The sequence below is a fragment of the Pseudomonas sp. Pseusp16 genome, from assembly GCF_047324915.1.
Lineage (GTDB): Bacteria > Pseudomonadota > Gammaproteobacteria > Pseudomonadales > Pseudomonadaceae > Aquipseudomonas > Aquipseudomonas fluorescens_CD.
In genome coordinates this window covers 910497-967385 of record NZ_CP168522.1, presented here as the reverse complement: position 1 = coordinate 967385, position 56889 = coordinate 910497, and the positions used below count along the sequence as shown (strand labels likewise).

The window sequence follows — 56889 nt, the reverse complement described above, 5'->3', positions numbered from 1 at the left end:
GAGGAAGGGAAACAGCGTGTAGTTTTCGATGCGCAGATCGCTGATGAACTCGTTGACACCAAACGTCTCGCCCCCCAACAGAAAACGCTCGCGCTCCGCCTGCCGCAGGCTTTCGTCAGCATAGCCACGCAACACGGCTATCTGGTTCAACTGGCCAATCTCCGAGGCCCAGCACCCCATCAGCGTGCCGCCGACGTTCGGATCATTCAGCGCAACCTCGATATGTGCCAGGGCATCGGCGACGGTACGCACCCGCACGGTAAAAGTGATCAGTTCAAAAAAACGCATAACGACTCCGGCGAACGGCTTTCAAAGCCCACAGCCTATGACAGCCCCAGTCGGCGGGATATTGAGACGAACCCCATTGTTTACGGCATTTGCCGCAGTGAGTTAGGTAGTTTCTTTACGTTGGACAGCACTCGATAATTCACACTGCGTGTTTAATGCCTTCACTTAATGGCGCTTGATGCAGGAATGACGACGAATATGCTGTGGGTACGTTTCCGTGATCTCGCATGACAACAAGAGCCCACTCCATGCACAGCCCCAGAACGCTCTACCAAAAGCATATCGACAGTCACACCGTGTGCGCCCTCGACGATCAGGGCCATGTGCTGCTGTACATCGACCGTCAGGTCGCCAACGAATACACCAGCCCGCAAGCTTTCAGCGGCATGCGCGAAGCGGGTCGCAAAGCGTGGCGACCGGGCGCGACGCTGGCGGTCGTCGACCACGTCAACCCCACGGCACCCACGCGCACTGCCGCCATGCCGGATGCTGGGGGTGCCCGTCAGGTGTCCTACTTCGAAGAGAACTGCCGCGACTTCGGCATCGAGTTGTTCGACGTGCTGGACAAGCGCCAGGGCATCGAGCACGTCGTGGCCCCCGAACAAGGTTTTATCCTGCCCGGCATGGTCGTTGCCGCCGGCGACAGCCACACCACCACCTACGGGGCCCTCGGAGCCTTCGGTTTCGGCATCGGCACCTCGGAAATCGAACACCTGCTGGCCTCGCAAACCCTGGTCTACAAATGCCTGAAGACCCTGCGCGTGACGGTCAATGGTGTGCTCGGGACTGGCGTGACGTCAAAGGACATCATCATGGCCCTGATCGAAAAAATCGGCGCTTCCGGCGCCACCGGCTATGCCATCGAATTCACCGGCCCGGCGATCAGCGACCTCAGCGTCGAAGCGCGCATGACCATCTGCAACATGGCCGTCGAAGCCGGCGCCCGGGGCGCGTTCATGGCCCCGGATGACAAGGTCTTCGCCTACCTGCAACACAAGCCCCGGGCCCCTCGGGGCCATCTGTGGGAACAGGCCGTCGCGAAATGGCGCAGCCTGCACAGTGATGCAGGTGCGGTGTTCGATCGCGAAGTCACCCTGGATGTCGCGGCGCTGGAACCCATGGTCACCTGGGGCACCAGCCCCGATCAGGCCGCTCCAGTGGGCGGGCATGTACCGGACCCGGCCGCGCAGCCTGACCTGATCCTGCGCCAGGGCATGCAACGCGCCCTGACCTACATGGGCCTGGAGCCGGGCATGCCGCTGAGAGACGTGGTGATCAGCCATGCCTTCATCGGTTCGTGCACCAATGCGCGCATCGAAGACCTGCGCGATGTCGCCCGCGTCGTGCGCGGCAAACGGGTGGCGGCCCACGTCCGGGCGATGATCGTGCCCGGTTCGACACTGGTGCGTAATCAGGCCGAAGACGAAGGGCTGGCGCAGACTTTCCTCGATGCCGGTTTTGAATGGCGCCAGTCGGGTTGCTCGATGTGCCTGGCCATGAATGACGATGTGCTCGCCCCCGGCGATCGCTGCGCCTCAAGCACCAACCGCAACTTTGAAGGCCGGCAAGGCGCCGGTGCGCGCACCCATTTGATGAGCCCGGCCATGGTCGCCGCCGCAGCGATTACCGGGCATTTGACCGACGTGCGCACGTTCGCGCAGGAGGCTTGAACCATGCAACCTTTCACTATCGTCAGTGGCAGCGCCGCGCCGCTTCTGGCCGCCAACATCGACACCGACGTGATCATGCCCAAGCAGTTCCTCAAGGGAATTGATCGCAAGGGCCTGGATAAGGGCCTGTTCTTTGATTTGAGGCTCCTGGAGTCCGGCGCAGCCAATCCTGAATTCATCCTCAACCAGTCGCCCTGGACTGACGCCGCTTTTCTGGTTGTAGGGCCTAACTTCGGTTGCGGATCAAGCCGTGAACACGCGGTCTGGGGGCTGAAACAGGTCGGCATCCGGGCGCTGATCGGCAGCAGCTTCGCCGGTATTTTCTACGACAACTGTCAACGCAACGGCGTGTTGGCGATTCAGCTGACCGAGGTTCAACTCAAGCAGATTGCCGCGCTGACCGGCAACCCGGCAACGGCTCGAATCAGCGTCAATCTGCCGGAACAAACCATCGAACTGGCAGACGGCAACGTGATCCCGTTCGAGATCGATCAACTGCGCAAGCAATCGCTGCTGCTGGGCCTGGATGCCATTGGCACCACGCTGCAACGCGCCGGACAGATTCGCAGCTTCGAGGCGCGGCACATGGCGGAAAATCCCTGGCTGAACTGATGGAAAACCCCGGCGGATCTAATGCTCTGTAGGAGCGAGCTCGCTCGCGATGGTCGTTAACGATAACGCGTGTTTAATGGTTAAACGCGGTGCCGTTGAGTCCATCGCGAGCGAGCTCGCTCCTACACGTACATTTGCCGTGGGTTCACTCAACCGAGAGATGACGAAAATACTGTTCCAAAAACTCGACGCAAACCCGTAGCTTGGCCGACTGGCTCAGGCGCGTCGGGTACACGGCCCAGACGTTGGCGCTCTGGGTGTAATCGTGCAGCACTTGCACCAGCCGCCCCTGATCCAGCATCGGCTTCACATCCCACATCGAGCGCAACAGAATCCCGCCGCCACTCAAGGCCCACTGCAACACGATCTCACCGTTGTTGGAGGACAAAGGTCCGCTGACACGCACCGATTCTTCCTGCCCGTCCTTCGTCAGGCTCCACACGCCGAACGCATTGTTGCGCTCCTTCAGTACCAGGCAATCGTGGTCTTTCAAGTCCGCCAGCGATTGCGGGACACCCCGCCGTTCCAGATACTCGGGCGTCGCACACAACACCCGCCGGTTGCTCACCAGTTTGCGGCCCAGGTGCTGGCCAGGCAGGTCATCCCCCACGCGAATTTCCAGATCGAAGCCCTCGCCGACGATATCGACCACGCGATCGAACACATCCAGCCGCAGCTCGAGTTTTGGATAGGTTCGCGACAGTTCGCAGATGGCCGGCGCCACATGATTACGCCCGAAACCGAAGCTGCTGCAAATGTGCAGCGAGCCCATCGGCTGTTGCCGCGCCTGGGATATTTCGCCGACGAAATCATCGAAGTCACCGAGCAATTTCTCCGCCCACACCCGCACCCGCTCGCCGTCGTCAGTCAGCGCGATGCGCCGAGTGGTGCGGTGCAGCAAGCGGCTCGAGAGCGTGGTTTCCAGCACGGAAATGCGCTTGCTGATGTAAGCCGGTGAAAAACCCAGCTCCTCGGCAGCGCTGGCGAAGCCGTTTTTTCGAACGACGGTGAGGAAAACCTTGAGGTCTTCCGGCAACGGAAATTGATCACGATTCGTGTTCATACGCCTCATACTTTCGCTGTTTATTGCGCTATTTGCGAAGGATACCATCGATCTACCGAGTGGCAATCCATCCCCGGTCCGCCGTGGTTTCTGAATCCTCGATAAAAACAACATGAGGAAAGAGCGACATGAACAAGCCCTATGAGCAATCCCTGAAAGTCGCAACTGCCTCCGATGGCGGGTTTGTGCAACGCCTGCGCAGCCTGTGCGCCTACGAAATCGGCGTCATCCCGCTGCCGGTCTTTCTCGGCATCGCAGTCATCGTTTATCTCTCGGCCCACCTGGGTTTCCTGCCCAAGAACATGATCGGCGGGCTCGCCGTCATCATGACCATGGGCATGTTCTTCGGCCAAATGGGCTCGCGCCTGCCGGTCCTCAAGGAAATTGGCGGCGGCGCGATTCTGTGCCTGATGCTGCCGTCGATACTGGTGTTCTACGGCTTCTTCGGGCCGGCGACGATCGACGCGACCAAAATGTTGATGAAGGAAGCCAACTTTTTGTACTTCGTGATCGCCAGCCTGGTGGTCGGCAGCATTCTGGGAATGAGCCGTTTCATTCTGGTCCAGGGCATGCTGCGGATGTTCATTCCCCTGCTCGTCGGCACCCTGGCCGCCGTTGCCAGCGGATTGATGGTTGGAAAACTGATGGGCTACAGCTTCCACCACACATTCTTTTTCATCATCGTGCCGATCATTGGCGGCGGGATCGGCGAAGGGATTCTGCCGCTGTCGCTGGCCTACTCGGTGATCCTCGGCGGCACCCCGGATATCTACGTGGCGCAACTGGCACCCGCCGCCGTGGTCGGCAACATCGTGGCGATCATCTGTGCGGGTTATCTGTCGCGCCTGGCCCTCAAACGCCCGGCCATCAACGGCGAAGGCTCGCTGATTCGCGCCAAGGCCGAGAATGACCAGTTCCAGGTCAAGGAAGACGCAGGCGCCATCGTCGACTTCCGCGTCATGGGCGCCGGCGTACTGTTGATCTGCGCTTTCTTCGTCCTCGGCGGTCTGCTGGAAAAAATCGTGGGCATTCCCGGCCCGGTGATGATGATCCTCGCGGCAGTGCTGTTTAAGTACCTTCGGGTGCTGCCGGAAAAACTCGAGAAAGGTGCCAACACCTTTTACAAACTGGTGTCCTCGGCGTTCATCTGGCCGGTCATGATCGGCCTGGGCATGCTCTATGTGCCATTGGACAGCGTGGTGAAAGTGTTCTCGGTCGGCTATGTGCTGGTCTGCGTCTCGGTGGTGGTGTCGATGACCGTGGCCGGCTTCTTCATCGGCAACCTGATGAAGATGTACCCCATCGAATCAGCCATCGTGACCTGCTGCCACAGCGGCCTGGGCGGCACTGGCGACGTGGCGATTCTCTCGGCCTCGAACCGCATGTCGCTGATGCCGTTCGCGCAGATCTCCACCCGTATCGGTGGGGCTTCGACGGTGATTCTGGCGACGATACTGTTGCGTCTGTTCGTTTGAAGATGTGCCAGTGAAATGGGTGTTCTCTTCTGCAAGAGAACACCCATTCCATCATTTGAAAAAATCACTCGGCGTCTTGCCGAACTGCTTCTTGAACATGGTCGTGAACGCGCTCGGGCTGTCGTATCCCAGCTCGCCGGCGATGTCGATGATCTTCTCGCCGACGGCGATTCGTTCCAGCGCCAGCAGCAGTCGCGCTTGCTGGCGCCATTGGCCGAAGGTCATGCCGGTTTCCTTGCGGAAGCGTCGCTGGATGGTTTTTTCGTCAAGGCCCAACCGGGCGCTCCAGTCCGACACCGTCGAGCCATCCCCGGGATCACGCTGCAACGCGGTACAGATCAGGTTGATACGTTGATCGGCAGGCTGCGGCAGGTTCAAAGGCAAGGTCGGCAGGATCGTCAGTTCATCCAGGATCAGCCGCAACACCCGGGCTTCCCGCGGGTCCGGATCGGCGGAAAAGTCGAAATCGACCGAGACCTTGATCAGCTCACTCAGCAACGCGGAAACACTCACCGCCCGGGTTTCGGCGGGCAGATTCGGGCTCGCGTCAGGGTGCACGAAAACGCTGCGCATCTTGATCGCCCCCACGCAGCGAATCGAGTGCACCTCTCCACTCGGCATCCAGATGCCACGGCTCGGCGGCACCGTCCATTGGCCCATTGCGGCGTGCACCACCATCACGCCTTCGATGGCATAGATCAGTTGATGTTTCTCATGGGAGTGCGGCGGGATGAACCAGTTTTCCGGGTAGTCGGTCGCACTGCTGCGAACGCTCCAGCCGCCCTGGTCGATCTCCGCGAGGAATGTCTGCAATGGCTTGATCATGACGCCCTTTTTGCGATGGTCAGCGCCCGAGTTGCGCGAGACGGGCACCCTTGAGGCCCCTAGGATAACGCCGAACCCCGAAATTGGCTGCGCCTTGCGCTCGCAGTTCACGTTTTTTATCCGGAAATCTGCCCATGTCGACCACTACCCTCAGCTCACCCTCACCCACCGTCTCGGTTGCCAGCCAGGCCAGCCCCCTGGTCATGCGTGTCATTGGTGCGTGTGCCCTGGCGCACCTGATCAACGACCTGATCCAGGCCGTGCTGCCGTCGATCTATCCGATGCTCAAGGCCAGCTATGGCCTGAGCTTCACCCAGGTCGGCCTGATCACCTTGACCTTCCAGCTCACTGCCTCACTGCTGCAACCATGGATCGGTTTCTACACCGACCGTCATCCCAAACCATGGCTGCTGCCGGCTGGCATGGTCTGCACGCTGATCGGTATTCTGATGCTGTCGATGGTCGGCAGCTTCCCGGCCATTCTCGTGGCCTCGGCGCTGGTGGGCGTCGGTTCGTCGACCTTTCACCCCGAGACCTCGCGGGTGGCGCGCCTGGCTTCGGGCGGTCGCTACGGCCTGGCGCAATCGACCTTTCAGGTAGGTGGCAACGCCGGCAGCGCCTTCGGCCCATTGCTGGCCGCCGCGATCATCATTCCCTATGGCCAAGGCAATGTTGCCTGGTTCGGCCTGTTCGCGGTATTTGCCATTCTTGTGCAGTACGGCCTGAGCCGTTGGTATCGCAATCACCTGAACCTGTTCAAGCTCAAGCAAGGTAGCAAGGCCACCCACGGCCTGTCGAAACGGCGGGTGACTTTCGCCCTCGTGGTGCTGGCGCTGCTGGTGTTCTCCAAGTACTTCTACATGGCCAGCTTCACCAGTTACTTCACCTTCTACCTGATTGAAAAGTTCGACCTGTCGGTGGCCAGTTCGCAGCTGTACCTGTTCCTGTTCCTCGGAGCCGTCGCGGCCGGCACGTTCTTTGGTGGCCCGATCGGTGACCGGATCGGCCGCAAGCAAGTGATCTGGTTTTCCATCCTCGGCGCCGCGCCGTTCACCCTCGCCCTGCCCTACGTCGACCTTTTCTGGACGGGCGTGCTGAGCATGATCATCGGCTTCATCCTCGCCTCGGCATTCTCGGCCATCGTGGTCTTCGCCCAGGAACTGGTGCCCGGCAATGTCGGCATGATCGCCGGGGTGTTCTTCGGCCTGATGTTCGGCTTCGGCGGCATTGGCGCCGCGCTGCTGGGGCATCTGGCGGATATCCAGGGCATCGAGTACGTGTACACGCTGTGTTCGTACCTGCCGCTGCTGGGGATTCTGACGATCCTGTTACCGTCTACCGCAAAGCGCCCGTCGGGAGCGTGAATGACCGCTCCACCTGATCATTTTTGCTACCCGCCCTGTAGCACTCGGTAACACCCGGCCCTGTTGCGGTGCGTCTTCTCCACGACGCGCCGCCAACCGCCGCGCTCCACACGGGCAGAACCGCCATGGCGTACTTTGTGCATCCACAGGCCATCCTCTTCTGCCTGTAGCCGCCATGCGCCCCAAGGAACTGAAACTCTGGACCACCGGTGTCGCCCACCTGCTCGACCTGCCCGCCGGGCATGCGCGGCTGTCGGGGTTGAGCCACTGGATCCGGCAAATCTGCCCGGTCGATCATTTCGTGTTGTTTGTCTACGAAGGCAATCACCGGCCACTGGCGTTGTTCGATACGTTCTCGGCGGACAAGCGCGCGGTGTATGTCGACGACTACCAGTGTGGGCCTTACCTGCTCGATCCGTTCTACCTGGCCTGCACCCGCGGTCAGGCACCGGGACTGTGGCGTCTGCGCCAGTTCGCCCCCGACCACTTCTACCTTGGCGAATACTTCCTGACCTATTACCAGCAAACCGGACTGGCCGAGGAAGTGGCGTTTTTCGTCGACCTCGGCGACGGCGCCACGGCGGTGCTGTCGCTGATGCGTTCGACCGCCAGCTGCGCCTTCAGCCGTGACGAAATGCAGCTGGTCGAATGCGCGCAAGCGGTGGTCGAACAGGTCATCAATGAAGCCTGGCGCTTGCGTCAGGCCCAGCAACCGCGCCCGGCCCAAGACCTGGACTTCAAGATCCGCGAAGCCTTCGACCACTTCGGCGCGCACATCCTCACCGGGCGCGAGCAGGAAATCGTGCAACTGCTGCTGCGCGGCCACTCCAGCGCCTCGGTGGCCGAACAACTGAGCATCAGCCCCGGCACAGTGAAGATTCACCGCAAGAACATCTACGCCAAGCTGGGCATTGGCAGCCAGTCGGAGTTGCTGGGGTTGTTTATTCGGGAGTTGACGGAGGATCCGTTGCAGGCGCCCGGCCTCAAGCTGCAAGCCTGATTTCCGTCGGTTGACGCAAATCCCACAGGTCCATCGGTGATCTGGAGATCGTGGTCAGGGCGGATCAAGCTGATCCAGCGCCCGGTTCACCGCCAACTCCCCCAACATGATCACCTGCGCAATCCCCAACAATGCATGGCGGCTCGTCCCCTGCAGATGATCCACCAGATCGTTGGCCATGACATTGGCCGACGCCAGCGATTCACAGGCATGCACCAGCAGGGTTTCGGTATTGAGCTCGGGATTGACGATGAACATCGAGTTGGGCTTGCGCGGGGTGGCCATGATGTGGGGGCCGGGGTTGAGATCGTGATCGAGGCTTTCGTGGGGAGATGCCGGATCGTTGTCTGGCGGGTTGGGTGTGACTTTGAACATGGAGTGGACCTCTAGTGCGAATAGTAAGGAGCCATCACCCTCGCTACCAAACGAAAGGTGGCGGCCACACGCGGGTTGGTAGACCGGTCGCACTAGAACCCGGCGCCCGCAAGGGAGCCCCGCGCATGACCACCATATAAAACACAGTCCCAAAAAATGACCGCATCAAGGTGGCGCAATGCGCCTAGAACGAAGACGGGCTACCAAACCCGATCACTGTTTTCCAGCGACCGGCAAACGATAAAACCCAACCCCTAGACGCACAAGCCGGCGGATTCTGGCGTACCTGTAGGTAACGACGCAAGACGTTGTAGCCTCCGCGAAGTAACGCCGGGTGTCGTTAAACACGCACCTGCATTTTGTGTAGGAGCGAGCTCGCTCGCGATGGTCGTTAACGATTACACGGGATGACTGGCTCAACGCAGCGCTCTCGAGTCCATCGCGAGCAAGCTCGCTCCTACAACAATCCCCTCCTATCCCCCAAGGGATATATACACCGCAAAACCCCGATTGCTAGTTTGGCCCCCGACGCACTGATTCATCACTGCAAGGGAGCCCGCCTCGTGAACAACAGCGTGAACGACACCCCGCCAAGCGATATCGAATTCTGCAATGTGGTCAAACGTTATGGCGAGGTGCAGGCCGTCGGCGGTCTGAATTTCGCGGTGCGCCGTGGCTCGTTTCATTCCTTCCTCGGTGGTTCGGGCTGCGGCAAGACCACCACCTTGCGCATGATCGCCGGCTTCGAACAGCCCACCAGCGGTGAGGTCCGTCTGGCCGGCAAGAGCGTTGCCGGCGTGCCGGCGTTCGAGCGGCCGGTGAACATGGTGTTCCAGCATTACGCGCTGTTTCCGCACCTGACCGTGGCGCAGAACATTGCCTATGGCTTGCGCTATCGCACGCCGCGCCCGGATAAAAAACAGCAACTGCGCATGGCCGATGAAGCACTGGAAATGGTGCGCCTGAGCGGCTTCGGCCAGCGCAAGCCGAGCGAGCTTTCAGGCGGCCAGCAACAGCGTGTCGCCCTCGCCCGCGCCCTGGTCAACAAGCCAACGGTGTTGCTGCTCGACGAGCCACTGGCCGCGCTGGACCGCAAGCTGCGCAAGGAGATGCAATCGGAATTGCTGCGCTTGCAACGCGAGGTCGGCATCACCTTCGTGCTGGTCACCCACGATCAGGAAGAAGCCCTGTCGATGAGTGACAGCATCAGCGTGATGCACAACGGTTCGATCATCCAGACCGCCACCCCGGAACAACTCTATGAAGCCCCGGCCAGCCGTTATGTGGCCGACTTTATCGGTGAGTCCAACCTGTTCGACGGCACCGTTCGCCAGCTCAAAGGCCATTCGGTGGTGCTGCGTACCGAGCAAGGGCTGGAACTGACCAGCCCCCTCACCCCCACCGGCAAGGGCCTGAGCGCCAACGCCGCCGGTTGCATTGCGGTACGCCCGGAGCTGATCAGCATCGTCGGGGCCAACGCCGAGTTGACCCGCGAAGTGAAGCTGCCGGGCTGCGTCGAAGACCGCATTTACCTGGGCAATTCCACCGAATACCGCGTACGCACCCAGGCCTTCGGGGTGGTGTGCGTGCGTGTGCCGCGCCATCAGGATCACGGCGCCAATGCATTCGAACACGGCGCGGCAGTGCGCGTCGGCTGGGATCACGCCAATGGCCTGGCCATGGCGTTGTAAATCATCGATTCGTTTCATCAACCGGATGTGGAGCGTGCTATGGACCAGAAGACTTTTATAAAAACCCTGCGCAGCTGGCAGAACGGCTCGATCAGTCGCCGCGACTTCCTTGGCCGCACCGGCCTGGGGATTGCCGCCGCCGTGGTCGCCACCCACATGCCCGGCCTGCTGACCTCCACCGCCGAGGCTGCCGAGCAGGCCAAACTCGGTGATCGCCTGTCGCTGGCGACCTGGCCGAACTACCACAGCCAGGAAAACCTCGACGCTTTCGGCAAGGCCACCGGCGCCCGGGTGTCGATGAGCGTGTTCGGTTCCAACGAGGAAATGCTCGCCAAACTGCAGGCCGGCGGCAGTGGCTGGGACGTGCTGGTGCCGACCAACTACACCATCAGCACGTACGTCGGGCTGGGCCTGATCGAGCCGCTGGACCTGTCGCGCATTCCCAATTTCGACGCCTCGGCGTTCCAGCAGAAATTCATGGCCCAGGGCACGGTGGACGGCAAGGTTTACGCGGTGCCGAAAAACTGGGGCACCACCGGCATGCTCTACGACGCCGGCAAACTGAAAAACGGCCCGAGCAGCTGGAAGGAATTCTGGGCCGCCGCCCAGGGCCCGGCCAGTGGCCGGACGATGGTCCACGACTACCAGTTGACCGCCATCGGCAACGCCCTCAAAAGTTTCGGCTACAGCTTCAACTCCCTGGACCCGAAAGAACTGGCCGATGCGGAAAAACTGCTGATAGACGTCAAGCCGCACCTGTTCGCGATCAACTCCGACATCCAGCCATCGATGCGCAGCGGCGATGCCTGGCTGGCGATGTCGTGGACCGGCGATGCCTCGCAACTGCACCGCGACAACGCGCAAATGCAGTTCGAACTCGGCAAGGAAGGTGGCGAACTGTGGAGCGACTTCTTCGCGATTCCGAAAAGCTCGGAGCACAAGGACGCCGCCTATGCCTTCATCAACTACCTGCTCGACCCGCAGCACAACAAACTCGAAGTGTTGAGCCACGGCTACCCGAGCGGCGACAAGCGAGTCGATGCCTTGCTGCCCACGGCGATGCTCGACGATCCGATCATGTACCCGGCCGCCGAAGCCCTGAGCCCACTGGAGTTCGGGGCTGCCGCCACGCTGACCAGCCCGGCACGCGCCGAACTGATGGCACGTTTCAAGTCCGCCTGATCGCTTGACCATGGCCAATGAGGAGTCACCCATGAATGCCGCCGCCCACCCGCAAACGGTGCAGCCGGGCAGTGCCCTGTCCGCCGAGGTTCGCCAACGGCGCATCACCCTGCTGATGCTCTTGCCTTCGACCCTGTGGTTCCTGCTGCTGTTGTTGATGCCGCTGGTGATCATCCTGGTCTTCAGTTTCGGCGAGCGCAGCGCCGTGGGCGGTTATGCCGGTGGCTTCACCCTGGCCAACTACCTGAACCTCGGCTCGCGCGGTGCGGCGTTCAGCAACACGCTGATGCTCGCGCCGCTGGGCACCCTGGTGTGCCTGGTGGCGGCTTATCCGCTGGCGTACTTCCTGGCGGTCAAGGTCACCAGAAACCGCTCGTTGTTGCTGACCCTGGTGATCGTACCGTTCTGGACCAGTTTCCTGATCCGCACCTACGCGTGGATTTTCATCCTCAGCGGCAAAGGCATTCCGGCGCTGCTGGCCAGCCTGGGCCTTGAGGACGTGCGATTGATCAACACGCCGTGGGCGGTGCTGATCGGCATCGTCTACGGCTACCTGCCGCTGATGGTGTTCCCGATCTACGTCAGCCTGGAAAAACTCGACAAGCGCCTGCTCGAAGCCTCGGCGGACCTCGGTGCCAGCGCCTTCGAAAGTTTCCGGCGCATCACCCTGCCCCTGTCCGCGCCGGGGATCATCACCGGGGTGATGCTGGTGTTCATCCTGCTGATGGGCGAGTTCCTGATCCCGGCGATTCTCGGTGGCGGCAAGGTGTTCTTTGTCGGCAACGCGCTGGTCGACCTGTTCCTGCAGTCGCGCAACTGGCCGTTCGGCAGTGCCCTGGCGATGACGCTGGTGGCGATGATGCTGCTGATCATCGGCCTGTACTTGAAACTGGTGGCGCGCTACGGCGGTCGCCCTGCCGACGGAGGCCTTTAACATGTGGCTGCGCAGCTATTCGACATCGCTGTACCTGTTCCTCTACGCACCGATTGCCTTGATCGTGCTGTTCAGCTTCAACGCCGGGCGCAGTGGCCTGGCCTTTCAGTGCTGCTCGGTGCAATGGTTCGGCACTGCATTCGGCAACCCGTTCATCATGGAGGCCCTGGGCAACAGCGCGCTGATCGCCTTCAGCTCGGCGGTGATCGCCACGCTGTTCGGCACCCTGGCGGTGTTCGGCTTGCAGCGCTGCGGCAGCAAAGTACGGATGCTGTTCGATGCGCTGACCTATTGCGCGATCATCGTGCCGGGCATCGTCATCGGCATCTCGACGCTGATCGCCTTCATCAGCCTGTTCGACCTGATCAACCCGTTGCTGGCGAGCTGGTTGCCGACGGTGCCGAAGTTGAACATGGGTTTCTTCACCGTGATCGCCGCGCACTCGCTGTTCACCATGGCCCTGGTCATGGTGATCGTGCGCAGCCGCGTCGATTCGCTGGACAAGGCCTTGCTCGAAGCCTCGGCTGACCTCTACGCGCCACCGATGGACACCTTCTGGCGGGTGACCCTGCCGCAGATCAGCCCGGCGATCATGGCCGGGTTCCTGCTGGCCTTCACCTTCAGCTTCGACGATTTCATCATCGCGTTCTTCGTCGCCGGATCGGAAACGACGCTGCCGATCTACATCTTTTCCTCCATCCGCCGTGGCGTGACGCCAGAGATCAACGCGATTTCGACGGTGATCATCTGCGTGTCGCTGGCCCTGCTGTTCACTTCCCGCCATCTGCAAAACCGCCGTACCGGCGTCCAGGAGTCGCACCATGCGTGATCAGCTTTACATCAATGGCGAGTGGGTCAACCCGGATCTGGGCGGCTATCTGGACGTGATAGACCCGGCCACCGAACAGGCCTTCCACCGCGTGGCGGCAGGCACCGAAGAAGACGTCGACCATGCCGTGCGCGCGGCCCGTCGCGCCTTCGACAATGGCTGGGGCCAAAGCAGCGGCGCCGAGCGCGCGCAGTGGCTGGAGGCATTGGCCGATGAACTGGAAACCGGCAAGCAGGCACTCTCGGAACTGGAGGTGCGCGACAACGGCAAACCCTTGCCTGAAGCACAATGGGACATCGGCGACGCCATCGCCTGCTTTCGCTACTACGCCGGTCTGGCCCGCGAACTGGACCAGCAGCAGGACCAGCCGCTGGCCTTGCCAGACGAGCGTTTCCGCTGCCGAATCCGCCACGAGCCGATTGGCGTCGCCGGACAAATCATTCCCTGGAACTACCCGCTGTTGATGGCCGCGTGGAAGGTGGCACCCGCCTTGGCCGCCGGGGCCACGGTGGTGTTGAAACCGTCCGAGCTGACCCCGCTGACCGCCCTGGAACTGGCAGCCGCCGCCGATCGCATTGGCTTGCCCGCCGGGGTGTTGAACGTGGTCACCGGCTTCGGCGCCGACGCCGGCAGCCCGCTCACCGAGCACCCGGGTGTGGACAAACTGGCGTTCACCGGCAGCGTGCCCACCGGGGCGAAAATCATGTCGGCGGCGGCGCGGGACATCAAGAACATCAGCCTGGAACTGGGCGGCAAGTCGGCCTTCATCGTGTTCGATGACGCCGATGTCGAAGCGGCGGTGGAGTGGATTCTGTTCGGGATTTTCTGGAATCAGGGCCAGGTGTGCAGCGCTACGTCACGCCTGCTGGTGCAGGAAGCCATCGCCCCGCGCCTGATCGAGCGGCTGGTGGCAGAAACCCGCAGGATCAGCATTGGCTCCGGCATGCAGCCCGGGGTTCTGATCGGGCCGCTGGTCAGCCAGGGCCAGTACGACAAGGTGCTCGGCTTCATCGACCAGGGCCTGGCCAGCGGCGCCCATTTGCTCACGGGCGGACGGCGACCGGCGCACCTGGCCGAAGGGTATTTCATCGAACCGGCGATTTTCGATGAGCCGGGCCACAGCAGCATTCTGTGGCGCGAGGAAGTGTTCGGCCCGGTGCTGAGCATCAAGCGCTTCAAGACCGAAGAGCAAGCGGTGCAAATGGCCAACGCCAGCCGCTTCGGCCTGGCCGCCGCCGTAATGAGCGCGGACTTGCAGCGCACCGCCCGGGTTGCCAACCAGCTGCGCGCCGGGATCGTCTGGGTCAACTGCTCGCAGCCGACCTTCATCGAAGCGCCGTGGGGCGGCATGAAACACAGCGGCATCGGCCGGGAGCTGGGCCAATGGGGCCTGCACAACTACCTGGAGGTCAAACAGGTTACCGAGTACGTCAGCGACCAGCCGTGGGGATGGTATCTGAAGTAAACATGTCAACTGTGGGAGCGGTGGGTCGGCCAATATGTCTGTTGGATGTGCCGGCCTCTTCGCGAGCAAGCCCGCTCCCACAGTTTGATCCTCAGTGAACTCCAACCTTGCGGCCGACCACAGTCCCTGTGGGAGCGGGCTTGCTCGCGAAGAGGCCGGCACATCCAGCATCGAAGTCGCCTGGCCCGCCGCTATCCGCCGACAGTTCCGTTGCCACGGCAGGCTTGTGGCAAGAGGTCAGCAACGCGTAACTTGAATGACCTGCCCTGCAAAACCAGCCGGAGTTGATCAATGCGCATCGCCTTGCTGTCCGACATGCACCTGTCCGTCAACACGACCCCCTTTCCCGCCGTGGATGCCGATATTGTCGTGCTCGCCGGGGATATCGCCCGGCCAGCCAAGGCCATCGAGTGGGCCAAGGCGTGCCCGGTTCCGTTGGTGTACGTGGCGGGCAATCACGAGTTTTACGGCAGTGACCTGGTGTCCACCCACGAACAGTTGAACAGCCTGGCGCGAGGCACACAGATCCACGTTCTGGAGCGTTCGGAGTACGTCCATGATGGCGTGCGTTTTCTCGGTTGCACCTTGTGGTCTGACCATCGTCTGCTCGACAGCCCCGAAGATCGGGCGCTGGGCATTGATCTGGCGACCCAACTGATCCGTGACTTCAGCCACATCAAGATCGCCCCCGACTTTCCAGACCTGTTCACGCCCGCCATTTCCCAGCTGGTGTTTCTGCAGACCGTCGCCTGGCTGGATGACTGCTTCACCCGCGACAGCAGCATGCCTACGGTAGTGGTCTCTCATTTCGCCCCGACACGATCGAGCATCAGCCCGGCGTTTGCCGGTTCGCCGATCAATTCAAGCTTTGTCTCGGACCTCGAAGCGCGGATCAAAGACTGGCAGCCGGCACTGTGGCTGCATGGCCACACCCATGGCAGTTTTGATTATCGGGTGGGCAACACCCGCGTGGTCTGCAACCCCCGGGGCTATGCCAGGAATGGCATCAACGAAAATCCTGATTTCAATGACGCGTTCGTGATCGACCTGGCGCTCTGAGGCACCCCTCAGATCAACAGTTCCAGCGTATCGAACAGCTCGACATCCTCCGGCCGTGCCGACCGGGCGCGGCGCCGGATGACCTGGAACAGGCAGTCAACGAAGCATTGCGCGGCCACACCCATCTGAGCATTGCGCCCGGTGACGATCCCGATGGTGTCGGTGGCAAAGCTCTCCTCGAGAGCCAGGCGCCTCACCCGTTCGCGGTAGCCCGGGATGGTGAGCATCGGCTCCGGAAAATAACTCAGCATGTCGGTCTGCTCGACCAGTGAAAGCGTCAGCTGCGGTGAATGCGCACGGTGGATGTGTTGCATGTCGATCTGCGCGCCGTGCTGCCAGAACAGTTCGGTCATCAAACTTTCGTGATTGGCATCCGGGTAATTGACCACCCAATCCTGATCGAGCAAATCGTGGATGGAACGGCTTTCACGCAGCGGATGCCCATGGCGGGCGACGACGGCCATGCGATACGAAAAAATCTGCTCGCTGACAAACTCCGGGCGCGGCAGTAACGAAGACACCAGCCCCACCGCAAACTCCATGGTGCCGTCGCGCAAACGCGGCAACGTCACCGCCATCAAGCCTTCGAAAATCTCCAGGCGTACCCGTGGCATGCGCTGGCGGAACAGCGTCACGACTTCGGGCAACAGGGTCATGCCCATCCACGGCGAAATGCCAAGGCGCAACTGCCCTTCGGCCTGATCGCTCAGGTGTGCCAGTTCCAGTTGCGCGCGTTCGAGTTGGCTGAGCATCTGCCGCGCATGCTGCAACAGCGACTGACCGTAGGTGGTCAGCACCACGCCGCTGGCATTGCGCACCAGCAGCGGCAGGTTCAAGTGCTCCTCCAGCTCGCGCAAAGCCTTGGCCACTGCTGTCTGCGACATCCCCAGTTGCCGCGCCGCCGCACGAATGCTGCCGCAATCGGCAATCATCACCAGCGCCCGCAATTGATGCAGCTTCATCCCTTCCTCCTGATGCACCGGGTGTAAACCAGCGGTTTTCAGCCCATCTTTTTTGCGACTGCCGCGGCATTCGCCAACTCATTAGCATCGCAGGGTATCAGTCCAACAGCCGAAAACGACCAATAAAAACGAGGAGAATCTGATGATCGATTTGCCCGCCCTGCCCGGCATTCGTGCGCTCGAAGAAGAGATGATCGCCCTGCGCCGGCACCTCCACGCCCACCCGGAATTGAGCTTTGAAGAGTTCGCCACCGCCGACCTGGTGGCGGGCAAGCTCCAGGCCTGGGGTTATCAAGTGCACCGGGGCCTGGGTGGCACCGGCGTGGTCGGGCTGCTGCGCCGAGGCAACAGTGGCAAGACGATCGGCCTGCGAGCGGACATGGATGCGCTACCGATCATCGAACAGACCGGTTTGCCCTACTCCAGCCGCCACGAAGGCGTGATGCATGCCTGCGGTCACGATGGGCACACGGCGATGTTGCTGGCGGCCGCCCGCTACCTGGTCGAGAGTTGCGAGTTCGACGGCTCGCTGGTGGTGATTTTCCAGCCCGCCGAGGAAGGCGACGGTGGCGCCCGGCGCATGCTCGAAGACGGTTTGTTCGAGCTGTTCCCCTGCGACGCAGTGTTTGCGATGCACAACATGCCGGGGCTGCCGGTGGGCAAACTGGGATTCCTGGCCGGTCCGTTCATGGCCTCGACCGACACCGTGAGCATTCGGGTCGACGGCGTTGGCGGTCACGGCGCCATGCCGCACAAGGCCGTTGACCCGGTGCTGGCCGGCTCGGCCATCGTCATGGCATTGCAGAGCATCGTCTCGCGCAATGTCGCGCCGCTCGACACCGCTGTCGTCACCGTCGGCGCGTTTCACGCCGGGATTGCGGCCAATGTGATTCCCGATCATGCCGAGTTGCAACTGAGCGTGCGCGCACTCAAGACGCAAGTACGCGACGAGCTGATTGCACGGATCACCGCCGTGGCCGAAGCCCAGGCGGCAAGTTTCGGTGCACGCGCCACGGTGACGGTCGACGAGGCGCAACGCTTCCCGGCACTGTTCAATCACCCCGAAAGTACCGAATTCGCTCGCCAGGTGGCGCTCGATTGGGTGGGCGAACAAGGCTTGATCCCGAACATGCAGCCACTGACCGGCAGCGAGGACTTCGCCGTGATGCTCGAGCGCTGCCCCGGCTGCTACCTGCTGATCGGCAACGGTGATGGCGAAGGCGGCTGCATGGTGCACAACCCCGGCTACGACTTCAACGACGACTGCCTGGCGACCGGTGCGAGCTACTGGGTGCGACTGGTCGAGGCCTTCCTGGCCTGATCCTTCCAAAATCTGCTGGTATCGCCCTCGTCTTCAGGAGTTCGCCCCATGTCCACTCCCCTTTCTACCGCCCTGCCCGATGCCGCCGCAGCCCGGCGGCCGATTGGCGCAAAAGCCATCGCCGCCATCACCATCGGCTCGGGTCTCGAGTTCTACGATTTCTCCGTCTACAGCTTCTTCGCCACGCTCATCGGTCGCCAGTTTTTCCCGGTCGAGAGCACGCTCGGGCAATTGCTGCTGTCGCTGGCCACGTTTGGCGTCGGTTTCGGCATGCGCCCCGTCGGTGGCCTGGTGCTGGGGGCCTATGCCGACCGGGCCGGACGCAAACCGGCGATGATGCTGACCCTGTGGCTGATGGCACTGGGTTCGCTGTTGTTCACTATCGCCCCCACCTATGCGCAGATCGGCTTCTTTGCGCCGCTGATCATTGTGCTGGCACGCTTGATTCAGGGCTTCGCCATCGGCGGTGAAGTCGGAGCCTCGACGGCGATGCTGATGGAATACGCAGATGACAAAAGCCGAGGTTTCTACGGCAGTTGGCAGCTGTTCAGCCAGGGCTTGAGTTTCCTGCTGGGGGCACTGGTGGCGCTGGCCCTGAGCTCGTCCTTGTCGCCCGAGGCATTGGAGAGCTGGGGTTGGCGGATACCTTTTGCCTTGGGAATCCTGGTGATCCCGGTGGGCATTTACATCCGTCGCCACCTCAAGGAAACCGCCGCCGAACAAGGTCATGAAGCGGTATCCAGCGTGCGGGTGATCTTCACCGGCTATCGTCGCCTGATAGTGACCGGTGTGCTGTTGGTGATCGGCAGCACCGCGTCCAGCTACATCGTGCTCGATTACATGACCAACTACACGGTCACGGTGCTGCACCTGCCGATGACCATGGGCACCAACGCTGCCTGCCTTGGCGCACTGGTGCAGATCGGCCTGTCGATCTGGGCCGGCCGACTCAGCGACCGGATCGGCCGGCGCCGCACCATCGCCCTGGGCAGCATCCCCATGCTGTTGCTGATCTACCCGGCGTTCATCCTGATGAACCGGTTCCCGACGCTCGGCATGCTGCTGGCCGTCTCGTTGGTCACCACCTTGTTGCTGGTGTTGATCACCGTGCCGACCCTGGTGTTGATCACTGAACTGTTCCCAAGGGCGATTCGTGCCACCGGGCTGTCGATCATCTATTGCCTGGGCGTCTCGGTGTTCGGCGGCTTCGCGCAGTTCTTCGCCACCGGGTTGATTGGCTTGACTGGCAACAACAACGCCCCGGCGCTGTACGTCATGGCGTGCCTTTGCCTGACCTTGATCGGGCTGGCGCGGGTCAAGGAAACGGCCGGCAAGCCACTCGACTGAACCGCTGCTTAAGGGGACGCCCAGTGCGAAAACCTCGGGCGCCCCTACCCCGCGTCTGGCGCGAAACGTTGCGCGTACTCTCTGGGACTCACGCCAAGGCGCCGGACGAAAACCTTCCTCAGTACGTCGACGCTGTGATAACCGCATCGGCGTGCGACCTCTTCCATCGAGCGTCCGCCCAGTTCGAGCTCCCGGCAAGCCGCTTCCAGCCGAACGTCTTCAACGTACCTGGCCGGCGTGGTCTGCAACTCCCGCTGAAAGATCCTTATTAAGGTTCGGACGCTGGTGGCAAAGCGATCCGCGAGGATTTCCACGGTCAGCTGTGAACCCAGGTGTTCGCTGATCCAGTGGCGCAGTTCATCCAGATTTGAACCGGGGACCTGCTGCGATTGCAGGGCGACGCTGAACTGCGCCTGCCCACCGGGACGGCGCAGGAACAGCACCAGGTTTTTCGCGATGTCCAGCGCGGCGTCATCCCCCAGGTCTTCGCTGACCAGTGCCAGGGCAAGGTCGATGCCCGCCGAGATGCCGGCCGAGGTATAGACGTTGCCGTCCTTGATCCAGATCGGATTCGGATCGACCTGCACCTTGGGATAACGCTCGGCCAGGTCGCGCGCCATGCGCCAGTGAGTCGTCGCACGGCGCCCGTCCAGCAGACCCGAATCCGCCAGGGCGAACGCACCGACACAGATCGAGCACACCCGGCGTACGTTTTGTGACCTCGCGCGAATCCATTCGATTGCCGCCCCGTCCAGTTGATCGATTGCCTGCCAGCCCGTCGCCACGATCAGCGTGTCGATGGACTTGTCGGCACGGCGCTCGTGCTCAAGGGTCGTGTGGGCCATGAGCCCGATGCCGGTGCTGCTGGCCATCTGCGGGTCGACACCGGCGCAGACCAGCTCAAGTACGTAAGGCGCGGACGCTCCCTCGTGCAGATTGTTCGCCAGGGAAAACACCTCGGCCGGGCCGATCACATCGAGCCCGTCCACGGGTGGCAGGCCCAATATCACGATGCGTTTTGGCGTACGGCCAATCGATGGCTGGCCGGGTTTTGTCTTGCTGGTCACGGCTGACTCCTGCAGGTTCAAGGCGTCAATATTGGCACAAATCATCCGTAAATAGTCAATTGTGCCACCCGCCAAATCCCTAGAGTGAACGTCAAGTCATCTTCATCCCCGGGAGGCAATATGAATACACCCATCAACATCGGCGGTTTCAGCGCCCCAGACTCCGAACTGGCCCGCAGAGCCGCTTCGCTTGTGGAACGCGTCCACTCCAGGGCGCTTTTGCATCATGTGCACCGGACATGGTGGTTTGCCGAATTCCTCGGCCAGCGCCGGGGCTTGCAGTACGACCGCGAAACGGTCTACCTCGCGGCATTGCTGCACGATCTTGGGCTGACGCCCGAGTTTGCCGCCGAACAGCGCTTTGAAGTCGATGGCGCCGATGCCGCCCGTCGTTTTCTCCTGGCCAACGGTTATGCGCAGGCAAAAGCCGAACAGGTCTGGGATGCGATCGCCCTGCACTCCAGCGCCGGCATCGCCGACCGTAAACAGCCGGAAATCGCCCTGATCTATCTGGGTGCCCATGTCGATGTCATGGGGCTGCATCTGGATGAAATCACGCCCTCGCTGGTCGACGACACGCTCGCGCTCTACCCCCGCATCGGCATGAAAGCGGCCTTTACCCAAGCCATTGCCGAAGTGGCCAGGAAAAAACCCCACACGGCCATTGGCACCGGGCTCGCAGACATCGGGCGTCGCCACATCCATGGTTTCGATTGCCCGAATGTCTGCGACCTGATCGACAACGCGCCCTTCGACAGCTGATCCAATCCAATCGGTTTTTTTACAGAGAGAGACTCCATCATGCAGCCACGTACCTACCTCATCACCGGGGCAACCGGTAAAACCGGGGTCCATACCGTCCGTCATCTGCTCGATGAAGGTCATGCGGTGCGCGCCTTCGTGCATCAACTGGACGAACGCAGCGCCGCATTGCAGAACGAGGGCGCCGAAATCTTTGTTGGCGACCTGCTGGAACATGACGACATTTTGCGTGCCATGGATGGTGTGACCGGCGCTTACCTGTGCTACCCGGTTCGCCCTGGCTACATTCAGGCGACCGCCTACTTTGCCGATGCCGCACGGCGCGCAGGCGTCGAGGTGGTGGTGGAAATGTCGCAGATTTCCGCTCGCGAAGACTCGCTGAGCCATGCCGCCCGCGACCACTGGATCGCCGAGCGCGTACTCGACTGGTCGGGCGTGCCTGTGGTGCACATTCGCCCGACATTCTTTTCCGAATGGCTGATTTTTCCGTGGGTACTGGATCAGATCGTCAAGGAAAACAGGATAACGCTGCCGTACGGTAACGGGCGACACGCACCGATTGCCGCCGAAGACCAGGCCCGTGTGATCGCCAGGCTACTGACCCAACCATCCGGTCATATCGGCAAGACCTACCCGCTGTGCGGCCCGGTCGAACTGAGCCATGGGCAAATCGCCGAGGAAATCAGCGCCATCGTCGGCCGCACCATCACCTACAATCCATCGACGCTGGAGGAGTATCGCCAGCACCTGCAGACCTACGATCTGCCGGAATTTGTCATCCAGCACTTCCTGGAAGTGGCCGTCGATTACCAGAACGGGATCTTTGCCGGAGTGGATGGCGTGATCGGGCAGATCACCGGTCAAGCGCCGCAAACGGTGGCTGACTTCGTACGGGCCAATCACCAATTGTTCGAACAGTGACCGTGGCGGGCGTATGCGTCGGCCACTAAAGACCCGCGCATACGCCCAACGCCTTCAACAGCAGCGCGTATTGCACTTGCCCCGGCCAAAACGCGCTTCCTGGCGTTCGCGGAAAAACGCCTCATGACTCATGACCGGCTCGCCCGGGCGGTTGCGGGCCATTTGCGCCACGTAGTTGTCGTACTCGGGAACGCCGACCATCAAGCGGGCGCTCTGGCCGAGCAATCTGGCGACCTGCTGCAATTTGCGGAACATGGCTGATCTCTCTGTGAACGTCGGACCTGGCCCATGAAACCGCGCTCATGTATCTGCATTGTGTCCATATCGGGCGCCTTTGTATTTTCAAGTATCCGGGGTGGATCCCGATGGCGCGCCGGCAACCCGCTACACTTTCCTCGCTCCGCCGCTGCACCCGAGCGGCCAAAACCCCTGACTTCTGATCTGGAGGTGTCCCATGAGCGATAGCAGCGAACTCACTACCTTTACCGGCTGGGCCGCCACGGCAGCGGGCGCGCCACTGGAACGCTACAGCTACGATCCCGGCCCGTTGGGAAACGATGAGGTGGAAGTCGCCGTGGAATATTGCGGCGTCTGCCACTCCGACCAGTCGCTGATCGACAACGATTGGGGAATCAGCAGCTACCCGTTCATTCCCGGCCATGAAGTGGTCGGCCGTATCGTGCGGCTGGGCGCTCAGGTGCGCGGTCTGGAAATGGGCCAGCGGGTGGGCATCGGTTGGTACAAGGGCAGTTGCATGCATTGCACGTCGTGCATCGAAGGCTCCCATAACCTGTGTAGCACCGTTCAACCGACCATCATCGGCAGCAACGGTGGCTTTGCCGACCGCATTCGCGCGCACTGGGCCTGGGCCCTGCCAATTCCGGACGGGCTCGACCCGGCGCTGGCCGGGCCGTTGTTCTGTGCCGGCTCGACCGTGTTCAACCCGCTGTTGGAATTCGGCATCAAGCCCACCGACCGGGTCGGCGTGGTGGGTATCGGCGGCCTCGGTCACCTGGCGCTGCGCTTTCTCAACGCCTGGGGCTGCGACGTCACGGCGTTCACCTCATCGCTGGGCAAGCAGGACGAAGCCAGGCGCCTGGGCGCACACAAGGTGGTCGCCTCGACCGACACCGATGCACTCAATGCCATTGCCGGCACCCTGGATTTTCTCCTGGTCACCGCCAACGCCAACCTCGACTGGACCGCCATGCTCGCCACCCTGCGCGGCAAGGGTCGCCTGCACTTTGTCGGCGTCGTGCCCGATGCCATTCCGGTGCATGTGTTCAACCTGATTCCCCAGCAAAAAGTCCTGTCCGCCTCACCGGTCGGCTCACCGGCCAATACCGCGACCATGCTGGAGTTCTGCGCACGCCATCAGATCCTGCCGCAGGTCGAGATGTTTCCCATGAGCCGGATCAACGAAGCCATCGATCATCTGCGCAGCGGCAAGGCGCGCTACCGGGTGGTGCTGGATGCCAGCAAATGACGGGCCCTTTGTAGGAGCTGGCTTGCCAGCGATGGTCGTAAACGATAACGCGCGTGAACTGGATAAACACGGCGCATTTGAGTCCATCGCCAGCAAGCTGGCTCCTACAATTCCCCGAGAATGCGGGAAGAACCTTTTTACCCTCAGGGATTGACTACTTGCGCCGGCGCCGATGGCATATGCGGGTCATTCCAGGTAAACCGATAGGCTTTGCTGGCTTCTTGCGGCACGCATTTGCCAGTGTCGGCATCCGCGCCCACGATCGACCAGTTCGCCCGGGAGTTTTCACCCAGTTCACGGGCCGCTTCGGGTTTGAAGCACTGGTTGAGTACGTCATCCGGCACCAAGGCATAGGCCTTGGGGTGTTCGCGCAGGTACAGCGCGGCTTTTTCGATGGACGAATAGTCCATGCCGAAATGCACGATCGGCTGACGGGCAAACAACCAGTGCCCCTCTTCCCAGTTGACCAGCACCAGATCGGCGCCCTGGGTCATCGTCGCAGCCTGTGTCATGAGCACCTGATCGATGTTGGTGCCTTCCTTGAGCGGCTCGATGAAACCACGGGCGAACCACAACACGAACCAGGTCGCCACCAGTGCCGGGAACACCCGGCGCAAACGCGGGTGCCTTTTGAACCAGCGCTTGAGCAGCCACGGAATCAACGGCGCAGCGATCAGCACCAGCCCGGGCAACGCCGGGTAGATGTACAACTTGCGCTTGCCGCTGCTGATGCAGAAAAACAGCACCACCAGCGCTACCCAACCGAGCAATACCAGGACCCGGCCGTCACGTTTTTGCAACTGACGGCGCCAGGCGGGCACCAGCCATGGCAGCACCAGCACCAGCGGTAGCCAGTACTGCGGAATAACGTTGGTGAAGAAGTACCAGAACGGTTCGCGGTGATGCCACGCGGCGGCATAGCGGCCCGCGGTCTGGTGCAGGAGGATTTCCCGCGCATAGGCAATTTCGTCTTCGCTGCCATTGAAGATGATGGACAAGGCCAAGGGCAACAACCAGATCGCAATCGCCGCAAGCATCAGCGCAAACCCCAGCAACCACTTGCGCGCCTCGCCGGGCATGGCCACCACACCGGGCCAATCCTTGCGTACCGCATAGGCGTAAGGAATCAGCAACAGCGCTGGCAAAAATCCCACGCCCTTGGTGATCACGCCGATGCCCATGGCCGCGCAGCCCACGTAAAACCAGCGCCATGCCGGGCCGAGCAGCAGGTGTCGCGCCAGACCGTACAGGCCCAGGGAGGTGAACAGAATCAACAAACTGTCGATCTGACCGGTACGCAGGATGCTGTAGGTCTGGTATGTCGCCAGGTACAACAGTGCGGCGTTGCGCCCGGTACGCTGGGTCCACAGGCGACGGCCCAGGTCATAGACCATCGCCGTGACCGTCACGGCCGAAAACAGTCCCGGGATGTAAAGGGCGATGTTGGGCTTGCCGGTCAGCCAGGTGAAAAACGCCACCGTCCACATGAAAATCGGCGGCTTGTCGCCGTAGATCTCGGCGGCCCGGTGCGGGATCAGCCACGAGCCGTTTTGCAGCATCTCCAGTGCGACGCCGAGGAAGCGTTCCTCATCCACATTCTGGGCCTGGCGCAGCCCCATTCCCGCGCCTATCAGCAACAGGGCAAGCAGCATCAGGCCCAGGCACTCGACCCTGGGCGACAACGATCTACGCATGGTTTATTCCTTCACGCTTCTGCTTTTGGCAATCAATTGCAGGTTGCGAAAATAGACAATGGAGCCGAACGCCTGCCCGGCGATGAACACCGGGTCCTCGCGATAAATGGCGTAGGCGAGCAGCAAGGTACTGCCGACGATGCTCAGGTACCAGAAGTTGGTCGGGATCACGCTGCGTTTCTTGTACTCGCTGTACAGCCACTGCAGGACAAAGCGCCCGGTAAAGGCCACCTGCCCCGCAAAACCGACGATCAGCCACAGGGTTTCACGAGACAACATCATCCTTCGATCTCCTGGGCAATGGTGTTCAGCCGCGTGCGCTTGATCAGCCACCAGACCCCGAACAAATCGAGAATGCCGACCAGCGCGCGGTCGATGTTGCCGTATTTCGACACCCCGGCCGTGCGCGGCCGGTGGTTGACCGGGTGCACGATCATGCGCCCGTTATGGCGCTGGATCAGTGCCGGAATATAGCGATGCATGTGGTCGAAGTACGGCAGGCGCAGGAACGCCGCGCGCTCGATCAGCTTCAGGCCGCAACCGGTGTCCGGGGTGGCGTCCTTGAGCAGGCGCCGGCGCAGGTTGTTGGCGAAACGCGAGGCGTAGCGTTTGCTCGCGGTGTCGCGGCGATTGACCCGGTGCCCGGCAACCAGTTGCACATCGACCTGGCCCGGTTCGCCGCGCACCAGCGCGAGCATGCCGGGAATGTCCGCCGGATCGTTCTGGCCGTCGCCATCGAGGGTCGCCAGCCATTGCCCGCGGGCCTCGCGTGCCGCGTGGTACAGCGAGGTGCTCTGCCCCAGCGAACGCTCGTGATGGAGGATGCGCAGGGTGTCCAGGCCGTCGTGGCGCATCTGCCGCAATTCCTGCAGGGTCGAATCGGTGCTGCCATCGTCGACCACGATGATTTCGTAAGCCTCATCGGCCAGTGCCACGCGGATTTCCTCAAGCAATGGCTTGAGGTTGTTCGCTTCGTTCTTGGCGGGAATCAGTACGGATACAAAAATGTCTTGGCTCATGGAATCTCTCTCGCCTTTTTGATTTTTTCGAGATCAGAGGCGAACGCTTCAAATCTGGTAGAACTGCCGATACCACTTCACAAATTCACCGACGCCGGTTTCGAGCGTCACCTGCGGGCTGAAGCCCACCCACTCGGCCAGTGCCGAGACATCGGCCCAGGTCTTGACCACATCACCGGCCTGCATCGGCAGATAGTTGCGCCGGGCCTGCAGGCCCAGGGCGGATTCCAGGCAGTCGACGAAATCCAGCAACGCCACCGGCATGCCACGCCCGATGTTGAAGAGCCGGTTGACCCCGGTGGCGGAACCTTGCGGCACCGGCGGCTTCGGACGTAGTCGGGCAATACCTTCGACAATGTCGTCGACGTAGGTAAAGTCGCGCGACATCTGCCCCTGGTTGTAAATGTCGATGGGCAGGTCTTTGAGGATGGCGTCGGTAAACTTGAACAGCGCCATGTCCGGGCGGCCCCATGGACCGTAGACGGTAAAAAAGCGCAGGCCGCTGGCCTTCAAGCCATACAGATGGCAGTAACTTTCGGCCAGCAGTTCATTGGCGCGCTTGCTGGCGGCGTACAGCGAAACAGGATGTTCGACAGGGTCCTCGACACTGAACGGCATCTTGCTGTTGGTGCCGTACACCGAACTGCTCGAGGCGTAGATCAGATGCTCGGGGCGATGGTGCCGACAGGCTTCCAGCACATTGAGGAAACCCACCAGGTTCGACTGCCCATAGACATCCGGGTTGTCCAGCGAATAGCGCACGCCAGCCTGGGCGGCCAGGTGCACCACCTCGGTAAAACGGTGTTCCTGGAACAGGCTCATCAGCGCCGGTTTATCGACGATGTCCATTTTCCGGAAACGAAAGCCCGGCAAAGTCTCCAGCACTTCGAGGCGTGCGTGCTTGAGTTCCACGTCGTAGTAGTCGTTGAGGTTGTCGATACCGACAACGTCCTGACCCTCGCGGCACAAGCGCTGGACTGTATGAAAACCGATGAAACCGGCCGCACCGGTGACCAGCACGGTCATTGGGCGCACGCCTGCGACTGCGCAGCGATTGGCGCGAGATTACTGATCCAGACCCTCGTCAGCTTCATGTGTACTTCCTGTTTATGGCGTCATTCGCGCAATGTTACGTTATGAAACTTATAAAACAGAAACATTTCAGTTTCGATAATTCCGCGCACGACATCAGCAAAAAAAAGATATTTGGCCGAAACGGCCGCCATTATTTGGCCGATATGCCATGCGGCTTGTAAAACCGGAACAAACCGATATCCACGGTCCTGATGTATTCCTTGGCCCAATCCGGGTTGACGGTACGGTCATGGAAATACAGGGCACCCTGCGTGCGATCCGGCAGCTCCTTGTTCAGGGCCTTGCGCGCGATTTCCTTGGCCATCGCGTAGGGCACCTCTTCCTGCACCGAATCGGATTTGCCGTCACACCACCAGGAGAACTGGCAACTCCCGGTCTCGGAACCCTGCTTGACCACTTTGCACACCGTGTCCGGAAAGCCCTCGTGGCCCAGGCGATTCATGACCACGTTGGCCACCGCCTCCATGTCGGCGGGGTCCTCGCCCTTGGCTTCCCAGTAAATCGAGCGGGCCAGGCAGGTGATAGCATCGTCCAGGGGCGCGGACCCCGCCGGGTCAACGGCCTGGACTTCGGACGGGGTAATGGCTTCAGCCTTGGGTACCGGTGCGGGGTTGCTGTTTTCGGCGGCTTTGTGTTCCAGCACCTCGGCCTTGTTCTCGGCCGCTTGCTGCTTTTGCGCTTGATCCCCGCCGGATACCGGGCCGACAAGCAACGTGAGGGCGAGGCAGGTGGCGATCCAGTCGAGACGCATGATCGGTGTCACTCGGGGGAGTGGTTCGCTTCAGTGTAGTAGTGAAATGATTTCACCCGCCCCACTACACTCTGGATAAATCGGTTGCCCTGAATGGGCCAACTTCGCGCATCATTGGCGCAAACTGCTCAAGAGGGATTTTCATGGGTTTCATCTCATCCGCAATGCGCTTGGCCGGTTTGTCACTGGGCCTGGTATTGGCCGCCAACGCCTCGGCGGCGGACGAATCGCAATTGATCGAATCGATCAACGTCTACCGCAGCCAACTGCAGCGCTGTGCCGGCCAGGTTTCCTCCGAGTTGCCGCCACTGTCGGCCGACCCGCGCCTGGTGCTGACCGCCCCGAGCATCGGCAATCTGCAGCAGGCCATGGCCACTGCGGGTTATCCCATGAAGAATGTGCAGGCCATCAGCCTGTCCGGACCTCGCGATGCGGCCTCGGCGATGAAGGCGATCCAGGAAAGCTTTTGCCAGATCGTCCTCGACCCGCAATTCGTCGATGTCGGCGTCAGCCGCCAGGACCGTGAATGGCGCATCGTGGTCGCACGGCCATTGTTGAGCGCGCGCCTGGGCGACGCACAGGCCGAAGGCCAGAAACTGCTGACCGAAGTCAACGCAGCACGCACCCGGCCACGCCAGTGCGGCCCGCAATCCTTTGCCGCCGCGCCGGCGCTGGCCTGGAACGCCACACTGGCCAGCGCCGCCGAAGGCAACTCGCGCTCCATGGCCAACAACAACTACTTCGACCACAAGGACCGCGACGGCCGCACACCGGGTGACCGCGCGGAACTGGCCGGCTACGACTTCCAGCAGATCGGCGAAAACATCGCCGCCGGGCAAGACACGCCACACAAAGTGGTTGAAGGCTGGCTGGCCAGCCCCGGCCATTGCGCCAACCTGATGAACCCGCAATTCCGCGAACTGGGCGCCGCTTACGCGACCGACCCGAAGAGCGATGCGGGGATTTACTGGACGGCGATGTTTGGGGCGCAGTAATGACAAGGCTCTGTGCCCTTCAAGTTTTTTTGCGGTGAGGCTGAAGTCCTTGGCGCACAGAGGGCGTCGCGCTCGGACTGTGCAACCGAAGGTATACATATCCGTTTCTTTGGTAACGGCGGCTTATGATTCCGCCCTTACGGCGGGTCACTTTGGGGCCGGAATGCCGGCCCAGCCCAAAGTAACCAAAGGGCCTATCCCCTGACGTACGGCCCTTCGCCTAGGCTCAGGGTTCCCTCGCTCCGACGGGGCAGGGCAGATCAAAAGCCAAAGCAAAAGCCAGGCGGCCGTCGGGCCGACCTGGCTTTCGTGGCTTTACTCAATCTTCTGTAGGAGCGAGCCTGCTCGCGAAAAATGCCCAGACAACGCGCTCATCCAGACACCCCGCGTCATCGTTGACGTCCATCGCGAGCAGGCTCGCTCCTACAGGGAATCGGGGACGCCAGCCAAGACCAGGTCGGCCCGCAGGCCGCCTTGCCTCGCTTTTGCTTTTGCTTTTGCTTTTGATCTTCTTGCCCCCTCGAGAGGCCGAGCGCAGGTTCTGCGCAGTGGGCAACCCGGGAACCATAAGCCGCCGTTACCGCAGGAATGGATGTTCACACACGCCCCAAACTGAACTGCCCCCCTTAACGACTTGCCATCAATGACTACTCATGCCGGCAGCATGCATCAACATCCGCAATCCCCCCGCCACTACCCCCAACCCAACCACACTGCCCGACCAGATCACCACCAGCCACCCCAGGTGCTTGTACCAAGCCACCGGTGCCGGTTCACAAGAATCAATGATAGCCATCGCCAATCCTCACTTTGCCGCGGAATACGTAGTAACTCCAAACCGTGTACATCAGAATGATCGGCAAAATGAACAACGCCCCGATCAGGATGAACAACTGGCTGGTCGCCGGTGACGCCGCCGCCCACAAGCTGATGGAAGGCGGCACGATGTTCGGCCAGATGCTGAACGCCAGGCCGATGTAGCCCAGGAACACCAGCATCAGGGTGAAGGCAAACGGCCAATGGGTGTGGCGCTGGCGCAGGGTCTTGAGCAAGCCGAACACCGCCAACAGGGCCAGCACCGCAAGACCACCGAACACCGCCAGGTGGGCATGGGCAAACCAGCGCGTGGCGATTTCCGGATGCAAAATCGGCGTCCACACACAGATCACACCAATCACCGCCAACAGCAGCCACGCCAGGGGCCGGGTGAACAAGCGCATCCGCGACTCCAGCATGCCTTCAGTCTTGACCAGCAACCACGTACTGCCCAACAGCGCGTAGGCAATGATCAGGCCGACACCACAGAACAGCGGAAACGGTGCCAGCCAGTCCAGCGAACCACCGGCGAACTGCCGGTCGACCACCGGGATACCGGCAATGTAACTACCGATCACCACACCCTGGGAGAACGTCGCCAGCAACGAACCGCCGATGAACGCCATGTCCCAGATATGTCGCTTTTCAGGGCTGGCCTTGAAACGAAACTCGAACGCCACGCCACGAAAAATCAAGCCGCACAACATCAGGATCAGCGGCAGGTACAACGCTTCCAGAATCACCGAATAGGCCAGCGGGAACGCGCCATACAGCGCCGCGCCACCCAGCACCAGCCAGGTCTCGTTGCCGTCCCAGACTGGTGCCACGGTGTTCATCATCACATCGCGCTCCTTCGCATCCGGGATCAGCGGGAACAGAATCCCCAGCCCCAGATCGAAGCCGTCCATGATCACGTACATCATCACGCCGAAGGCGATGATCACGCCCCAGATCAGCGATAAATCGATACCTTGAATACCCATGATTCAACTCCCTTCCTTCAATTGACGCGGGCGTCGGTTTCGAGGATTTCGGCGTCGGCAGACAGTGGCCGGCGCGGTGTGATCACCTGGTCGGAATGCCCGTCGACGGGATGCCCGTGATGCGGCTGCGGCCCTTTGCCGACCAGTTTCATCATGTAGCCGATGCCCACCGTGAACACCGAGAAATAGATCACCACGAACAACGCCAGCGAAATGCTCAACTGCGCGACACTGTGATTCGACGCGGCATCGGCGGTGCGCAACAGGCCATACACCACCCACGGCTGACGCCCGACTTCGGTGGTGATCCACCCGGCCAGCATGGCGATCAGGCCGCTTGGGCCCATCCACAGCATCAGGCGAAGGAACCAGCGGTTGCGGTAAATCGCCCCGCTGCGGCGCAGGGCCAGGCCGAGTACGCCGGCCAGCACCATCAACATGCCCAGCCCGGCCATGACGCGGAAACTCCAGAAGATCACCGTCGCATTGGGCCGGTCCTCTTTCGGGAAGCTCTTGAGCGCCGGGATCTGCTTGTCGAGGCTGTGGGTCAGGATCAGGCTGCCCAGGTACGGAATCTCGATGGCGTATTGGGTTTTCTCGGCCTGCATGTCGGGGATGCCGAACAGCACCAGTGGCGTCGCTTCGCTCCCGTTGTTTTCCCAGTGGCCTTCAATCGCAGCGATTTTCGCCGGTTGATGTTCCAGGGTGTTCAAGCCGTGGGCGTCACCCACCACGGCCTGGATCGGCGCGACGATCAATGCCATCCACAACGCCATCGACAGCATCTTGCGCACTTGCCGGGTGTCGTTGCCGCGCAGCAAGTGCCACGCCGCCGACGAGCCGACAAAGAACGCCGTGGCCACGAACGCGGCAATCGCCATGTGCGCCAGGCGGTACGGGAACGACGGGTTGAACACGATGGCCAGCCAGTCCAGCGGCATCACGCGACCGTCGACGATCTCGAAGCCCTGGGGCGTTTGCATCCAGCTGTTGGACGCGAGAATCCAGAAGGTCGAGATCAAGGTGCCGATGGCGACCATGACCGTCGAGAAGAAGTGCAAGCCACGCCCTACCCGGTTCCAGCCGAACAGCATGACCCCGAGGAAACCGGCCTCGAGGAAGAACGCCGTGAGCACTTCATAGGTCAGCAACGGCCCGGTGATGCTGCCGGCGAAGTCGGAGAAACGGCTCCAGTTGGTGCCGAACTCGTAGGCCATGACCAGCCCCGAGACCACGCCCATGCCGAAGTTGACGGCGAAGATCTTCGACCAGAAATGGTAGAGATCACGATAGGTGTCGTTGTGGGTCTTCAGCCAAAGGCCTTCGAGCACCGCCAGGAAACTGGCCAGCCCGATGGTGATGGCGGGAAAGATAATGTGGAACGAAACCGTGAACGCGAATTGAATCCGCGCCAGGTCCAGTGCCTCCAGGTTAAACATGTCGATATCCTCATTGCGGCTGAAAAACGGCGGCACACGGCCGGGCCACCGTCAGGCCGGAGGGCCTGCAGCCAACACAAGTCGAAAGGTTTGCAGTGAGCGGGTGCGGCACCGGGCCGCCCCGCTGCTATGCGGCGGTAGTCGAAATCAGGCTGCTGGCCTTCGCCTGCTCCAGCCGGATGGCAACGAACTTGGAAGTCGGGGTGAAGGTACGGTCACCGTAACTTTCCAATGGCACCAGCGGATTGGTCTCCGGGTAGTACGCCGCCGCCTGACCGGCCGGAATGTCGTAGGCGATCAGGGTGAAACCGCTGACCCGGCGTTCGCGGTCGTCGTCCCACAGCGCCACCAGGTCAACCTTCTGCCCCGGTTCGAAACCCAGCCGGCGAATGTCCTGCTCGTTGGCGAACACCACGTCGCGCATGCCGTACACCCCGCGATAACGGTCATCCAGGCCGTACAGCGTGGTGTTGTACTGATCGTGGGAGCGCATGGTCTGCAAAATCAGGTGCGGCTTGACGGCCAGGTTGCGCACGCCCTCGCTGATCAGGTGCTGCGGCAACACGCTCGGGGTGAATTGGGCTTTGCCGCTGGCGGTTTTCCAGATGCGTTTGGCCGCGTCGTTGGGCATGTGGAAACCGCCCGGATGCAGCAAGCGCCGGTTGAAATCTTCGAAGCCGGGAATGGTGTCGGCAATCATGTTGCGGATGCGCCCGTAGTCGCCGATGGCCCAGTTCCAGTCGATCGGGTGTTTGCCCAGTGTGGCGGCGGCGATGCCGGCAATGATCGCAGGTTCCGACAGCAGGTGTTTCGACTTGGGTTTCAGCTGACCGTGAGAGATGTGGATCATGCTGAAGGTGTCTTCCACGGTCACACCCTGCGGGCCTTCGGCCTGCATGTCGATGTCGGTGCGGCCCAGGCACGGCAGGATCAGCGCTTCACGGCCGGTGACCAAATGACTGCGGTTGAGCTTGGTGGCGATGTGCACGGTGAGGTCGCATTTGCGCAACGCAGCGTGGGTGCGCGGCGTGTCGGGGGTGGCCTGGGCGAAGTTGCCACCCAGGGCGATAAACACTTTCGAACGCCCCTGCTCCATCGCGCCAATCGCCATCACGGTGTTGTGACCATGCTCACGCGGCGGCTTGAAGGAGAAGCGTTTTTCCAGGGCATTGAGCAAGTCGGTGGGCGCCAGTTCGTTGATACCCATGGTGCGGTCGCCCTGCACGTTACTGTGACCGCGAACCGGCGACAGGCCCGCGCCCGGACGGCCAACGTTGCCACGCAGCAGCATCAGGTTGATGACTTCCTGCAGCGTCGGCACCGAGTGCGTGTGCTGGGTCAGGCCCATCGCCCAGCACATGATCACCCGCTTGGACCGGGCGTACATGCGCGCGGCGAGTTCGATGTCAGCCAGGGGCATGCCCGACTGCTGCTCGATGTGCTCCCAGCTGGTTGCGTCGACTTCGCCCAGGTAGGCCCCCATTCCCGAAGTGTGTTCGGCGATGAACTCATGGTCGAACACCGGTTCGCCGCCGGTGGCCTGAGCTTCGCGCTCCCACTGCAACAGGAACTTGACCATGCCGCGCATGACCGCCATGTCACCGCCAAGTGCCGGGCGGAAGTACGCGGTGTTGGTGGGCTCGGAGCCATTCATCAGCATTTCGATCGGGTGCTGCGGATGCTGGAAGCGCTCCAGCCCGCGCTCCTTGAGCGGATTGATACAGATCACCTGCGCACCGCGCTTGACCGCTTCGCGCAACGGTTCGAGCATCCGCGGGTGGTTGGTGCCGGGGTTCTGGCCAATGACGAAGATCGCATCGGCATGCTCCAGATCGTCGAACACCACGGTGCCTTTGCCCACGCCGAGGCTTTCGATCATGCTCACCGCGCTGGCTTCGTGGCACATGTTGGAGCAGTCCGGAAAGTTGTTGGTACCGTAAGCCCGGACGAACAACTGATAGAGAAACGCCGCCTCGTTGCTGGCCCGGCCCGAGGTATAGAACTCGGCCTGGTGGGGTGACTCCAGCGCGTTGAGGTGCCGGGCGATCGTCGCGAACGCTTCGTCCCAGGTGGTTTCCACGTAACGATCGGTGGCAACGTCATAGCGCATCGGGTGGGTCAGGCGCCCCTGATACTCCAGCCAGTAATCGCTCTGCTCGGCCAGCGCCGAGACGCTGTATTTGTTGAAGAAGGCCGGGTCGACCAAACGGCCCGTGGCTTCCCAGTTAACGGCCTTGGCGCCGTTTTCACAGAACTTGACCATGCCGTTTTCCGGTGACTCGCCCCAGGCGCAACCGGGGCAGTCGAACCCGCCGTTCTGGTTGGTCTTGAGCATGGCGCGAATGTTCTTCAGCGCGTTTTCACTGCCCAGCCAGTTCCTGGTAACAGCAATCAGCGCGCCCCAACCGGCGGCGGCACCTTTGTAGGGTTTGTAGCGGTCGACTTGAGACATGGTAGTTCTCCGTGACAATGCACACAGGCTTCGACCCGATTCAGGTCATTGATCGTTTGACGGAGAAAGCATATGAACAGGGATTAATTACTGTCTAATCGCTATTTATGACCATATGATCGAGGATATTTATCATCGTATTTTATTGTTTATTATCAATCACTTATAAAAATTAAATAGCAATTTATGCAACAACTTTACCCATCATAGATGCAGTCGATCAACCGGTTGCTAATAGTGATTGGACGTCCCCTAAAGTTGCTCTTAGCCTGCACTCAACAAATCCGTTATCGGCGCATTTTCTGTAGGAGCGAGCTCTGCTCGCGATGGACTCAAGAGCACCGCGTTAAGCCAGCAAGCACGCGTAATCGTTAACGACCATCGCGAGCAGGCTCGCTCCTACACCTGCGCTGAACAAATCCGTTATCAGCGCAATACCTGTAGGAGCGAGCTCTGCTCGCGATGGACTCAAGAGCACCGCGTTCAGCCAGCAAGCACGCGTAATCGTTAACGACCATCGCGAGCAAGCTCGCTCCTACACCAGCGCTCAACAGGCGCAATATTTGTAGGAGCGAGCTCTGCTCGCGATGGACTCAAGAGCACCGCGTTCAGCCAGCAGGCACGCGTAATCGTTAACGACCATCGCGAGCAGGCTCGCTCCTACACCTGCGCTGAACAAATCCGTTATCAGCGCAATACCTGTAGGAGCGAGCTCTGCTCGCGATGGACTCAAGAGCACCGCGTTCAGCCAGCAAGCACGCGTAATCGTTAACGACCATCGCGAGCAGGCTCGCTCCTACACCTGCGCTCAACAGGCGCAATATTTGTAGGAGCGAGCTCTGCTCGCGATGGACTCAAGAGCACCGCGTTCAGCCAGCAGGCACGCGTAATCGTTAACGACCATCGTGAGCAGAGCTCGCTCCTACACGGAACATTCATTCAATACGTGCCAAGCGAGGGTGTCATGTCAGAACAAGTCTTGATCGATGGATTCTCCCGGCGCGTGGACTATCTGCGGATGTCGGTCACCGACCGCTGCGATTTCCGTTGCGTGTATTGCATGGCCGAGGACATGCAGTTCCTGCCGCGCCAACGGGTGCTGACGCTGGAAGAGATTTATCAACTGGCACAAAGCTTCGTAGCGCTGGGCACCCGCAAGATCCGCCTGACCGGAGGCGAGCCGCTGATCCGTCCGGGCGTGGTGCAGCTGTGCCAGAAGATCGCCGCCCTGCCCGGCCTGCGTGAACTGTGCATGACAACCAACGGTTCGCAGTTGGCCAAACTCGCCGAGCCGTTGTTCGAGGCCGGGGTCAAGCGCCTCAACATCAGCCTCGACTGCCTGGACCCGCAACGTTTTCGCGAACTGACCCGCACCGGTGACCTGGCGCAGGTCATCAAGGGTATCGACGCGGCCAACCAGGCCGGATTTCGCAACACCAAGCTCAATTGCGTGGTGATGAAAGGCCGCAACGACCATGAGATCAACGATCTGGTGAGCTTCGCCATCGACCGCAACCTCGACATCTCCTTCATCGAGGAGATGCCGTTGGGCACCATCGACGAGCACAGCCGCGCCGAATCGTTTTTCGCAAGCAGCCAGGTCCGCGAGCGCATCGCCGAACGCTACACTTTGATTGATTCCGCCGAGTCGACCCAGGGCCCGTCGCGCTACTGGCGCCTGGCCGAGGCGCCGCAGATTCGCCTGGGGTTCATCTCACCCCACAGCCACAACTTTTGCGGCACCTGCAATCGGGTGCGGCTGACCGTGGAAGGACGTCTGCTGCTGTGCCTGGGCAATGAGCACTCTGTGGATCTCAAGGCTGTTCTGCGCAGCCACCCCGGACAGCCCGAGCGCCTGGAGAAAGCCATTATCGAGGCGATGAAGCTCAAGCCTTATCGACACAACTTCGAAGTGAACGACGACGTACAGGTCATTCGCTTCATGAACATGACGGGCGGCTGAAACCCATGATCGTGAGACCCAAACCCAACCTGATCGGCGTCCTGACGTCCCTCAAGGGTTCGATCGCCAAGCGCATTGCCTGGCGCAGCCTGATGGTGACGTTGCTCGCCTCGGCCATCGTGCTCGTTGAAACCTTGCATCCCAGCTACTTTTCCAAGGTCAGTGCAACGCCCTTCACGCTGCTGGGTTTGTCGTTGTCGATCTTCATGAGCTTTCGCAACAACGCCTGCTACGACCGCTGGTATGAAGCGCGCAAGGCGTGGGGCGATGTGATAGTGGAAGTGCGCTCGATGATTCGTGAAACCCTGGTCATCAAGGACACGGATGAGCGACACACGATCCTGAGCAACCTGTGCGGCTTTGCTCATGCCCTCAACGCGCGGCTGCGCCAGGAAAACGAACTGGCCGCCAGCGGCGACTGGCTGCAACCGATGCCCAAGGGCAACAGTACGGACATCAGCGGGCAGATACTGATGCAGGTCGGTCAGCAGTGTTCGGCACTCAACGAATCCGGGGCGGTCAACGACTGGCGCTACACGCTCATGGCCAACCACCTGGCCAGCCTGACCCACGCCCAGGCGGTCTGTGAACGGATCAAGAACACCCCGCTACCGTTCCCCTACACCCTGTTGCTGCACCGCACCATCTACCTGTTCTGCATCCTCCTGCCGTTTGCCATGGCCGAACCCCTGGGCTGGCTGACGCCGATTTTCACCGCGATCGTCAGCTACACCTTTTTCGGCCTGGACGCGATTGCCGATGAACTGGAAGACCCGTTCGGCCGCGATGAAAACGACCTGCCCACCGACGCCATCGTGCGCAACATCGAGCGTGATGTACTGGCAGCACTGGGCGTGACAGAACTGCCGCCACAACTGGAACCGGTGGACTTTGTGCTGAACTGAGACTCAAGAAACACACAAAACCTGTGGGAGCGGGCTTGCTCGCGAAGGCGGTGGGTCAGGCAATATCTCTTTTGCATATGCCGACCTCTTCGCGAGCAAGCCCGCTCCCACAGGGATTGTGGCTGGCCGCAGGATTGGCGTTCACTGAAGATCAAACTGTAGGAGCGGGCTTGCTCGCGAAGGCGGTGGGTCAGTCAATATCACTGTTGGATGTGCCGGCCTCGTCGCGAGCAAGTCGGATCGCCGCACCGCCGCTCCCACAGGTATTTCAGGTGTATTCAGAACAGCTCGCTGAAGGGAATAAACCGCGCCGTGTCGCCCTCTGCCAAGGTGCAGCCTTCCGGCACCTCCAACAACCCATCGGCCCAGGAGGCCCCCAACAAAACGCCTGAGCTCTGGTTCGGATAGAGCACCGCTTGACCGGCCTGGAGTTTCGCCCTGAGGTACTCGCGCCGACTGCCGGGTTTGGGCCAGGCAAAGCCGAGCCTGACCGGAAAGCTCAAGGGCTCGACGTCTTCGACACCCTGAATCCGCAACAGGTAAACCCGGGCCAACAGGCCGAAAGTGACCAACGCCGATGTCGGATTACCCGGCAGGCCAATCACCGGCACGCGGCCGAAGTGGCCGACGGTCAATGGCTTGCCGGGTTTGATCGAGAGTTTCCACAGCAACGGCTTGCCGCACTCGCGCAGCACCTGGCCGAGGCAGTCGGCGTCACCGGCGGACACACCGCCAGTGCTGAGCATCAGGTCAGCGGCGTGTTGCAGCTGTTCGAGCTTGAGCCGCGTCTGGCGCGGCTCGTCGGGGAGTATGCCGACATCGATAACCTCGCAACCCAACGCACTCAACCAATGGCTCAACAATGTGCGGTTGCTGTTGTAAATGCTGCCGGGCTTGAGTGGCGTGCCCGGCTCGACCAGTTCATCGCCGGTGGACAACAACGCCACCCGTGGTCGCCGCACGACCTGCACATGGGTGCAGCCCTGCGCCGCCGCGACAGCCAACTCGAACGGACCAAGGCGTTTGCCGGCGCGCAGCAATACATCGCCGACGCCGTTCTCCTGGCCTTGCGGACGGATGTTATTGCCGGCGCGCAGTGGCTGCTTGAACCGGATCCGTCCGTCATCCAGCACCTCGGTGTTTTCCTGCATCTCCACACAGTTGGCACCCGGCGGAACAGGCGCGCCGGTGAAGATGCGCGCGCAGGTTCCCGGTGCCAAGGCTTCGGGGGCGTGTCCGGCAAACACCTGCTGCGACACGCTCAATGGCTCCCCATCCCAGCCGTCGACATTCAGGGCATACCCGTCCATGGCGCTGTTCGGCCACGGCGGCAGATCGAGGGTCGCCACCAGGTCATTGGCCAACACCCGCTGCCCGGCGGCACTTAGCGGCACCGCTTCGCTGTCTTCAATCCTGTGTGCCTCGGCCATTGTCAGCAGCCGGTCGATGGCTTGCTCCACCGACATCAGCGGTGCAGCGCTCATCCCCGCGTCCCGCAGGCTTGCACGGGCTTGAGGTGCGGTACGAAATTGCACGGCCGGTGGCGAGCGTCGAGTTGCTCGGCGAGGATGCCTTCCCACGCGGTGCGGCAGGCGCCCGTGGAACCCGGCAGGCAACAGACCAGCGTGCCATTGGCCAGCCCGGCCAGTGCCCGGCTCTGCACTGTGGAGGTACCAATGTCGAGGATCGAAATCGCCCGGAACAGCTCACCGAATCCGTCGATCTGCTTGTCCAGCAAACAGGCCACCGCCTCGGGGGTGCTGTCGCGGCCGGTGAACCCGGTACCGCCAGTGATCAACACCACCTGAATGCCGTCGTCGGCAATCCAGTTCGCCACCTGCGCGCGGATCTTGTACAGGTCATCCTTGAGCAGGTTGCGCTCGCTGAGGGTGTGGCCGGCTTCCAGCAAACGACTGGCGAGCAGTTGGCCGGAAGTGTCATTGGCATATTCACGGGTATCGCTGACTGTCAGCACGGCAATATTCAAAGGGATAAACAACGCATCCGGTTTAACGCTCATGGGATTCTCCGGCTGGCATGAATTAAATAGCTGAATTAAACAACTTCCGGAGACTAAATCGGTCCAACAAACGCTGTCTAATCACTCTAACCAACCAGACTATCGAGCCGCTCTATCAATATAAAACACCATCGACGATAGAGCGCATCGATAACCCCTTAAATACCAGTGATTGGACGCACGCCCAGGACAGTGAGATCGTCCACACCTCACGGTTTCCGCCGCGCCTTGTGTCTTGCGCACCTGAGTCAATACTTACCCTTCACTCCCCCGTCAGCAGGTGCCGTCATGGACATCAAACAACTCAAGTTCCTGATCGCCCTGGAGCAGACCCGCCACTTCGGCCAGGCTGCCGCGCGCTGCCACATCACCCAGCCCACCCTGTCCATGCGTCTGCGCAACCTGGAGGATGAACTGGACCTGGTGCTGGTCACCCGGGGGCAGCGCTTCGAGGGTTTTACCCAGGCCGGCGAGCGGGTACTGGCGTGGGCCAGAACCCTGTTGGCCGCCCACGACGGGCTCTTCGCCGAGGCCGCCGCGTGCCGGGGCCAGCTCGTCGGCAACTTGCGCCTGGGCCTGGTGCCGCTGAGCAGCTTCAACCCCGTCACCTACATTCAGGGCCTGTCCCGCAGCTTTCCCGAGCTCAAGTACAGCCTGTCTTCCATGAGTTCCGACCAGATCATCGAGGGCCTGGGCAACAATCAGCTTGACCTGGGCGTGTGCTACCTCGATCACGTCAATCCGAGCTATTTCGAGTTTTTCGAGATCGGCGCAACCCGCGTCGGCCTGCTGTACGACACCCGCCACTTCCATTTCGAGGGTGCGCAAATGAGCTGGGAGGACGCCGCCGAACTGCCGCTGGGGATGCTCAGCAACGGCATGCACTACCGCAAATCCATCGACCTGAGCTTTCGCAGCCGCGGACTGGACCCGCAGCCGATCCTGGAAAGCGATTCGACTTACCAATTGCTGCAGGCGATTCACGAAGGTTTCTGCTGCGCGATCATGCCGCTGGACAGCGGCCTGGAAGAACCCATCGAACACCTGTCGTTCATCGAACTGCCGGATGCCAGTGTGCTCGCCCCCCTGGGCCTGGTCATGCGCAAGACCGAACCGCGCTCGGCAATTGCCGAGAAGTGTTTCGCCGAAGCCCGAACTTTATTCAGCCGGACTCACTGATCAAGTTGCGGTTTTATATAAAACCGAAAAAGACCTGTTTGGCCAGCCTGATAGACATCACCAATCGGCGCATCGGAACAAGCGATTGGACGCGTTGAAAAGTTACCCGTAGCCTGAACTTAATTCAGCGCTTCGAGGTTCTTTTCATGTTATGCCAAGTTGAACAAACCGATATTCGAAGCGACACCAACGCCCCCGCACCCAAGCCGCTGAATGTGAACTTTCGCGAGTACGACAACGCGGCGTCAGTCTGTCAGGCGGCGCTGGCTTCAGAGATTGCCCTGGCAATCACCTACAACGGTTTGAGTCAGGCCGTGATGATGGTGTCGCCGGGCAACCTCGAAGATTTCATCCGTGGTTTCAGCGTCAGCAACGACATCGTCGAAGACCAGAGCGAAATCTACGACCTGCGCCTCACCCATTTCGACCAGGCCGTTCAAGCAGACGTGCAGATCTCCAGCCGCGCGTTCTGGGCACTGAAGAACCATCGTCGGCAAATGGCGGGCACCAGTGGCTGCGGACTGTGCGGTGTGCAAGCGCTGGAACAGGCCTTGCCGAAACTGCAGATTCTCGATCCGGTTCCCCTGCCGCCCGCCGAGCATTTCATCGACATTCGCGGCCGCATCGAACAGGCACAACAAATGGCCCGCAGCAGCGGTGCACTGCACGCAGCGCTGTACTTCGACCCTCATGGCAACGCGCTGATCTGCCGCGAGGACATTGGCCGCCACAACGCACTGGACAAACTGATCGGTGTCCTGCAACACGCCGGCATCGACAGCCGCAGCGGCTTCACCGTGGTCACCAGCCGTTGCAGCCTGGAGCTGATTCACAAAGCCGTCAGGGCCAGGCTCGGCACGCTGGTCAGCCTGTCGGCGCCCACCGCCCTGACCGTGCAATGGGCAATCAAACATCGCCTCAACCTGATTCACGTCCCTCACCGAAACGCACCACGCATTTACAGCCCGGCATGATGCCTTCACCCGATCACCGCGCTGGCAAGCGCAGGAACTCCCCATGACAGACATTTCAGATGCATCGCCCAATGGCCTGACCCACCTCGACCGTCAGGGTCGCGCCAACATGGTCGATGTCAGCGAAAAAACCTCGACGCTGCGTGAAGCCCAGGCCCAGGCCTGGGTGCGGATGCGCCCGGAAACCTTGAAGTTGATTCAAAGCGACGGCCACCCCAAGGGCGATGTGTTTGCCGTCGCGCGAATCGCCGGAATCATGGCGGCGAAGAAAACCCATGAGCTGATTCCGCTGTGCCACAGCCTGCTGCTCAGTTCGATCCACGTCGAACTCAAGGCCTGCACACCGGACAGTGTGAAAATTGTCGGCACCTGCCGCGTCGAGAGCCAGACCGGGGTCGAGCTGGAAGCCCTGACCGCCGTCAGCGTCGCAGCGCTGACCCTCTACGACATGTGCAAGGCGGTGGACCGCGCCATGGTCATCGATGACATCCGTCTGCTGAGCAAACAAGGCGGCCGCTCCGGTCATTTCAAGTTCGAGGACGCACAATGATCCTGATCAACTACTTCGCCCGTTACCGCGAGCAGCTCAATCTGGGCGGTGAAAAACTGCCCCTGACCGACAGCCTCAAGACCATCGAAGACGTGCGCCGATTGCTGATGGCTCGCGGTGAGGTGTGGAGCAATGTGCTGGGTGAAAGCAACCTGATGTGTGCCCTGAACCAGGAGCTGTGCCATCCGGACCAGGTGATCGGGGACTATGACGAGATCGCCTTTTTTCCACCGGTCACCGGGGGTTGAGACATGACGGTTCGGGTCCAGCGTGAAGCGTTCGACGTCGGCCGGTTGATCGACAGCCTGCAGGCGAACGATCCGGGCGTGGGTGCCGTGGTCAATTTCGTCGGCTACGTGCGCGACATCAATCAGGGTGAGGCGGTCGCCGGATTGTTTCTGGAGCACTACCCGGGCATGACCGAACGTTCACTGCAGAACATCATCGACAATGCCAGGGCCCGATGGCCGCTGCGGGCCGTGGAGATCGTGCATCGGATCGGCCCGTTGTCGACCGGCGAGCCGATCGTGTTTGTCGGTGTCAGCAGCCCCCATCGTCAAGCCGCTTTCGAAGCCTGTGCGTTCATCATGGACTACCTGAAAACCGACGCGCCGTTCTGGAAACGCGAAGACGTGGCGTGCGGCGCACGCTGGGTCGATGCCCGTGACAGCGACCGGTCAGCCGTCACGCGCTGGGCAGAAGCGCAGCATCAGGTGACTATCCAACGCGCTTCGGTGTAGCTACAGTCATTGGCTCAAAACACCTCTGCACAAGGAGTTTCCTCTTGAGCCCCACGCCCTCCCCGATCACGGAGCAGGATGTGCTGCTGCCCCGGTCCATCAGCCTGCGCGAAGCCTTTCTATTCTGGCTCAAGCTCGGTTTCATCAGCTTTGGCGGGCCCGCCGGGCAGATTTCGATCATGCATCAGGAACTGGTCGAACGCCGGCGCTGGATCTCCGAGCGGCGCTTTCTGCATGCCCTCAACTACTGCATGTTGCTGCCTGGGCCTGAGGCTCAGCAGCTGGCGACCTACATCGGCTGGCTGATGCACCGGACCTGGGGCGGCGTGATCGCTGGCGTGCTGTTTGTGTTGCCGTCGTTGTTCATCCTGATTGCACTGTCCTGGGTGTACATCGCCTTTGGTGAAGTGCCCGTGGTCGCCGGATTGTTCTACGGGATCAAGCCGGCGGTCACGGCCATCGTGGTGCAGGCGGCTCACCGGATCGGCTCGCGGGCGCTGAAGAATGGCTGGTTATGGGGCATCGCCGCCGCGGCCTTCGTGGCCATCTTCGTGCTCAACGTGCCGTTTCCGTTGATCGTGCTCGGCGCGGCAGTCATCGGTTATTTCGGCGGACGACTGGCACCGGAAAAATTCAGGGCCGGTGGCCACGGCGCGGCGAAAAAATCCTTCGGCCCGGCCGTGATCGACGACGACACCCCGACCCCGGAGCACGCCCGTTTCAGTGGCTGGAAACTGGCGCGCCTGGCCGTTGTCGGTGCGATCCTGTGGGCACTGCCCATGGCCATGCTCACCGCACTGTTCGGCTGGGAAGGCACCTTGACCCAGATGGCCTGGTTCTTCACCAAGGCTGCGCTGCTGACCTTCGGAGGGGCCTATGCCGTGCTGCCGTATGTCTACCAGGGCGCGGTCGGTCACTACGGATGGCTGACGCCGACGCAGATGATCGACGGTCTGGCGCTCGGTGAAACCACTCCGGGTCCGTTGATCATGGTCGTCGCCTTTGTCGGTTTCATCGGTGCCTACGTGCATCAGGTCTTCGGGCCGGATCAAGCGTTTGTCGCCGGCGCCATTGCCGCCACGCTGGTGACCTGGTTCACCTTCCTGCCTTCGTTCCTGTTCATCCTCGCCGGCGGACCGCTGGTGGAGTCGACGCACAACGAACTCACCTTCACCGCGCCACTGACGGCCATTACGGCTGCCGTGGTGGGCGTGATTCTCAATCTGGCGTGTTTCTTTGGCTACCATGTGCTTTGGCCCAAAGGCTTCGAAGGACGACTGGACTGGCCTTCGCTGCTGATCGCCCTGGTGGCGGGCATTGCGTTGCTTCGTTTCAAGCGCGGGGTGATCGAGGTGTTGACCGTCTGCGGGTTGATCGGCCTTGGTGTGCACCTGATGTCCTGAACCAGACATTTACACGCGTCACAATCCTCCCTAGTATCCAGCCATCCCCGGATGGCTTGTTCTACTCGCCACCGACGATTTGCGCCGCCGGAAACCTGCGCCATGCGTACTTTGCCGTCAGAACAGCACCTGCTGAACATTTCGCTCCAGGCCACCTCGCTGCTGGCCGTGGACGGCATTGCATGAAGCGCATCGTCAACCTGCCCATGGCCCTGCGCCGTTCCAAACTGCGTCATTCCGCACGTCCGCCGGATAGCGCCCTGCCCGCCTGATCGGCGCGCTCCCTCCTTACGCTCCTGCTCAGCCATACACAGAACCTGTGGGAGCGGGCTTGCTCGCGAACGCGGTGTGTCATTCACCGTTGATGTCGAATGACACACCGCGTTCGCGAGCAAGCCCGCTCCCACATGACTGCGTTCGCCTGACCGGCATTGAGCTTCTCCCCATTTTGCCTGGACACCGACATGACTCAACGTTGCAATTCCTACTACACCGCCACCCTCAACCAGGACACCGATTACCCGACGCTGCAAGGCCGGCACCGGGTTGACGTGGTGATCATCGGCGGCGGTTTCACCGGCGTGGCCAGCGCCGTCGAGCTGGCGGAAAAAGGCCTGAAGGTCGCCATCGTCGAAAGCCACAAGATCGGCTGGGGCGCCACCGGGCGCAATGGCGGCCAGGTCACCGGCAGTCTCTCGGGCGATGAAGCCATGCGCAAACAGATGCGCCGCACCATCGGCGATGAAGTCGACGACTTCATCTGGAACCTGCGCTGGCGCGGGCACCAGATCATCCGCCAGCGCGTGGAAAAGTACGGCATCGCCTGCGACCTCAAGCACGGCCACCTGCACGCGGCGTACAAGCCCGCGCACATGGATGGCTTGCGCAAGGACTACGAGGAAGCCGTGCGCCGTGGCATGGGCGATGAAGTCAGCCTGCTCGACCGCAGCCAGGTCCGCGACCTGTTGCAAAGCGACCTCTACCACGGCGCGATCAAGAACACCCGCAACATGCACCTGCACCCGCTCAACCTGTGCATCGGCGAGGCCCGCGCAGCCGAAAGCCTGGGCGCGTTGATCTTCGAAAACAGCGAAGTGCTGGAGATCATCCACGGCGATGGCCTTCACCAGAGCCCGGGCGTACGTACCGCCCACGGGCACATCGAGGCCAGTCAGGTGCTGCTGGCCGGCGACGTCTACCACAAGCTGGAACCGGGCAAGCTCAAGGGCAAGATTTTCCCGGCCATGGGCGGCATCGTCACTACCGCGCCGCTGGGCGATCTGGCCAGACAGATCAACCCCGAAGACCTGGCGGTCTACGACTGCCGTTTCGTGCTTGACTACTACCGCCTCACCGCTGACGGTCGCCTGTTGTTCGGTGGCGGCGCCAACTACAGCGGCAAGGATTCACGCGACATCGCCGCCGAGCTGCGCCCGTGCATCGAGCAGACCTTCCCGGCGCTCAAAGGCGTGGCCATCGATTACCAGTGGAGCTGCGCGATGGGCATCGTGATCAACCGCATCCCGCAACTGGGCAAGCTGTCGGACAACGTCTGGTATTGCCAGGGCTACTCCGGCCACGGCATCGCCACCAGCCACATCATGGGTGAAATCATGGGCCGCGCGATCACCGGGCAGCTGGAGCAGTTCGACACGTTCGCTGCCTGCCAGCACATCCGCGTACCCATGGGCGACCTGCTGGGCAACCCGATGCTCGCTGCCGGCATGTGGTACTACCAGATGCTTGAGCGACTGCGCTGAGGTTACTGGCCAATACATTCAACATGGATGTTGTTTGTACCGGCCTCGATATTTGAGCTCGACATCAATCCCTGTGGGAGCGGGCTTGCTCGCGAAGGGGTCGGTACATTCAACACATATTCAGCGGCAGTCACACCGCCTTCGCGAGCAAGCCCGCTCCCACAGTTTGATCTTCGGTGGACACAAAAAAGTGTTCAATCCTGCGCCTGCACCACCTCGACCCCCAACGCCCGGTAGTCCTCGACACTGCCTGACGCCACATGCTGCTCGGTGATCAGCGTGTGCACGCGCTGACAAGGCGCGACGACAAAGGGTTCCACCGCGCCGAACTTGTCCGCCGTGGTCACGGCAATCACGTGGGAAGCACAGTCGAGCATGGCCTGTTTCACCGGCACTTCATCGAAGTGCAGCGAACTGAGGCCCACCTGCGGATGAATCGCGCAGACCCCGGTAAACAGCAGGTCGGCCTTGATGCCCGCCAGCAGCCGCAGGGTTTCGTGGCCGCTGGCCGACATCGTTGCCGGGTTGAGCTGGCCGCCAGCCAGGATCACCTTGATGCCTTTGTATTCGGACAAGGTAATGGCCGTCATCGGCGATGCCGTGATCGCGGTGATGGCGATGTCCGCCGGCAGCGAGCGTGCGATCTGCAAGGTGGTGGTGCCGGAATCGAACACCACGATCTGACCGTCCCGCACCCGTCGTGCAGCCAGTTGCGCCAACCGGGTTTTCACCTCGTCGGTTTCGCTGATCCGGGTGAAATAGTCCTTGCCCGAGTCTTTGGGCCGCGGCAACGCCCCGCCGTGCACCCGCTGCACCAGGCCGGCGCTGGCCAGCTCCGCCAGGTCGCGGCGGATGGTGTCTTCGGACACCGCGAAGTGCTGGCTCAACTCCGAGGCCATGACCTTGCCGTCACGTTCGAGGATCAACAGGATTTTTTGCCGGCGCACTGACGGCAGCTCGGCAGCAGAATGATTGTCGTGCATGTTTTCGCCTGTTTATGCGTGTAACTGCGTGTTTTCGTGAGATTAGCCAAAGCACGGGTTAAACACAAACGGCCGGCGGGGAAAATACTTCCCGGTATCATTTTTTTCGATCTTTCAAATCATTACAGCGAATTTTTCATTTTCCTGTGACCTGTCCAAGATGGCACCGTCACTCATGTTTTGGATGGAAACTTCATGAATATCAATTTTGCTTTTGCGTGCATGATCGTAGTTTCGTTCACGATTGCACTGGTGAACGGCTGACCGCTATCGGGGGGACCATGGCCTCTCGTCCAGCAAATCGCTAAAAGCCTGACAGATCAGGAATATGCTCTATAACCAGTGGTGACATGATTTCCGATCAGGGGAACTGGAAGGCTCCCTCGGAAGTTGCTCTCTAAAAAAGCTGCGGACAATTGAGTGCCCGCCAGGAGACACCACCCATGAAAGCTCTGAAAATTGCCGCCAGCGATGGCACCTCCGAATGCTTCCTGAACGCCCGGGAGGTGGTCCCGCTCAGTCAAACCGACTTCACCGACGTCGCCGTGGCCGTGGTGTCGGTCAATGACGTGTTGGCTGGAGCGTTGGACGTCATTCAGCGCACCGGTTTTGACGTGCCGATTTTCCTGGTGCCTTCCCCCGGCACCAGTACCCGCCCCCGAGAAGTCTACAAACACCTGAATGACGTGCTGCTGCAAGTGAACGGCATCTTCGACCTGTCCCCCAGCAACGTCGAATACCATGGCAACCAACTGGAGACAGCGGCCAAGGCCTATGAAGAAAGCTTGCTGCCGCCGTTCTTCGATTCGCTCAAACGGTACACCGAGGCCGCCAACGCGACCTTTGCCTGCCCCGGTCACCAGGGCGGCCAGTTCTTTCGCAAGCACCCGGCCGGCCGGCAGTTCTTCGACTTCTTCGGCGAGACGCTGTTTCGCGCCGACATGTGCAACGCCGACGTCAAGCTCGGTGACTTGCTGATCCACGAAGGCCCGGCGCTGCTGGCACAGAAACACGCCGCGCAAGTGTTCAACGCCGACAAGACCTATTTCGTGCTCAACGGCACCTCGGCATCGAACAAGGTGGTGACCAACGCCCTGTTGACTCCGGGCGACCTGGTGCTGTTCGACCGCAACAACCACAAGTCCAACCACCAGGGCGCGCTGTTGCAGGCCGGTGCCACGCCGGTCTATCTGGAAACCGCGCGCAATCCCTACGGTTTCATCGGCGGGATCGACGCCCACTGTTTCGAAGAAGAGTACTTGCGCGAACTGATTGCCGAAGTCGCCCCGGACAAGGCCCAACTGCCACGGCCATTCCGCCTGGCGATCATTCAATTGGGCACCTACGACGGCACCATCTACAACGCCCGGCAAGTGGTCGACCGCATCGGCAAGTTGTGTGACTACATCCTGTTCGACTCGGCGTGGGTCGGCTACGAACAGTTCATCCCGATGATGAAAGACTGCTCGCCACTGTTGCTCGACCTGAACGAGAACGACCCGGGCATCTTCGTCACGCAATCGGTGCACAAACAGCAGGCCGGTTTTTCCCAGGCCTCCCAGGTGCACAAGAAAGACCGGCACATCAAGGGCCAGGCCCGCTATTGCAACCACCACCGGCTCAACAACGCCTTCATGTCCCAGGCCTCCACCAGCCCGTTCTACCCGCTGTTCGCCTCGCTGGATGTCAACGCGCGCATTCACTCAGGCCGCAGCGGCCTGCGCCTTTGGGAGGACTGCGTGAAGTTCGGCATCGAAGCACGCAAGTTGATTATCGAAGCCTGCACCATGGTCCGGCCGTTCGTGCCGTCCACCATCGAAGGGCGCGCGTGGGAAGACTACCCGACGGACGAAATCGCCAATGACATCCGCTTCTTCGAATTTCATCCGAAGGACCGCTGGCACGCTTTTGGTGGCTACGCCGAGAAGCAGTACTTCATCGACCCATGCAAACTGCTGTTCACCACCCCGGGCATCGACCCGGTGGACGGCAGCTACACCGAGTTCGGTATTCACGCTGGCATCCTCGCCAACTTCCTGCGGGAAAACGGCATCGTCCCGGAAAAATGCGACCTGAACTCGATTCTGTTCTTGCTCACCCCGGCTGAAGACTGGGCGAAGATGACCCACCTGGCCGCGCAAATCGCCCGTTTCGAACGTTTCATCAGCGATGACGCACCCATGAGCCGGGTGCTGCCGGCCATCTACGCGCAACATCAGGAACGCTATCGCAACTACACCATTCGCCAGCTCTGCCAGGAAATGCACGACCTGTATCGCAGCCACAATGTGCAGCAGTTGCAGAAGAACATGTTCCGCAAGGAATACTTCCCGAAAAAGGCCATGAACCCGCAGCAAGCGCAGATCGAATACATCCGTGGCAACGTCGAACTGGTGGCGCTGGCGGATGCGGACGGGCGTATCGCCGCCGAAGGTGCGCTGCCCTATCCGCCGGGTGTGCTCTGCGTGGTACCGGGAGAGATCTGGGGTGGCGCGGTATTGAAATACTTCCTGGCCCTGGAAGAAGGCATCAACCGCTTGCCGGGGTTCACACCGGAGCTACAGGGTGTCTACCTGAAACACGAAGGCGGTCGCACCCGGGCGTATGGGTATGTGATCAAGGCCTGAGGCATGCAGCAGGAGCCGGCCCGGGCTGGCTCCTGCCCAATGCATCGATCAGAATTTTTCCGGGATGAACTTGAACGGATAGTTCGGGTCCCGATAGTTGCCGGGACTTTGCCGCTTGGGCAATTTCACTTTTTCCCGCGGCACCTCTTCGTAAGGAATGCTGTTCAGCACATCGCTGATGATGTTCAGTCGTGCCCGCCGCTTGTCATTGGAGTTGGCGACCCGCCAAGGCGCCAATTCGGTATCGGTGGCCTCGAACATGTCGTCCCGGGCACGGGAGTAGTCGTACCAGCGGTTATAGGACTTGAGGTCCATGGGTGACAGCTTCCAGATCTTGCGCCCGTCGGTGATACGCTCCTTGAGGCGTCGGGTCTGTTCTTCCTGGCTCACTTCAAGCCAGTATTTGATCAGGATGATTCCCGATTCGACCAGTGCATGCTCGACCCGCGGCACCACGGTGAGAAAATTGCGCACCTGCTCTTCGCTGCAAAACCCCATGACCCGCTCAACACCGGCGCGGTTGTACCAGCTGCGATCGAAGATCACCACTTCACCGGCCGCCGGCAGGTGCGGCAGATAACGCTGCACATACATCTGGCTTTTTTCCCGGTCGGTCGGTGCCGGCAACGCAATCACCCGGAACACCCGCGGACTGACCCGTTCGGTCAGTGCCTTGATGGTCCCGCCCTTGCCGGCGCCATCACGCCCCTCGAAGATGATGCAAATCTTGGCGCCCGTGTGCTGCACCCACTCCTGCAGCTTGACCAGCTCGACATGCAGCCGCTCCAGTTCTTCGAGATAAACCTTGTTCTTGAGCTTGTCGCCTTCGACCGGTTTGTTTTTCGCTGCTGCTTTCTTCTTTGCCATGCCCGTTACCTCCTTCAATGCATCACACAACGTCCGGAGCGCGCCCGGCCGCGTTCATTCAGCGTCGACTGCGCTGGTAATGTTCAACCGCCTGCTCCAGATTCAAGAACATGCGGGCCTCGCCCAGCGTATGGCCCAAGGGCGCCTTGATGACCATGTCCCATACACCCGGGCTCATGCCCACCAGCCACAATGAAATGCCTTTTTCCTGCATTCGCTGTTCCGCCCCTGTGAGCATTTTCAGGGCCGTGTACTCCAGGTCGAACACGCTGCGCAGGTCCAGAACCACAACGGCGGGCCGTGCTTCTTCGATCAGGGGGTGCATCTTCATGCCGATGCGCTGGGCGTTGGCGAAAAAGATCCGGCCTTCCGGTCGAAGCAACAGCAGCCCGTCAAAGTGTTCGTCATCGGGGTGTTCGGCGGACTGCGGCCGGTACACATTGGTGCCAGGCTTGCGCCCGAGGATGTGCACGGGTGGGTCCGAGACTTGATAGGCCAGTGCCAGCAACGAAACGACAATCGCCACGACAATCCCTTGCAGCGTGCCCAGCAGCATCACGCCGATCATGGCCACCACGGCCCAGGCAAATTCGGTACGGCGAACCGACAGAATCTCGCGAAATTCCGCCGGCTCGATCAGGCCCACCGAATACACGATCACCACGGCGGCGAGCGTGGCATTGGGCATCAGGCCAATCAGCGGTGCCAGCAGCAGGCAAGTGCCCAATGCCAGTGCAGCGGTGACCAGTGCAGCCAGTTGCGAACGGGCGCCGGCCAGGCGGTTCACCGCCGTCTGGGTGGTCCCGCCACCCGCGACCATGGCCCCGAGAAACGCACCGCCGATGTTGGCAACGCCGGTGGCCAGCAGCTCCCTATTCGGTTGTGGCGCGGGCTCGTCACTGCGGGCGAACGCGCGCCCCGCGGCGATGGTTTCGGTGAAACTCATCAGTGCGATGCCCATCGCCGAAGGCCACAGGGTTTCGGCCAACGACCATACCGGCAGGGTCGGCGCGGGCAGTCCGATCGGCACCACGCCGACCGCGGAAACACCAAAGCGCTCCAGGCCAAACAGGCTCATGCCGATGATGCCAAGCGCCACCGCAATCAACGGTGCGGGCAGTCGCGGGGTAAAACGCTTCATGCCGACCAGCAGCAGTACCATGAACACACCGACCGCCACGGTCGGCAGCGAGGCATGAGCGATGCTCTGGGCTGTGGCCAGCACATTGTGCAGGAAGCCACCTTTGTCGATGTGAGTACCCAGCAGTTTGGGTAGCTGGTCGAGCACGATGACCACGCCGATGCCGGCCTTGAAACCCACCAGCACCGGTTCGGAAATGAAATTGGCGACGAAGCCCAGGCGCAGCAACCCCGCGACGATCAGGATCGCGCCCACCATCAGGGCCAGCGTGGCGGACCCCGCCAGCAAGGTCGCCGCATCGCCATCGGGGCTGATCTGGCCCAGCGCGGAGCCGGCGAGAATGGCCAGGGTGGTTGTGGTGCTGACACTGAGCGGGCGCGAGGTACCGAGCACGGCATAGATCACCATCGGCACCAGCACCGTGTACAGCCCGACCTGCACCGGCAGGCCGGCAATGGTGGCGTACGCCAGCGCCTTGGGAATGACCACGGCCGCTGCCGTCAACCCTGCTACCACATCGCCTCGTAGCCAGTCGGGCCGGTAACTGCCGAGCCATTCCGGGATCAACAGGCTGCGCAAGGTACCCCGTTGTGGAGCGCCTGGACTTCGCTCTTGCGGATGGCTGCCTTGTTGATCCATGAATCACTCCAGTCACAATTCGTCCGGTGCGGATGATGAGTGGGCTCAACTGACCGCACAATCCTTTAACTGCACGCGTAACCACTGCAAACCTTCATCGACATCCAGGCGAATGTGCCAGTGGGCAATCCACGCAGGCTTGGCCAGTTACAAATGTAGCCGGTTTGCGCGGCCACGCCGTTCCATGACTGGCGAAGGGGACAGACGCCCCACCATCACCGGTCAAAAAGGGAAAGCCTTATCCGGACGACGTCAGAAGGCGATAATTGAGCTATACCCGCTAATTCTCCCATTGCAGTTCTTCAACTCAGGAGTTTGGCAATGAAACTCAACATCTCAGTGGCTGCACTCATGGTTGCGGCAAGCCTTTTCGGCTGCGCCACGTCATCGAACCATGGCGTGAACGTCAAGTTGGTTGCCACCCGGCAAAACGCCGGTCAGATCGGAAACGTCACGTTGACGGACTGGGACAACAAAACCGGACTCAGTTTCTTCATCAGCGGCGCTCCATCCTACGTTTCCCTGCCCTTGCGCCTTTACTCGTTCATCAATAATGGCAGTTGCGAGCAACCCGGGTCTGTCGCCTATGCGATGAACAACATCGTCGTCACCGAACGCCAACCCATACGTGGCTGGACGTTTTCAAGGACGGCACCTGTCCCCTTGCAAACCCTGCTTGCCGGCAAATACTCGGTGGTCGTGCGAACGGCTGCGACCGATGGCAACTACGATATTTTTTGCGGGGATATCAAGTCTGGAGAGCCAGTGAAATAGCCACGGCCATTTCAGGTCAGCCCACCTGCCGATACCGCTCGTGCCACCGAATGTTCAGTGCGAGCGGCGACAGCGCTAAAGACCCTGGTCACAAACCTGTCATTACTCACTGATAACGTCTTGGCGCTTCCCCGAACCACATCCGCTCGATCTCCGATCGCCAGATCCCTGTACCAGGGCTTTGCCCCTCCGCTCAAGGTGACACTTCAGGTGTACTCAAGCACGACGCGCAAGCAAATCATCATCAGATCCAACGACATGAGTTGCGACGACTTTGGCGCGTTGTTCTCGAACCTGTTCGGCAACCTTTATTCCGACTCTCCGCCGCCGCCCAAAAACATCATCATCGGCGGGGTCTACGGCAGACACGAAGGTGTCAGTTTCCGTCGCATGCACTATCGCGGTGACTTCACGGTGGCTTTTCCCGCCCCTCTCGATGAAATCACCTTCGTCATTCCCACCGCCGGCAAGATCATCTTCAACCATGGCACCGAGTCGACCGGTTTTACCCAGGTCGGGCTGGCCATCGACAAGGCCGAGGTGCGCTCGGCACGCTTCGTCGACAATCATGCCCAGCACGGGATCTCGATCAGCCGGGGGCTGGTCACCGAACGACTGTCGGTGCTGCTGGGCAAGCCGATCCTGCAGAAAGTCCGTTTCGAGCCCGTGGTGGACCTGAACCTACCCGCCTTGCAGGGCATCAAGGCACTGGTGGACATGGCCACGGGAACCGAGTTCGACCTGCTGATCAACACGGGTTCGCTGATGCCTTCGCGCCTTCGCGAAATGCTGGTCGATGCGGTGCTGGAAGCCTGGCCGCACAACTTCACCGAAGCCCTTCGGCGCCCTTCCCCGTTGATCGCGCCACGGCATGTGAAGCTGGCCGTCGAGTACATTCAGGCGCATCCCGACCACCTGGCCAGCGGTACGGAACTGGCACAACTGAGCAACGTCAGCCTGCGCGCCTTGCAGGAGGGTTTTCAGCGCTTCATGGGCACTTCGATCGTTGCCTATCAGCGCCAGGTACGCCTGGAACGCGCCTTCGCTGCGCTGTCCCAGGGAGTGTCGCCTTCAGTGACTGACGTGGCCTTGCAACACGGCTTCAGCAATGTCGGGCGGTTTTGCCAGTATTTCCAGAGTGCCTACGGCATCAGTCCCGCCGATGTGAGAAAGGGCCTGCGAACGCGGCCAATGCCGGACAATTGAGGAATTGTGGGAGCGGGCTTGCTCGCGAAAAACGCCGGGACACCGCGGGGATTCAGGCAGCCCGCGTCATCGTTGACGTCCATCGCGAGCAAGCCTGCTTGCGATGGCGGGGTGTTGGGCGACGCGTCTTTTACCGGTGTACATATCCGTTGCTGCGGTAACGGCTTCTTATGGTTCCGCTTTTACAGCGGGTTACTTGGAAAAGCGGAGCGCCGCCCGGCCCCAAGTAACCAAGGGCTCTTGCCCCTGACGTTCGGTGCCTCGCCAAGGCTCGGCATTCCCTCGCTCCGGTCCTGCTCCGTGGGCCCGCCGCGATCGGCCATCCATGGCCGTACGCGGCTAACCCGGCATCCATGCCGGGTTGCCCACTGCGCAGAACCGGAACGAAGCCTCACGAGGGGGCAAGCAGATCAAAAGCCAAAGCCAAAGCGAGGCGGCCTACCGGCCGGCCTGATCGCAATTGAACGCGTTTCCCTGTAGGAGCGAGCTGGCTCGCGAAAAACGCCGGGACACCGCGGGGATTCAGACAGCCCGCGTTATCGTTGACGTCCATCGCGAGCAAGCTCGCTCCTACAGAAGAGCGGAGCAGAGCGAAGGCAGATTCGCGAACACCCGCTCTGCCCTTCACCACTCAACAGGCCGAGCGTTAGCTCGCCTGCCGCTCTTGATCTTGATCCACCCGCTCCCTCGGCAGGCTGAGTGGAGGTGTTCATCCGGGGAATGGCGCGTAGCGCCATTCGACGCAGTCGAACCCATTGCATGTAGGTCGAGCGAAGCCGACCGGAGGGCAATGCCCCCGGATGAATGCCGGAGCGAAGGAACCCCGAGCCTAGGCGAGGGGCCGGACGTTCGGGGCGAGCGTTTTTTTGCTTACTTTTTTTAGGCGCTTGTAAAAAAAGTGAGTCGCCGTAAGGGCGAAACCCTAAGTCGCCGTCACCCAAAAAACGGATATGTACTCAGTCAGGCCGCCTTCGTCGGAACGCCGCCCGGAGCAGGCTCGCTCCCACAAGGATCCCGTCAGAATAGATAGCTCGCCTTCAGGCCACCATTGAAACCATGGCTGTCGCCGCCACCGCTGGCGCCGATTTCTGCACCCACGCTCCACGCCCCCAGATTGGCCATGACATTGACGCCACCGGTGAACTGGTCACGGTTGTCGAAGGCTGCCTGCTGTTCAACATCCAGGCCCAGCAAGTGCCCTTCGCTGTCGGTTTCGTGGTCGCCCAACACATGCTCGTAGCCCACTTGCACGCCCGGCACCACTTGCCAGGCGCCCAGGGCGACCGGTGCAAATGAAGCGTTGAGGTTGGCCACCGCGCTTTTGCGGGTCTCGTGGATACCGTCGACGTCCAGGGCCAGCTCACTGCCCTTTTCCTGGAAGCCCGACAGGTTGACGTGGCTGATTCGCACTCCGAGGCTTGGCTCGAGGGTCACGCCGCTCACCGGAACACGGTAACCCAGTGCCAGGGTCGCGCCGGTGAGGTTGCCATGACTGTCGCCCTTGGCCGTGCCCAGACCTCCACCGAGTTCGCGCGTGCTTGAGTAATCCAGATAGCCGCCGCTGGCATCGGCATCCACGAACAGGCCACGTTCCAGCCCGTTGGGTGCGAAACGTGCGCCGACACTGAAGAAAGTCAGGTCGGTATCGGCCTCGCCACCGGCGCCACCGACATTGCCGTTGCTGTAGCCGAAACCGGCATGGGCGCTGAGCTGTTCGGAAAAGCGCTGGGTCAGGCCAATCATCATGCCCTGGCTATGCTCGTTGCTGCTGGAGGCCCGGGATGAGCCGTCGGTGCCCAGATACCCCGCCAGGGCGGTGCTCCACAGTCGATATTGCCCGGCCTTGAGTTCGGTGCCGCTGGTGAAGGGCGCGGCGGCCTGTTCGATCATTGCGCCCTGGCGCAACAGATAGCTGGCAGCGTCGGCGTGCACCTGACCGCCGACGGTAGACTCGACGCCCCCGAGGCTGCGCGCGTCGATGGCCGACTGCAGGTAATAGTTATAGGCGCTGTAGGTGCCCGACAGGTTGCTGTTCTGCAGTTGCTGCAACAACTGCGCACCGGCCGCGGCGTTGCCGGCCAGGTCCGCCGCGCCCGGCAAGCTGTTGTAGAACACCATCTTGCCGCGCAGCACGTAGATGGTTTCCTGGGACAGGCCGAGGCCTTGCTTGAGGTAGTTATCCATCGTGCCGTACTGCGCGGTCACCTGGTCCAGGC

51 protein-coding genes (2 of these 51 running past the window's edge) are annotated in these 56889 nt (G+C 61.2%); 29 read left to right on the top strand and 22 right to left on the bottom strand.

Features of this window, described 5'->3' with window-relative positions:
• On the bottom strand, window positions 1-288 hold the 5' portion of the coding sequence (locus ACEN8Q_RS04255; protein ID WP_413426770.1) for an NIPSNAP family protein. Its footprint begins 336 nt before the window's first position; 288 of the gene's 624 nt are visible here — the first part of the coding sequence; it begins with the start codon at window positions 286-288; the stop codon falls past the left edge of the window.
• 248 nt (window positions 289-536) lie between these two features.
• Between ACEN8Q_RS04255 and leuC the strand changes: the two genes are divergently transcribed.
• Both leuC and leuD read left to right on the top strand, forming a co-directional pair.
• Window positions 537-1958 carry a 3-isopropylmalate dehydratase large subunit gene (gene leuC, locus ACEN8Q_RS04250; protein WP_413426772.1) on the top strand — a complete coding sequence of 474 codons (1422 nt, stop codon included), beginning with the start codon at window positions 537-539 and terminating at the stop codon, window positions 1956-1958.
• A 3-nt stretch (window positions 1959-1961) separates the two neighbouring features.
• Window positions 1962-2570: a 3-isopropylmalate dehydratase small subunit gene (leuD, locus tag ACEN8Q_RS04245; RefSeq protein WP_413426774.1), complete on the top strand. Its 609-nt coding sequence runs from the start codon at window positions 1962-1964 to the stop codon at window positions 2568-2570.
• A 145-nt stretch (window positions 2571-2715) separates the two neighbouring features.
• On the opposite strand, the gene ACEN8Q_RS04240 is transcribed toward leuD, so the two are convergent.
• Window positions 2716-3633, bottom strand: coding sequence for a LysR substrate-binding domain-containing protein (locus tag ACEN8Q_RS04240; RefSeq protein ID WP_413426776.1), 918 nt, complete (start codon window positions 3631-3633; stop codon window positions 2716-2718).
• Window positions 3634-3761: 128 nt separating this feature from the next.
• On the opposite strand from ACEN8Q_RS04240, the gene ACEN8Q_RS04235 reads away from it, so the two are divergent.
• Complete coding sequence (locus ACEN8Q_RS04235) at window positions 3762-5108, top strand: 2-hydroxycarboxylate transporter family protein (protein ID WP_413426778.1); 1347 nt, start codon at window positions 3762-3764, stop codon at window positions 5106-5108.
• Between the two features lie 51 nt (window positions 5109-5159).
• Here the strand turns inward: ACEN8Q_RS04235 and ACEN8Q_RS04230 are convergent, their stop codons facing one another.
• The gene (locus tag ACEN8Q_RS04230; protein WP_413704595.1) at window positions 5160-5933 is read right to left on the bottom strand and encodes an AraC family transcriptional regulator; all 774 of its coding nucleotides are present in this window, start codon (window positions 5931-5933) and stop codon (window positions 5160-5162) included.
• Between the two features lie 134 nt (window positions 5934-6067).
• On the opposite strand from ACEN8Q_RS04230, the gene ACEN8Q_RS04225 reads away from it, so the two are divergent.
• Window positions 6068-7297: an MFS transporter gene (locus ACEN8Q_RS04225; RefSeq protein ID WP_413704594.1), complete on the top strand. Its 1230-nt coding sequence runs from the start codon at window positions 6068-6070 to the stop codon at window positions 7295-7297.
• A gap of 175 nt (window positions 7298-7472) precedes the next feature.
• Entirely contained in the window at window positions 7473-8297 is an 825-nt protein-coding gene (locus ACEN8Q_RS04220) for a response regulator transcription factor (RefSeq protein ID WP_085714668.1), read from the top strand.
• A 54-nt stretch (window positions 8298-8351) separates the two neighbouring features.
• Here ACEN8Q_RS04220 and ACEN8Q_RS04215 read toward each other — a convergent pair whose 3' ends face one another.
• Window positions 8352-8672: a DUF6124 family protein gene (locus ACEN8Q_RS04215; protein ID WP_413426784.1), complete on the bottom strand. Its 321-nt coding sequence runs from the start codon at window positions 8670-8672 to the stop codon at window positions 8352-8354.
• A gap of 563 nt (window positions 8673-9235) precedes the next feature.
• Between ACEN8Q_RS04215 and ACEN8Q_RS04210 the strand changes: the two genes are divergently transcribed.
• The 6 genes from ACEN8Q_RS04210 to ACEN8Q_RS04185 all read left to right on the top strand — a co-directional run bounded on the left by ACEN8Q_RS04210 (window position 9236) and on the right by ACEN8Q_RS04185 (window position 15832).
• Window positions 9236-10363, top strand: a complete 1128-nt coding sequence (locus tag ACEN8Q_RS04210; RefSeq protein WP_413426786.1) for an ABC transporter ATP-binding protein — start codon at window positions 9236-9238, stop codon at window positions 10361-10363.
• Window positions 10364-10402: 39 nt separating this feature from the next.
• Complete coding sequence (locus ACEN8Q_RS04205) at window positions 10403-11545, top strand: ABC transporter substrate-binding protein (protein WP_413426788.1); 1143 nt, start codon at window positions 10403-10405, stop codon at window positions 11543-11545.
• Window positions 11546-11576: 31 nt separating this feature from the next.
• Entirely contained in the window at window positions 11577-12479 is a 903-nt protein-coding gene (locus ACEN8Q_RS04200; RefSeq protein ID WP_413704593.1) for an ABC transporter permease, read from the top strand.
• 1 nt (window position 12480) lies between these two features.
• Window positions 12481-13308, top strand: a complete 828-nt coding sequence (locus tag ACEN8Q_RS04195) for an ABC transporter permease (RefSeq protein WP_110659223.1) — start codon at window positions 12481-12483, stop codon at window positions 13306-13308.
• Window positions 13301-14773, top strand: a complete 1473-nt coding sequence (locus ACEN8Q_RS04190; RefSeq protein WP_413704592.1) for an aldehyde dehydrogenase family protein — start codon at window positions 13301-13303, stop codon at window positions 14771-14773. The genes ACEN8Q_RS04195 and ACEN8Q_RS04190 overlap by 8 nt, the downstream gene beginning before the upstream one ends.
• A 291-nt stretch (window positions 14774-15064) precedes the next feature.
• Window positions 15065-15832, top strand: coding sequence for a metallophosphoesterase (locus tag ACEN8Q_RS04185; protein WP_413426796.1), 768 nt, complete (start codon window positions 15065-15067; stop codon window positions 15830-15832).
• A gap of 8 nt (window positions 15833-15840) precedes the next feature.
• On the opposite strand, the gene ACEN8Q_RS04180 is transcribed toward ACEN8Q_RS04185, so the two are convergent.
• Window positions 15841-16794: a LysR family transcriptional regulator gene (locus tag ACEN8Q_RS04180; RefSeq protein WP_413426798.1), complete on the bottom strand. Its 954-nt coding sequence runs from the start codon at window positions 16792-16794 to the stop codon at window positions 15841-15843.
• Between the two features lie 142 nt (window positions 16795-16936).
• Here ACEN8Q_RS04180 and ACEN8Q_RS04175 point away from each other — a divergent pair, with 142 nt between their 5' ends.
• Window positions 16937-18115: a M20 aminoacylase family protein gene (locus tag ACEN8Q_RS04175; RefSeq protein WP_413704591.1), complete on the top strand. Its 1179-nt coding sequence runs from the start codon at window positions 16937-16939 to the stop codon at window positions 18113-18115.
• 48 nt (window positions 18116-18163) lie between these two features.
• Window positions 18164-19462, top strand: coding sequence for an MFS transporter (locus ACEN8Q_RS04170; protein ID WP_413426802.1), 1299 nt, complete (start codon window positions 18164-18166; stop codon window positions 19460-19462).
• A 44-nt stretch (window positions 19463-19506) separates the two neighbouring features.
• Here ACEN8Q_RS04170 and ACEN8Q_RS04165 read toward each other — a convergent pair whose 3' ends face one another.
• Complete coding sequence (locus ACEN8Q_RS04165; protein WP_413426804.1) at window positions 19507-20529, bottom strand: GlxA family transcriptional regulator; 1023 nt, start codon at window positions 20527-20529, stop codon at window positions 19507-19509.
• A 120-nt stretch (window positions 20530-20649) separates the two neighbouring features.
• Here ACEN8Q_RS04165 and ACEN8Q_RS04160 point away from each other — a divergent pair, with 120 nt between their 5' ends.
• Entirely contained in the window at window positions 20650-21291 is a 642-nt protein-coding gene (locus tag ACEN8Q_RS04160; protein ID WP_413704590.1) for an HD domain-containing protein, read from the top strand.
• Window positions 21292-21330: 39 nt separating this feature from the next.
• On the top strand, window positions 21331-22212 hold the full coding sequence (locus ACEN8Q_RS04155; RefSeq protein ID WP_413704589.1) for an NAD(P)H-binding protein: 882 nt from the start codon (window positions 21331-21333) through the stop codon (window positions 22210-22212).
• A 54-nt stretch (window positions 22213-22266) separates the two neighbouring features.
• Here the strand turns inward: ACEN8Q_RS04155 and ACEN8Q_RS04150 are convergent, their stop codons facing one another.
• Window positions 22267-22467 (bottom strand): YbdD/YjiX family protein, encoded by a 201-nt coding sequence (locus tag ACEN8Q_RS04150; RefSeq protein WP_413426810.1) that lies wholly within the window; start codon window positions 22465-22467, stop codon window positions 22267-22269.
• A 199-nt stretch (window positions 22468-22666) separates the two neighbouring features.
• Between ACEN8Q_RS04150 and ahr the strand changes: the two genes are divergently transcribed.
• Window positions 22667-23698, top strand: a complete 1032-nt coding sequence (gene ahr / locus ACEN8Q_RS04145) for an NADPH-dependent aldehyde reductase Ahr (protein WP_413704588.1) — start codon at window positions 22667-22669, stop codon at window positions 23696-23698.
• Window positions 23699-23841: 143 nt separating this feature from the next.
• On the opposite strand, the gene ACEN8Q_RS04140 is transcribed toward ahr, so the two are convergent.
• From ACEN8Q_RS04140 to ACEN8Q_RS04120, 5 genes are all read right to left on the bottom strand, one after another.
• Complete coding sequence (locus tag ACEN8Q_RS04140) at window positions 23842-25392, bottom strand: ArnT family glycosyltransferase (protein WP_413704587.1); 1551 nt, start codon at window positions 25390-25392, stop codon at window positions 23842-23844.
• 3 nt (window positions 25393-25395) lie between these two features.
• Window positions 25396-25674 (bottom strand): lipid-A-disaccharide synthase N-terminal domain-containing protein, encoded by a 279-nt coding sequence (locus tag ACEN8Q_RS04135; protein WP_413426816.1) that lies wholly within the window; start codon window positions 25672-25674, stop codon window positions 25396-25398.
• Window positions 25671-26411 (bottom strand): glycosyltransferase family 2 protein, encoded by a 741-nt coding sequence (locus ACEN8Q_RS04130; RefSeq protein ID WP_322616459.1) that lies wholly within the window; start codon window positions 26409-26411, stop codon window positions 25671-25673. The genes ACEN8Q_RS04135 and ACEN8Q_RS04130 overlap by 4 nt, the downstream gene beginning before the upstream one ends.
• Before the next feature lie 48 nt (window positions 26412-26459).
• A complete protein-coding gene (locus ACEN8Q_RS04125) occupies window positions 26460-27437 on the bottom strand; it encodes an NAD-dependent epimerase (protein WP_111287024.1) in 978 nt (325 codons plus the stop codon).
• 199 nt (window positions 27438-27636) lie between these two features.
• Entirely contained in the window at window positions 27637-28257 is a 621-nt protein-coding gene (locus ACEN8Q_RS04120; protein WP_413428682.1) for a cell wall hydrolase, read from the bottom strand.
• Between the two features lie 143 nt (window positions 28258-28400).
• Here ACEN8Q_RS04120 and ACEN8Q_RS04115 point away from each other — a divergent pair, with 143 nt between their 5' ends.
• A complete protein-coding gene (locus ACEN8Q_RS04115; protein ID WP_413428681.1) occupies window positions 28401-29252 on the top strand; it encodes a CAP domain-containing protein in 852 nt (283 codons plus the stop codon).
• Between the two features lie 640 nt (window positions 29253-29892).
• Here the strand turns inward: ACEN8Q_RS04115 and ACEN8Q_RS04110 are convergent.
• The 4 genes from ACEN8Q_RS04110 to ACEN8Q_RS04095 form a co-directional block, all read right to left on the bottom strand.
• Window positions 29893-30048, bottom strand: coding sequence for a DUF2474 family protein (locus tag ACEN8Q_RS04110; RefSeq protein ID WP_413428680.1), 156 nt, complete (start codon window positions 30046-30048; stop codon window positions 29893-29895).
• Window positions 30035-31051 carry a cytochrome d ubiquinol oxidase subunit II gene (cydB, locus tag ACEN8Q_RS04105; RefSeq protein WP_413428679.1) on the bottom strand — a complete coding sequence of 339 codons (1017 nt, stop codon included), beginning with the start codon at window positions 31049-31051 and terminating at the stop codon, window positions 30035-30037. The genes ACEN8Q_RS04110 and cydB overlap by 14 nt, the downstream gene beginning before the upstream one ends.
• Before the next feature lie 17 nt (window positions 31052-31068).
• A complete protein-coding gene (locus tag ACEN8Q_RS04100) occupies window positions 31069-32490 on the bottom strand; it encodes a cytochrome ubiquinol oxidase subunit I (RefSeq protein WP_413428678.1) in 1422 nt (473 codons plus the stop codon).
• A gap of 127 nt (window positions 32491-32617) precedes the next feature.
• Window positions 32618-34942 carry an FdhF/YdeP family oxidoreductase gene (locus ACEN8Q_RS04095; protein WP_413704586.1) on the bottom strand — a complete coding sequence of 775 codons (2325 nt, stop codon included), beginning with the start codon at window positions 34940-34942 and terminating at the stop codon, window positions 32618-32620.
• Window positions 34943-35906: 964 nt separating this feature from the next.
• Here ACEN8Q_RS04095 and moaA point away from each other — a divergent pair.
• Window positions 35907-36905: a GTP 3',8-cyclase MoaA gene (gene moaA, locus ACEN8Q_RS04090; RefSeq protein ID WP_413704585.1), complete on the top strand. Its 999-nt coding sequence runs from the start codon at window positions 35907-35909 to the stop codon at window positions 36903-36905.
• 5 nt (window positions 36906-36910) lie between these two features.
• A complete protein-coding gene (locus tag ACEN8Q_RS04085; RefSeq protein WP_413704584.1) occupies window positions 36911-37810 on the top strand; it encodes a bestrophin family protein in 900 nt (299 codons plus the stop codon).
• A 278-nt stretch (window positions 37811-38088) separates the two neighbouring features.
• On the opposite strand, the gene glp is transcribed toward ACEN8Q_RS04085, so the two are convergent.
• Complete coding sequence (glp, locus tag ACEN8Q_RS04080) at window positions 38089-39294, bottom strand: gephyrin-like molybdotransferase Glp (protein WP_413704583.1); 1206 nt, start codon at window positions 39292-39294, stop codon at window positions 38089-38091.
• Window positions 39291-39830 carry a molybdenum cofactor biosynthesis protein B gene (gene moaB / locus ACEN8Q_RS04075; protein WP_413704582.1) on the bottom strand — a complete coding sequence of 180 codons (540 nt, stop codon included), beginning with the start codon at window positions 39828-39830 and terminating at the stop codon, window positions 39291-39293. The genes glp and moaB overlap by 4 nt, the downstream gene beginning before the upstream one ends.
• A gap of 288 nt (window positions 39831-40118) precedes the next feature.
• Between moaB and ACEN8Q_RS04070 the strand changes: the two genes are divergently transcribed.
• From ACEN8Q_RS04070 to ACEN8Q_RS04040, 7 genes are all read left to right on the top strand, one after another.
• A complete protein-coding gene (locus ACEN8Q_RS04070) occupies window positions 40119-41009 on the top strand; it encodes a LysR family transcriptional regulator (protein ID WP_413428565.1) in 891 nt (296 codons plus the stop codon).
• Between the two features lie 146 nt (window positions 41010-41155).
• Window positions 41156-41983, top strand: a complete 828-nt coding sequence (gene fdhD / locus ACEN8Q_RS04065) for a formate dehydrogenase accessory sulfurtransferase FdhD (protein WP_413704581.1) — start codon at window positions 41156-41158, stop codon at window positions 41981-41983.
• A 43-nt stretch (window positions 41984-42026) separates the two neighbouring features.
• Window positions 42027-42533 (top strand): cyclic pyranopterin monophosphate synthase MoaC, encoded by a 507-nt coding sequence (gene moaC, locus ACEN8Q_RS04060; protein ID WP_413704580.1) that lies wholly within the window; start codon window positions 42027-42029, stop codon window positions 42531-42533.
• Window positions 42530-42781 carry a molybdopterin converting factor subunit 1 gene (gene moaD, locus ACEN8Q_RS04055; protein ID WP_413428562.1) on the top strand — a complete coding sequence of 84 codons (252 nt, stop codon included), beginning with the start codon at window positions 42530-42532 and terminating at the stop codon, window positions 42779-42781. The genes moaC and moaD overlap by 4 nt, the downstream gene beginning before the upstream one ends.
• A gap of 3 nt (window positions 42782-42784) precedes the next feature.
• The gene (gene moaE, locus ACEN8Q_RS04050; protein WP_413704579.1) at window positions 42785-43273 is read left to right on the top strand and encodes a molybdopterin synthase catalytic subunit MoaE; all 489 of its coding nucleotides are present in this window, start codon (window positions 42785-42787) and stop codon (window positions 43271-43273) included.
• Window positions 43274-43317: 44 nt separating this feature from the next.
• On the top strand, window positions 43318-44676 hold the full coding sequence (gene chrA / locus ACEN8Q_RS04045) for a chromate efflux transporter (protein WP_413428560.1): 1359 nt from the start codon (window positions 43318-43320) through the stop codon (window positions 44674-44676).
• A 464-nt stretch (window positions 44677-45140) separates the two neighbouring features.
• Window positions 45141-46436, top strand: a complete 1296-nt coding sequence (locus ACEN8Q_RS04040) for an NAD(P)/FAD-dependent oxidoreductase (RefSeq protein WP_413428559.1) — start codon at window positions 45141-45143, stop codon at window positions 46434-46436.
• A gap of 194 nt (window positions 46437-46630) precedes the next feature.
• On the opposite strand, the gene ACEN8Q_RS04035 is transcribed toward ACEN8Q_RS04040, so the two are convergent.
• The gene (locus ACEN8Q_RS04035; RefSeq protein ID WP_413704578.1) at window positions 46631-47419 is read right to left on the bottom strand and encodes a DeoR/GlpR family DNA-binding transcription regulator; all 789 of its coding nucleotides are present in this window, start codon (window positions 47417-47419) and stop codon (window positions 46631-46633) included.
• Between the two features lie 443 nt (window positions 47420-47862).
• Here ACEN8Q_RS04035 and speF point away from each other — a divergent pair, with 443 nt between their 5' ends.
• A complete protein-coding gene (speF, locus tag ACEN8Q_RS04030; protein WP_413428731.1) occupies window positions 47863-50046 on the top strand; it encodes an ornithine decarboxylase SpeF in 2184 nt (727 codons plus the stop codon).
• Window positions 50047-50094: 48 nt separating this feature from the next.
• On the opposite strand, the gene ppk2 is transcribed toward speF, so the two are convergent.
• Complete coding sequence (gene ppk2, locus ACEN8Q_RS04025; RefSeq protein WP_413428730.1) at window positions 50095-50913, bottom strand: polyphosphate kinase 2; 819 nt, start codon at window positions 50911-50913, stop codon at window positions 50095-50097.
• 58 nt (window positions 50914-50971) lie between these two features.
• Window positions 50972-52693 (bottom strand): SulP family inorganic anion transporter, encoded by a 1722-nt coding sequence (locus tag ACEN8Q_RS04020; protein ID WP_413428729.1) that lies wholly within the window; start codon window positions 52691-52693, stop codon window positions 50972-50974.
• Window positions 52694-53014: 321 nt separating this feature from the next.
• On the opposite strand from ACEN8Q_RS04020, the gene ACEN8Q_RS04015 reads away from it, so the two are divergent.
• Both ACEN8Q_RS04015 and ACEN8Q_RS04010 read left to right on the top strand, forming a co-directional pair.
• Entirely contained in the window at window positions 53015-53467 is a 453-nt protein-coding gene (locus ACEN8Q_RS04015; RefSeq protein ID WP_413428728.1) for a hypothetical protein, read from the top strand.
• A 258-nt stretch (window positions 53468-53725) separates the two neighbouring features.
• Entirely contained in the window at window positions 53726-54673 is a 948-nt protein-coding gene (locus tag ACEN8Q_RS04010) for a helix-turn-helix transcriptional regulator (protein ID WP_413704577.1), read from the top strand.
• 1017 nt (window positions 54674-55690) lie between these two features.
• Here the strand turns inward: ACEN8Q_RS04010 and ACEN8Q_RS04005 are convergent.
• On the bottom strand, window positions 55691-56889 hold the 3' portion of the coding sequence (locus ACEN8Q_RS04005) for a tyrosine-protein phosphatase (RefSeq protein ID WP_413428906.1). The gene runs 721 nt beyond the window's last position; 1199 of the gene's 1920 nt are visible here — the last part of the coding sequence; its start codon lies beyond the right edge, outside the window; its stop codon occupies window positions 55691-55693.

Excerpts from the sequence above, each read along its gene's own strand:
- ACEN8Q_RS04010 (WP_413704577.1), top strand. The coding sequence starts at position 53,726 with ATGAGTTGCGACGACTTTGGCGCGTTGTTCTCGAACCTGTTCGGCAAC.
- ACEN8Q_RS04160 (WP_413704590.1), top strand. The coding sequence starts at position 20,650 with ATGAATACACCCATCAACATCGGCGGTTTCAGCGCCCCAGACTCCGAA.
- ACEN8Q_RS04110 (WP_413428680.1), bottom strand. The coding sequence starts at position 30,048 with ATGGCTATCATTGATTCTTGTGAACCGGCACCGGTGGCTTGGTACAAG.
- ACEN8Q_RS04200 (WP_413704593.1), top strand. The coding sequence starts at position 11,577 with ATGAATGCCGCCGCCCACCCGCAAACGGTGCAGCCGGGCAGTGCCCTG.
- ACEN8Q_RS04120 (WP_413428682.1), bottom strand. The coding sequence starts at position 28,257 with ATGCGTCTCGACTGGATCGCCACCTGCCTCGCCCTCACGTTGCTTGTC.
- ppk2 (WP_413428730.1), bottom strand. The coding sequence starts at position 50,913 with ATGGCAAAGAAGAAAGCAGCAGCGAAAAACAAACCGGTCGAAGGCGAC.
- moaB (WP_413704582.1), bottom strand. The coding sequence starts at position 39,830 with ATGAGCGTTAAACCGGATGCGTTGTTTATCCCTTTGAATATTGCCGTG.
- ACEN8Q_RS04190 (WP_413704592.1), top strand. The coding sequence starts at position 13,301 with ATGCGTGATCAGCTTTACATCAATGGCGAGTGGGTCAACCCGGATCTG.
- ACEN8Q_RS04115 (WP_413428681.1), top strand. The coding sequence starts at position 28,401 with ATGGGTTTCATCTCATCCGCAATGCGCTTGGCCGGTTTGTCACTGGGC.
- ACEN8Q_RS04015 (WP_413428728.1), top strand. The coding sequence starts at position 53,015 with ATGAAACTCAACATCTCAGTGGCTGCACTCATGGTTGCGGCAAGCCTT.
- glp (WP_413704583.1), bottom strand. The coding sequence starts at position 39,294 with ATGAGCGCTGCACCGCTGATGTCGGTGGAGCAAGCCATCGACCGGCTG.
- speF (WP_413428731.1), top strand. The coding sequence starts at position 47,863 with ATGAAAGCTCTGAAAATTGCCGCCAGCGATGGCACCTCCGAATGCTTC.
- ACEN8Q_RS04205 (WP_413426788.1), top strand. The coding sequence starts at position 10,403 with ATGGACCAGAAGACTTTTATAAAAACCCTGCGCAGCTGGCAGAACGGC.
- ACEN8Q_RS04085 (WP_413704584.1), top strand. The coding sequence starts at position 36,911 with ATGATCGTGAGACCCAAACCCAACCTGATCGGCGTCCTGACGTCCCTC.
- ACEN8Q_RS04185 (WP_413426796.1), top strand. The coding sequence starts at position 15,065 with ATGCGCATCGCCTTGCTGTCCGACATGCACCTGTCCGTCAACACGACC.
- ACEN8Q_RS04220 (WP_085714668.1), top strand. The coding sequence starts at position 7,473 with ATGCGCCCCAAGGAACTGAAACTCTGGACCACCGGTGTCGCCCACCTG.
- ACEN8Q_RS04215 (WP_413426784.1), bottom strand. The coding sequence starts at position 8,672 with ATGTTCAAAGTCACACCCAACCCGCCAGACAACGATCCGGCATCTCCC.
- cydB (WP_413428679.1), bottom strand. The coding sequence starts at position 31,051 with ATGGGTATTCAAGGTATCGATTTATCGCTGATCTGGGGCGTGATCATC.
- ACEN8Q_RS04230 (WP_413704595.1), bottom strand. The coding sequence starts at position 5,933 with ATGATCAAGCCATTGCAGACATTCCTCGCGGAGATCGACCAGGGCGGC.
- ACEN8Q_RS04070 (WP_413428565.1), top strand. The coding sequence starts at position 40,119 with ATGGACATCAAACAACTCAAGTTCCTGATCGCCCTGGAGCAGACCCGC.
- ACEN8Q_RS04175 (WP_413704591.1), top strand. The coding sequence starts at position 16,937 with ATGATCGATTTGCCCGCCCTGCCCGGCATTCGTGCGCTCGAAGAAGAG.
- moaC (WP_413704580.1), top strand. The coding sequence starts at position 42,027 with ATGACAGACATTTCAGATGCATCGCCCAATGGCCTGACCCACCTCGAC.
- ACEN8Q_RS04195 (WP_110659223.1), top strand. The coding sequence starts at position 12,481 with ATGTGGCTGCGCAGCTATTCGACATCGCTGTACCTGTTCCTCTACGCA.
- moaA (WP_413704585.1), top strand. The coding sequence starts at position 35,907 with ATGTCAGAACAAGTCTTGATCGATGGATTCTCCCGGCGCGTGGACTAT.
- ahr (WP_413704588.1), top strand. The coding sequence starts at position 22,667 with ATGAGCGATAGCAGCGAACTCACTACCTTTACCGGCTGGGCCGCCACG.
- ACEN8Q_RS04155 (WP_413704589.1), top strand. The coding sequence starts at position 21,331 with ATGCAGCCACGTACCTACCTCATCACCGGGGCAACCGGTAAAACCGGG.
- ACEN8Q_RS04140 (WP_413704587.1), bottom strand. The coding sequence starts at position 25,392 with ATGCGTAGATCGTTGTCGCCCAGGGTCGAGTGCCTGGGCCTGATGCTG.
- ACEN8Q_RS04040 (WP_413428559.1), top strand. The coding sequence starts at position 45,141 with ATGACTCAACGTTGCAATTCCTACTACACCGCCACCCTCAACCAGGAC.
- ACEN8Q_RS04235 (WP_413426778.1), top strand. The coding sequence starts at position 3,762 with ATGAACAAGCCCTATGAGCAATCCCTGAAAGTCGCAACTGCCTCCGAT.
- ACEN8Q_RS04240 (WP_413426776.1), bottom strand. The coding sequence starts at position 3,633 with ATGAACACGAATCGTGATCAATTTCCGTTGCCGGAAGACCTCAAGGTT.
- ACEN8Q_RS04170 (WP_413426802.1), top strand. The coding sequence starts at position 18,164 with ATGTCCACTCCCCTTTCTACCGCCCTGCCCGATGCCGCCGCAGCCCGG.
- ACEN8Q_RS04020 (WP_413428729.1), bottom strand. The coding sequence starts at position 52,693 with ATGGATCAACAAGGCAGCCATCCGCAAGAGCGAAGTCCAGGCGCTCCA.
- ACEN8Q_RS04130 (WP_322616459.1), bottom strand. The coding sequence starts at position 26,411 with ATGAGCCAAGACATTTTTGTATCCGTACTGATTCCCGCCAAGAACGAA.
- ACEN8Q_RS04225 (WP_413704594.1), top strand. The coding sequence starts at position 6,068 with ATGTCGACCACTACCCTCAGCTCACCCTCACCCACCGTCTCGGTTGCC.
- leuC (WP_413426772.1), top strand. The coding sequence starts at position 537 with ATGCACAGCCCCAGAACGCTCTACCAAAAGCATATCGACAGTCACACC.
- moaD (WP_413428562.1), top strand. The coding sequence starts at position 42,530 with ATGATCCTGATCAACTACTTCGCCCGTTACCGCGAGCAGCTCAATCTG.
- ACEN8Q_RS04150 (WP_413426810.1), bottom strand. The coding sequence starts at position 22,467 with ATGTTCCGCAAATTGCAGCAGGTCGCCAGATTGCTCGGCCAGAGCGCC.
- ACEN8Q_RS04035 (WP_413704578.1), bottom strand. The coding sequence starts at position 47,419 with ATGCACGACAATCATTCTGCTGCCGAGCTGCCGTCAGTGCGCCGGCAA.
- ACEN8Q_RS04125 (WP_111287024.1), bottom strand. The coding sequence starts at position 27,437 with ATGACCGTGCTGGTCACCGGTGCGGCCGGTTTCATCGGTTTTCATACA.
- ACEN8Q_RS04180 (WP_413426798.1), bottom strand. The coding sequence starts at position 16,794 with ATGAAGCTGCATCAATTGCGGGCGCTGGTGATGATTGCCGATTGCGGC.
- leuD (WP_413426774.1), top strand. The coding sequence starts at position 1,962 with ATGCAACCTTTCACTATCGTCAGTGGCAGCGCCGCGCCGCTTCTGGCC.
- ACEN8Q_RS04095 (WP_413704586.1), bottom strand. The coding sequence starts at position 34,942 with ATGTCTCAAGTCGACCGCTACAAACCCTACAAAGGTGCCGCCGCCGGT.
- fdhD (WP_413704581.1), top strand. The coding sequence starts at position 41,156 with ATGTTATGCCAAGTTGAACAAACCGATATTCGAAGCGACACCAACGCC.
- ACEN8Q_RS04135 (WP_413426816.1), bottom strand. The coding sequence starts at position 25,674 with ATGATGTTGTCTCGTGAAACCCTGTGGCTGATCGTCGGTTTTGCGGGG.
- ACEN8Q_RS04100 (WP_413428678.1), bottom strand. The coding sequence starts at position 32,490 with ATGTTTAACCTGGAGGCACTGGACCTGGCGCGGATTCAATTCGCGTTC.
- moaE (WP_413704579.1), top strand. The coding sequence starts at position 42,785 with ATGACGGTTCGGGTCCAGCGTGAAGCGTTCGACGTCGGCCGGTTGATC.